At 72.2% G+C, this 56,911-nt stretch carries 53 protein-coding genes and 1 tRNA gene (2 of these 54 only partly in view); 28 read left to right on the top strand and 26 right to left on the bottom strand.

The features are described 5' to 3' along the window. Window positions 1–112, bottom strand: partial view of a protein kinase domain-containing protein gene (locus tag OO54_RS04310; RefSeq protein ID WP_033201502.1) — the 5' end (the start) only. 1,490 nt of this gene lie to the left of the window's left edge; only the first 112 of its 1,602 coding nucleotides appear in the window; its start codon is at window positions 110–112; its stop codon lies off the left edge, out of view. Window positions 113–387: 275 nt separating this feature from the next. On the opposite strand from OO54_RS04310, the gene OO54_RS04305 reads away from it, so the two are divergent. Then, window positions 388–2,022: a protein kinase domain-containing protein gene (locus tag OO54_RS04305; RefSeq protein WP_033201501.1), complete on the top strand. Its 1,635-nt coding sequence runs from the start codon at window positions 388–390 to the stop codon at window positions 2,020–2,022. A 123-nt stretch (window positions 2,023–2,145) separates the two neighbouring features. Here OO54_RS04305 and OO54_RS04300 read toward each other — a convergent pair whose 3' ends face one another. Beyond that, window positions 2,146–2,652 (bottom strand): hypothetical protein, encoded by a 507-nt coding sequence (locus OO54_RS04300; RefSeq protein ID WP_033201500.1) that lies wholly within the window; start codon window positions 2,650–2,652, stop codon window positions 2,146–2,148. Between the two features lie 61 nt (window positions 2,653–2,713). Here OO54_RS04300 and OO54_RS04295 point away from each other — a divergent pair, with 61 nt between their 5' ends. The 5 genes from OO54_RS04295 (at window position 2,714) to OO54_RS04275 (ending at window position 8,033) form a co-directional block, all read left to right on the top strand. After that, entirely contained in the window at window positions 2,714–2,923 is a 210-nt protein-coding gene (locus tag OO54_RS04295; RefSeq protein WP_033201499.1) for a hypothetical protein, read from the top strand. Window positions 2,924–3,008: 85 nt separating this feature from the next. After that, on the top strand, window positions 3,009–3,689 hold the full coding sequence (locus tag OO54_RS04290) for a PadR family transcriptional regulator (RefSeq protein WP_033201498.1): 681 nt from the start codon (window positions 3,009–3,011) through the stop codon (window positions 3,687–3,689). A gap of 100 nt (window positions 3,690–3,789) precedes the next feature. Then, window positions 3,790–4,524 carry an ABC transporter ATP-binding protein gene (locus tag OO54_RS04285; protein ID WP_033201497.1) on the top strand — a complete coding sequence of 245 codons (735 nt, stop codon included), beginning with the start codon at window positions 3,790–3,792 and terminating at the stop codon, window positions 4,522–4,524. Next, window positions 4,521–7,388 (top strand): ABC transporter permease, encoded by a 2,868-nt coding sequence (locus tag OO54_RS04280; RefSeq protein WP_033201496.1) that lies wholly within the window; start codon window positions 4,521–4,523, stop codon window positions 7,386–7,388. The genes OO54_RS04285 and OO54_RS04280 overlap by 4 nt, the downstream gene beginning before the upstream one ends. Before the next feature lie 96 nt (window positions 7,389–7,484). Further along, on the top strand, window positions 7,485–8,033 hold the full coding sequence (locus tag OO54_RS04275) for a bacterial proteasome activator family protein (protein WP_017240334.1): 549 nt from the start codon (window positions 7,485–7,487) through the stop codon (window positions 8,031–8,033). Window positions 8,034–8,246: 213 nt separating this feature from the next. On the opposite strand, the gene OO54_RS04270 is transcribed toward OO54_RS04275, so the two are convergent. From OO54_RS04270 to pdhA, 7 genes are all read right to left on the bottom strand, one after another. Continuing rightward, window positions 8,247–9,233: an NAD(P)H-quinone oxidoreductase gene (locus OO54_RS04270; protein ID WP_033201495.1), complete on the bottom strand. Its 987-nt coding sequence runs from the start codon at window positions 9,231–9,233 to the stop codon at window positions 8,247–8,249. A 166-nt stretch (window positions 9,234–9,399) separates the two neighbouring features. Continuing rightward, a complete protein-coding gene (locus tag OO54_RS04265; protein ID WP_051786694.1) occupies window positions 9,400–10,485 on the bottom strand; it encodes a potassium channel family protein in 1,086 nt (361 codons plus the stop codon). After that, on the bottom strand, window positions 10,482–12,002 hold the full coding sequence (locus OO54_RS04260; protein ID WP_033201493.1) for a molybdopterin molybdotransferase MoeA: 1,521 nt from the start codon (window positions 12,000–12,002) through the stop codon (window positions 10,482–10,484). Before OO54_RS04260 ends, OO54_RS04265 begins: the two co-directional genes overlap by 4 nt. Continuing rightward, on the bottom strand, window positions 11,999–12,853 hold the full coding sequence (locus OO54_RS04255) for an NTP transferase domain-containing protein (RefSeq protein ID WP_033201492.1): 855 nt from the start codon (window positions 12,851–12,853) through the stop codon (window positions 11,999–12,001). The genes OO54_RS04260 and OO54_RS04255 overlap by 4 nt, the downstream gene beginning before the upstream one ends. Window positions 12,854–12,926: 73 nt before the next feature. Beyond that, complete coding sequence (locus OO54_RS04250; protein ID WP_033201491.1) at window positions 12,927–14,312, bottom strand: dihydrolipoamide acetyltransferase family protein; 1,386 nt, start codon at window positions 14,310–14,312, stop codon at window positions 12,927–12,929. Beyond that, a complete protein-coding gene (locus OO54_RS04245) occupies window positions 14,312–15,358 on the bottom strand; it encodes an alpha-ketoacid dehydrogenase subunit beta (RefSeq protein ID WP_033201490.1) in 1,047 nt (348 codons plus the stop codon). The genes OO54_RS04250 and OO54_RS04245 overlap by 1 nt, the downstream gene beginning before the upstream one ends. After that, window positions 15,358–16,518: a pyruvate dehydrogenase (acetyl-transferring) E1 component subunit alpha gene (gene pdhA / locus OO54_RS04240; protein ID WP_033201489.1), complete on the bottom strand. Its 1,161-nt coding sequence runs from the start codon at window positions 16,516–16,518 to the stop codon at window positions 15,358–15,360. The genes OO54_RS04245 and pdhA overlap by 1 nt, the downstream gene beginning before the upstream one ends. A gap of 192 nt (window positions 16,519–16,710) precedes the next feature. Here pdhA and OO54_RS04235 point away from each other — a divergent pair, with 192 nt between their 5' ends. Next, on the top strand, window positions 16,711–17,235 hold the full coding sequence (locus OO54_RS04235; protein ID WP_033201488.1) for an Lrp/AsnC family transcriptional regulator: 525 nt from the start codon (window positions 16,711–16,713) through the stop codon (window positions 17,233–17,235). A 221-nt stretch (window positions 17,236–17,456) separates the two neighbouring features. Here OO54_RS04235 and OO54_RS04230 read toward each other — a convergent pair whose 3' ends face one another. Next, window positions 17,457–18,050, bottom strand: coding sequence for a TetR/AcrR family transcriptional regulator (locus OO54_RS04230; protein ID WP_017240342.1), 594 nt, complete (start codon window positions 18,048–18,050; stop codon window positions 17,457–17,459). Beyond that, window positions 18,047–19,648 carry a 3-hydroxyacyl-CoA dehydrogenase gene (locus OO54_RS04225; protein ID WP_267888950.1) on the bottom strand — a complete coding sequence of 534 codons (1,602 nt, stop codon included), beginning with the start codon at window positions 19,646–19,648 and terminating at the stop codon, window positions 18,047–18,049. The genes OO54_RS04230 and OO54_RS04225 overlap by 4 nt, the downstream gene beginning before the upstream one ends. A gap of 125 nt (window positions 19,649–19,773) precedes the next feature. On the opposite strand from OO54_RS04225, the gene paaN reads away from it, so the two are divergent. Further along, window positions 19,774–21,471 (top strand): phenylacetic acid degradation protein PaaN, encoded by a 1,698-nt coding sequence (paaN, locus tag OO54_RS04220; RefSeq protein ID WP_033201487.1) that lies wholly within the window; start codon window positions 19,774–19,776, stop codon window positions 21,469–21,471. 100 nt (window positions 21,472–21,571) lie between these two features. On the opposite strand, the gene OO54_RS04215 is transcribed toward paaN, so the two are convergent. From OO54_RS04215 to OO54_RS04205, 3 genes are all read right to left on the bottom strand, one after another. Further along, window positions 21,572–22,267, bottom strand: a complete 696-nt coding sequence (locus OO54_RS04215; RefSeq protein WP_033201486.1) for a TrmH family RNA methyltransferase — start codon at window positions 22,265–22,267, stop codon at window positions 21,572–21,574. Then, a complete protein-coding gene (locus OO54_RS04210; protein ID WP_051786693.1) occupies window positions 22,264–23,541 on the bottom strand; it encodes an HTTM domain-containing protein in 1,278 nt (425 codons plus the stop codon). The genes OO54_RS04215 and OO54_RS04210 overlap by 4 nt, the downstream gene beginning before the upstream one ends. A 77-nt stretch (window positions 23,542–23,618) precedes the next feature. After that, entirely contained in the window at window positions 23,619–24,380 is a 762-nt protein-coding gene (locus OO54_RS04205) for a DUF5819 family protein (protein ID WP_051786692.1), read from the bottom strand. 112 nt (window positions 24,381–24,492) lie between these two features. On the opposite strand from OO54_RS04205, the gene paaA reads away from it, so the two are divergent. The 6 genes from paaA to OO54_RS04175 all read left to right on the top strand — a co-directional run bounded on the left by paaA (window position 24,493) and on the right by OO54_RS04175 (window position 29,574). Beyond that, window positions 24,493–25,509 carry a 1,2-phenylacetyl-CoA epoxidase subunit PaaA gene (gene paaA / locus OO54_RS04200; protein WP_033201485.1) on the top strand — a complete coding sequence of 339 codons (1,017 nt, stop codon included), beginning with the start codon at window positions 24,493–24,495 and terminating at the stop codon, window positions 25,507–25,509. Then, a complete protein-coding gene (gene paaB, locus OO54_RS04195) occupies window positions 25,506–25,793 on the top strand; it encodes a 1,2-phenylacetyl-CoA epoxidase subunit PaaB (protein ID WP_017240349.1) in 288 nt (95 codons plus the stop codon). Before paaA ends, paaB begins: the two co-directional genes overlap by 4 nt. Then, a complete protein-coding gene (gene paaC, locus OO54_RS04190; protein WP_017240350.1) occupies window positions 25,790–26,527 on the top strand; it encodes a 1,2-phenylacetyl-CoA epoxidase subunit PaaC in 738 nt (245 codons plus the stop codon). The genes paaB and paaC overlap by 4 nt, the downstream gene beginning before the upstream one ends. Continuing rightward, on the top strand, window positions 26,521–27,018 hold the full coding sequence (paaD, locus tag OO54_RS04185; protein ID WP_017240351.1) for a 1,2-phenylacetyl-CoA epoxidase subunit PaaD: 498 nt from the start codon (window positions 26,521–26,523) through the stop codon (window positions 27,016–27,018). Before paaC ends, paaD begins: the two co-directional genes overlap by 7 nt. Beyond that, window positions 27,019–28,107: a 2Fe-2S iron-sulfur cluster-binding protein gene (locus tag OO54_RS04180; protein ID WP_033201484.1), complete on the top strand. Its 1,089-nt coding sequence runs from the start codon at window positions 27,019–27,021 to the stop codon at window positions 28,105–28,107. A 333-nt stretch (window positions 28,108–28,440) separates the two neighbouring features. After that, a complete protein-coding gene (locus OO54_RS04175) occupies window positions 28,441–29,574 on the top strand; it encodes an acyl-CoA dehydrogenase family protein (RefSeq protein ID WP_033201483.1) in 1,134 nt (377 codons plus the stop codon). Window positions 29,575–29,626: 52 nt separating this feature from the next. On the opposite strand, the gene OO54_RS04170 is transcribed toward OO54_RS04175, so the two are convergent. The 4 genes from OO54_RS04170 to OO54_RS04155 form a co-directional block, all read right to left on the bottom strand. After that, entirely contained in the window at window positions 29,627–29,971 is a 345-nt protein-coding gene (locus tag OO54_RS04170; protein WP_017240355.1) for a rhodanese-like domain-containing protein, read from the bottom strand. Window positions 29,972–30,027: 56 nt separating this feature from the next. Further along, the gene (locus OO54_RS04165; protein WP_017240356.1) at window positions 30,028–30,846 is read right to left on the bottom strand and encodes a hypothetical protein; all 819 of its coding nucleotides are present in this window, start codon (window positions 30,844–30,846) and stop codon (window positions 30,028–30,030) included. Window positions 30,847–30,892: 46 nt separating this feature from the next. After that, the gene (locus tag OO54_RS04160) at window positions 30,893–32,365 is read right to left on the bottom strand and encodes a DUF2252 domain-containing protein (RefSeq protein WP_106969976.1); all 1,473 of its coding nucleotides are present in this window, start codon (window positions 32,363–32,365) and stop codon (window positions 30,893–30,895) included. A gap of 119 nt (window positions 32,366–32,484) precedes the next feature. Beyond that, entirely contained in the window at window positions 32,485–33,531 is a 1,047-nt protein-coding gene (locus tag OO54_RS04155; protein WP_033201482.1) for an ABC-2 transporter permease, read from the bottom strand. Between the two features lie 170 nt (window positions 33,532–33,701). Here OO54_RS04155 and OO54_RS04150 point away from each other — a divergent pair, with 170 nt between their 5' ends. Next, window positions 33,702–34,166 (top strand): MarR family winged helix-turn-helix transcriptional regulator, encoded by a 465-nt coding sequence (locus OO54_RS04150; RefSeq protein WP_033201557.1) that lies wholly within the window; start codon window positions 33,702–33,704, stop codon window positions 34,164–34,166. A gap of 62 nt (window positions 34,167–34,228) precedes the next feature. Here the strand turns inward: OO54_RS04150 and OO54_RS04145 are convergent, their stop codons facing one another. Together OO54_RS04145 and OO54_RS04140 are read right to left on the bottom strand one after the other, a co-directional pair. Continuing rightward, window positions 34,229–34,888: a response regulator gene (locus tag OO54_RS04145; RefSeq protein ID WP_017240360.1), complete on the bottom strand. Its 660-nt coding sequence runs from the start codon at window positions 34,886–34,888 to the stop codon at window positions 34,229–34,231. Between the two features lie 38 nt (window positions 34,889–34,926). Beyond that, the gene (locus tag OO54_RS04140) at window positions 34,927–36,702 is read right to left on the bottom strand and encodes a sensor histidine kinase (protein WP_078905037.1); all 1,776 of its coding nucleotides are present in this window, start codon (window positions 36,700–36,702) and stop codon (window positions 34,927–34,929) included. A gap of 357 nt (window positions 36,703–37,059) precedes the next feature. Here OO54_RS04140 and OO54_RS04135 point away from each other — a divergent pair, with 357 nt between their 5' ends. From OO54_RS04135 to OO54_RS04105, 7 genes are all read left to right on the top strand, one after another. Further along, complete coding sequence (locus OO54_RS04135) at window positions 37,060–37,542, top strand: hypothetical protein (protein WP_063738246.1); 483 nt, start codon at window positions 37,060–37,062, stop codon at window positions 37,540–37,542. Continuing rightward, a complete protein-coding gene (locus OO54_RS04130) occupies window positions 37,521–38,606 on the top strand; it encodes a hypothetical protein (protein WP_167348119.1) in 1,086 nt (361 codons plus the stop codon). Before OO54_RS04135 ends, OO54_RS04130 begins: the two co-directional genes overlap by 22 nt. Before the next feature lie 535 nt (window positions 38,607–39,141). Further along, the gene (locus OO54_RS04125; protein WP_033201480.1) at window positions 39,142–40,155 is read left to right on the top strand and encodes a D-alanine--D-alanine ligase family protein; all 1,014 of its coding nucleotides are present in this window, start codon (window positions 39,142–39,144) and stop codon (window positions 40,153–40,155) included. Continuing rightward, the gene (locus OO54_RS04120; protein WP_051786688.1) at window positions 40,155–41,543 is read left to right on the top strand and encodes an MFS transporter; all 1,389 of its coding nucleotides are present in this window, start codon (window positions 40,155–40,157) and stop codon (window positions 41,541–41,543) included. The genes OO54_RS04125 and OO54_RS04120 overlap by 1 nt, the downstream gene beginning before the upstream one ends. Next, window positions 41,540–42,136 carry a cysteine peptidase family C39 domain-containing protein gene (locus tag OO54_RS04115; RefSeq protein WP_051786687.1) on the top strand — a complete coding sequence of 199 codons (597 nt, stop codon included), beginning with the start codon at window positions 41,540–41,542 and terminating at the stop codon, window positions 42,134–42,136. The genes OO54_RS04120 and OO54_RS04115 overlap by 4 nt, the downstream gene beginning before the upstream one ends. Then, a complete protein-coding gene (locus OO54_RS04110) occupies window positions 42,133–43,272 on the top strand; it encodes a GNAT family N-acetyltransferase (RefSeq protein ID WP_051786686.1) in 1,140 nt (379 codons plus the stop codon). The genes OO54_RS04115 and OO54_RS04110 overlap by 4 nt, the downstream gene beginning before the upstream one ends. Window positions 43,273–43,350: 78 nt before the next feature. After that, window positions 43,351–44,616 (top strand): ATP-grasp domain-containing protein, encoded by a 1,266-nt coding sequence (locus tag OO54_RS04105; RefSeq protein WP_033201479.1) that lies wholly within the window; start codon window positions 43,351–43,353, stop codon window positions 44,614–44,616. A gap of 189 nt (window positions 44,617–44,805) precedes the next feature. Here the strand turns inward: OO54_RS04105 and OO54_RS04100 are convergent. After that, a tRNA-Leu gene (locus OO54_RS04100) sits at window positions 44,806–44,892 on the bottom strand. A 434-nt stretch (window positions 44,893–45,326) separates the two neighbouring features. Here OO54_RS04100 and OO54_RS04095 point away from each other — a divergent pair. From OO54_RS04095 to pknB, 6 genes are all read left to right on the top strand, one after another. Further along, the gene (locus OO54_RS04095) at window positions 45,327–46,181 is read left to right on the top strand and encodes an FHA domain-containing protein (protein ID WP_033201478.1); all 855 of its coding nucleotides are present in this window, start codon (window positions 45,327–45,329) and stop codon (window positions 46,179–46,181) included. Between the two features lie 10 nt (window positions 46,182–46,191). Then, window positions 46,192–46,710, top strand: coding sequence for an FHA domain-containing protein FhaB/FipA (locus OO54_RS04090; RefSeq protein WP_033201477.1), 519 nt, complete (start codon window positions 46,192–46,194; stop codon window positions 46,708–46,710). Between the two features lie 170 nt (window positions 46,711–46,880). Continuing rightward, a complete protein-coding gene (locus OO54_RS04085) occupies window positions 46,881–48,368 on the top strand; it encodes a Stp1/IreP family PP2C-type Ser/Thr phosphatase (RefSeq protein WP_033201476.1) in 1,488 nt (495 codons plus the stop codon). A 26-nt stretch (window positions 48,369–48,394) separates the two neighbouring features. After that, complete coding sequence (locus tag OO54_RS04080) at window positions 48,395–49,819, top strand: FtsW/RodA/SpoVE family cell cycle protein (protein WP_033201475.1); 1,425 nt, start codon at window positions 48,395–48,397, stop codon at window positions 49,817–49,819. Next, window positions 49,816–51,282, top strand: coding sequence for a peptidoglycan D,D-transpeptidase FtsI family protein (locus OO54_RS04075; protein WP_033201474.1), 1,467 nt, complete (start codon window positions 49,816–49,818; stop codon window positions 51,280–51,282). Before OO54_RS04080 ends, OO54_RS04075 begins: the two co-directional genes overlap by 4 nt. 154 nt (window positions 51,283–51,436) lie before the next feature. Further along, a complete protein-coding gene (gene pknB / locus OO54_RS04070) occupies window positions 51,437–53,425 on the top strand; it encodes a Stk1 family PASTA domain-containing Ser/Thr kinase (RefSeq protein ID WP_033201473.1) in 1,989 nt (662 codons plus the stop codon). A 114-nt stretch (window positions 53,426–53,539) separates the two neighbouring features. Here pknB and OO54_RS04065 read toward each other — a convergent pair whose 3' ends face one another. From OO54_RS04065 to OO54_RS04045, 5 genes are all read right to left on the bottom strand, one after another. Next, complete coding sequence (locus tag OO54_RS04065) at window positions 53,540–54,217, bottom strand: class E sortase (protein WP_033201472.1); 678 nt, start codon at window positions 54,215–54,217, stop codon at window positions 53,540–53,542. A gap of 37 nt (window positions 54,218–54,254) precedes the next feature. After that, window positions 54,255–55,517, bottom strand: a complete 1,263-nt coding sequence (locus OO54_RS04060) for a class E sortase (protein ID WP_033201471.1) — start codon at window positions 55,515–55,517, stop codon at window positions 54,255–54,257. Continuing rightward, window positions 55,514–56,152, bottom strand: coding sequence for an aminodeoxychorismate/anthranilate synthase component II (locus OO54_RS04055; protein ID WP_033201470.1), 639 nt, complete (start codon window positions 56,150–56,152; stop codon window positions 55,514–55,516). Before OO54_RS04055 ends, OO54_RS04060 begins: the two co-directional genes overlap by 4 nt. After that, window positions 56,149–56,310, bottom strand: a complete 162-nt coding sequence (locus tag OO54_RS44890; RefSeq protein WP_017240377.1) for a hypothetical protein — start codon at window positions 56,308–56,310, stop codon at window positions 56,149–56,151. The genes OO54_RS04055 and OO54_RS44890 overlap by 4 nt, the downstream gene beginning before the upstream one ends. Window positions 56,311–56,374: 64 nt before the next feature. Next, window positions 56,375–56,911: the 3' portion of a class E sortase gene (locus tag OO54_RS04045; RefSeq protein WP_033201469.1), read on the bottom strand. It continues 141 nt past the right edge of the window; 537 of the gene's 678 nt are visible here — the last part of the coding sequence; its start codon lies off the right edge, out of view; its stop codon occupies window positions 56,375–56,377.

Raw genomic sequence — 56,911 nt, 5'->3', positions numbered from 1 at the left:
GGCCCAGACGGTGCGTCAGGCGGTAGCGTCCGTCACCGACGACCCCGCCGACGCCCCAGGACTCCGCTGCCGCGTCCGGCACACCGCCATCTGCTCCGGATTCGGGTGCCATCAGTCCTCGCCGTCGTCTGTCGTGCCGTGTCCAGTCGTCACGCTACAGGCTCCGTACGACATCACGGTCCGAGATGGACCGGCCATCCAACCCCGTCCCCGTACACCTGTGCAAATTCGGTGACGTCGTCCGGCCGCCGCCGAAACGCTTCGGAGAGGGTTCCTGTGCGGAGGGTCACGGAACGGGCACCCGGCTTGACGTGTCACTGCCCTCGGGCAGACTTGGCCGAGAAAATCCGGATCAACGCCGCCACGCGCGCGTAGGGGGAAGCACAGATGAGCCAGGACGGCGCACAGGGCCGCTATGCGGGCGGTTCGGTCGCGGGCGGCCGGTACCAGCTGCGCGATCTTCTCGGCGAGGGCGGCATGGCGTCCGTGTACCTGGCCTACGACAGCGCCCTCGACCGCCAGGTCGCGATCAAGACGCTGCACACCGAACTCGGCCGGGAGCAGTCCTTCCGCGAGCGCTTCCGCCGTGAGGCGCAGGCCGTCGCGAAGCTTTCGCACACGAACATCGTCTCGGTCTTCGACACCGGCGAGGACACCCTCGACGGCGCCGTCATGCCGTACATCGTCATGGAGTACGTGGAGGGCCAGCCGCTCGGCTCGGTCCTCGCCTCGGACATCCAGCAGTACGGCGCGATGCCCGCCGACAAGGCGCTCAAGGTGACGGGCGACGTGCTGGCCGCCCTCGAGGTCAGCCACGAGATGGGCCTGGTCCACCGCGACATCAAGCCCGGCAACGTGATGACGACCAAGCGCGGCGTCGTCAAGGTCATGGACTTCGGCATCGCGCGGGCCATGCAGTCCGGGGTCACCTCGATGACGCAGACCGGCATGGTCGTCGGCACCCCGCAGTACCTCTCCCCCGAGCAGGCCCTCGGGCGCGCGGTGGACGCCCGCTCCGACCTTTATTCGGTCGGCATCATGCTCTTCCAGCTGCTGACGGGCCGTCTGCCCTTCGACGCCGACTCCCCCCTCGCCATCGCGTACGCGCACGTGCAGGAGGAGCCGGTCGCCCCGTCGTCCGTCAACCGCGCGGTGACGCCGGCGATGGACGCGCTCGTCGCCCGCGCGCTGCGGAAGAACCCGAACGAGCGCTTCCCGAGCGCGGCGGCGATGCGCGACGAGTGCCTGCGAGTGCTCGCGGCCGGCCAGACCGGTGCCCCGATGATCGTCCAGGGCGGTCCGGTCAGCAGCGGCGCGGGCGTCGGCTCGGCGGTCTTCCCGCCGGTCGGTCAGACCCCGCCGCCCACCCCGCACGGCCTGCAGCAGCCGTACCAGCCGCCGACGCCGCAGCCCGGCCCCTACGGCCCCACCACTCCGGCGCCGGGCCCCGCGTACGGCTACCCGCAGCAGGCCCCGACGCCGGCGCCGTACGCCTCGGTGCCGACGCCCGCGCCGTACGCGCCCACCCCGGCGCCCGCGCAGTACGCCCCCACCCCGTCCGGCGGCGGCTCCCGACGGAACACCCCGGTGCTCGTGGGCGCGATCGCGGTCGCCCTCCTCGCGGTCGGCGGACTCCTCGTCGCGCTCAACCTCGACGAGGACAAGGACCCGGAGGCCGGCGGCACCGGCGGGACCGACACCCAGCAGAGCCAGACGGCGGCGCCCGGCCACAAGGGTCCGGACCTGACCAAGACGATCGACCCGAAGGAATGCTCGCAGCCGGACGAGTCGAGCGACGACCCCTCCAAGTTCGAGGTCCCGAACTTCACCTACAAGAACATCCAGTCGGTGAAGGCCTGCGTCCAGGCGGCCGGGTGGAAGATCATGACCCAGACGCCGGTGGACGAGTCCACGTACGGCGAAGGCACGGTCCTGGAGCAGTACCCGCCGGCCGGCCAGGACATCACCGACAAGGACGCCGAGTTCACCCTCAGCGTCTCGACGGGCAACCCGCCGCAGTAGACGACCGTCGTACGGCGACGGCGAAAGCCGTCGCCGTACGCCCGCTGCCTCCGCCCGGATGCCGGAACCTTCCTGCCATGTGACGCTGAGTCGACTACCTCGGCGGCTCTGCACGGGAGGGGGTCACCCGGTGACTCCAGCACTCCGCAGGACACGGGCGCGGGCCCTCCGACCCGCGTTCACCTGCGCGTTCGTCGGTGCGTGCGCCCTGTACGCCGCGCCCATCGCCAACCCGGCGGACCCACCGCACACGTCGGTGAGCACCACCGCCCCGACGCCGCCGCCGACCGGCACCACCCCGTCGGCGCCGTCCGTCTCCCCCTCTTCCTCCATGACTTCCGCGACCCCTCCCACGACGGGTCCCGGCACTGGCACCGGCACTGCCACGCCGGGGCGCACCGGAGGGTCCGGGAAGCCCGTTTCCCCGGCCCCCGCGCCGACCGGTACCCGTACCGGTGCCGGTTCGGCTTCGGGGTCCCCGGCCGGGCCGAGCGCCGGGCCGAGCGCCGGGCCGAGCGCCGGGCCCAGCGACGCCCCGGCGCCCAGCGGCTCCGCCTCGCTGGCGGGCCGGCCGGCCGGTGAGGGGCGGCAGCGCCCCGGCCGCTCCGAGAGCGCGTCGGCGAGCGCCACGGCTCCGTCGCCGGATCCTTCTCGTACCGAAACCGCTACAGAGCCGGACGGCGAGGAGGCCGTGGAGGAGGAGCCCGAGGAGGTACGGGAGGAGGACGCGGTGGTGCCCGAGGCCGTGCCGGCCACCCTGCCCGCCGCGGGCTCCCGGCTGGCGGCCGAGACCCCGCCCACCCTTGCCGACCAGCGGATTCCCGTCCTCACCCTGGGCGCGGGGCTGGCTCTGATGGGGCTCGGGATCGGCTTCCTCGGCCTGCGGATGCGCCGCCGCTGAGCGCCCGGGTCCCCCTTGAGGCGGACCCGCCGCTTCCCACTCAGGACGGTTGTCGGCGGCGGCATACCCGGTATACATACTGAGTATGTCGATCCGCCACGGGCTCCTCGCCCTCCTCGAACGCGGCCCTCGCTACGGCTCCCAGCTCCGTACGGAGTTCGAGTCCCGCACCGGCGCCACCTGGCCGCTCAACGTCGGCCAGGTCTACACGACGCTCAGCCGTCTGGAGCGCGACGGCATGGTCGCCCAGAGCGGCGAGGACGCGGCAGGGCACGCGCTCTACACGATCACCGAAGACGGTCGCACCGAGCTCAGGACCTGGTTCGAGAAGCCGGTGGACCGCACCAGCCCGGCCCGCGACGAGCTGGCCATCAAGCTCGCCATGGCCGTCGGCGCGCCGTCCGTCGACATCCGCGACGTCATCCAGTCCCAGCGCCGGCACACCGTCAAGGCGATGCAGGACTACACCCGGCTCAAGGCCCAGGCGCTCGCGGCCGTCGAGCGCGGCGGCGCCCGGGAACGCGACGACGTCGCCTGGCTGCTCGTCCTGGAGCAGCTGATCTTCCAGACCGAGGCCGAGGCCCGCTGGCTCGACCACTGCGAGTCCCGGCTGATCCGGCTGTCCGCGACGGCGCCGGGGGCCCCGGCCGGCCCGGCGGCACCGACCGTCCCCGGCGCCTCCGCCGCCGCCCCCGAGGCTCCGGCCGTCTCCGCCGCGCCGCGGGCGCATGACACCTCGACCACCGGTACGCCCGGGGCGCGTTGACCGCACGCGCGCGCTCCGCCCGTACCGCTGACGCACCACCTTCCACCGCACGCTCCGTACCCGGCAGTCCGCCGCGTACGTCCCAAGGGGGGACCCCTCGATGTCCACACAGCAGCCCGTGCTGCAACTCCAGAACCTGACCCGTGTCCACGGCTCGGGCGCCACCGAGGTGCACGCACTGCGCGGGATCGACCTCGCCGTGTACCCGGGCGAACTCGTCGCCGTCATGGGGCCGTCCGGCTCCGGGAAGTCCACCCTGCTCACCATCGCGGGCGGTCTCGACACCCCCAGCTCGGGCCGGGTGATCGTCGAGGACACCGACATCACCGCCGCGAGCGTCAAGGAGCTCGCCGCCCTGCGCCGCCGCAGCATCGGCTACGTCTTCCAGGACTACAACCTCATCCCGGCCCTGACCGCGGCCGAGAACGTGGCCCTGCCCCGCGAGCTGGACGGGACCTCCGCCCGCAAGGCCCGCGTCGAGGCCGTGGCCGCGCTGGAGGAGATGGGACTCGGCCACCTCGCCGACCGCTTCCCCGACGAGATGTCGGGCGGCCAGCAGCAGCGGGTGGCCATCGCCCGCGCCCTCGTCGGCGACCGTCGGCTCGTCCTCGCCGACGAGCCGACCGGCGCCCTCGACTCCGAGACCGGGGAGTCCGTGCTCGCCCTGCTCCGTTCGCGCTGTGACGCGGGCGCCGCCGGCGTCCTCGTCACCCACGAGCCGCGGTTCGCGGCCTGGGCCGACCGCGTCGTGTTCCTCCGGGACGGCGCCATCGTCGACCAGACCGTGCGCAGCGACGCCGACTCGCTCCTGTCGGGCCAGGTGGCCGAGGCGTGAAGACCTGGTTCCACTCCTGGCGGGCAGCCATCCGCATCGCCCGGCGCGACGCCTGGCGCTCCAAGGGCCGCAGCTCCCTCGTCCTCGCGATGATCGCCCTGCCCATCCTGGGCGTCAGCGCCTTCGACCTGACCTACCGCAGCTCCGAACTCTCCCCCGCCGAGCGGGTGGAGCGGACGATCGGCGCGGCCGACGCACGCCTCCGCGACGCCCAGATGGGCGGTGTCCCGATCCTCCAGGACCCGGCCGGCGAGATGCACACGCCGGCCAAGGAACCCCAGGACGGTAGCTGGCCGAGCGGCCCCACCGACGTCACCAAGGCCATCCCGGCGGGCTCCACCGTCCTCACGGACGGAACGGGCTCGGCCAAGCTGACCACGGCCCACGGCCTGCTGATGACGGAGGTGCGCGAGCTCAAGGCGTCCGACCCGGTCGCCCGCGGGATCATGGTGCTCCTCGACGGGCGTTTCCCGGAGAAGAACGACGAGGTCATGGTCACCTCGCACTTCCTGGAGACCAGCGCTCTGTCGGTCGGCTCGACCCTTTCCGCCCGCAACTTCGATCGCCCGTACCGGATCGTCGGCACCTACGAACTTCCCGACTCGCTCAAGGCCGATCAGGTCAACGCGCTGCCGGGGGCGTTCCTCGCGCCGTACGGAAAGGCCGTCGAGAAGGCGGGCCTGCCCGCGCCCGACACCTCCGTCTCGTACCTGGTGCGCAAGCCCGGTGGTTTCACGTGGAACACCGTGCAGCAGATCAACACCAAGGGCGTCGCCGTCGTCTCGCGCGCCGTGGCGCTCGACCCGCCCGCCGATGCCGAGGTGCCGCTCTTCCAGAAGGACGGCTGGGGAGGCAACTACGCGGCCAGCCCGGCGGCCCGGGCCGCCGAACTCGCGGCCGTCAGCACCGTCGTCGGCCTGGCCATGCTGGAGATCTGCCTGCTCGCCGGACCCGCGTTCGCGGTCGGCGCCCGCCGCTCGCGCCGCCAACTCGGCCTGGTCGGAGCCAACGGCGGTGCCCGCAGCCACATCCGGGCCATCGTGCTGAGCGGCGGTCTGGTCATCGGCATCGCAGCCGCCGTCACCGGCACCGTCCTCGCCGTGATCCTGACCCTGGTGCTCCAGCCGGTCCTGGAAGGCGTCATGGGCCAGCGGTTCGGGGCCTTCGACGTCCGGCCCCTCGAACTGCTCGGCATCGCGCTGCTCGCGGTCCTGACCGGCCTGCTCGCCGCGATCGTCCCGGCCGTCACCGCCTCCCGGCAGACCGTCCTCGCCTCGCTCACCGGCCGGCGCGGAGTCCGTCGCAGCAGCCGGGTCCTGCCCCTGATCGGCCTCGCGGCCCTCCTCATCGGCGCCGCGATCGCCCTCTTCGGGTCGATCGTCACCGAGCAGTTCGTCATCGTGGCGGGCGGCTCCGCCATCGCCGAGCTGGGCGTCGTCGCCATGACCCCGGCCCTGGTGGGCCTGTTCGGCCGGACCGGCCGCTGGCTGCCGCTCTCCCCGCGCCTCGCGCTGCGGGACGCCGTCCGCAACCGGGGCCGTACGGCCCCCGCCGTCGCCGCCGTCCTCGCCGCCGTCGCGGGCACGGTCGCCGTCTCCACGTACATGGCCAGCAGCGAGGCCCAGAAGAAGGCCGAGTACACACCGCTGCTGCCGTACGGCGTCGCCTCCGCCTTCGTCCCCGAGGAGGGCGGCCGGGACGTCCCCGCCGTCCGCGAGGCCGTCCAGCGCGCCTTCCCCGTCGACGTCCGCGCCGATGTCGAGCGCATCTCGGTCGGCAAGCCCGGCTGCTCGCAGTGGGAGCAGGGCACCGGCTGCGGCCGCTACGAGGTCATCGTCCCTCCGGCGAACGAATGCCCGATGTACGCGTCCCTCCCGGGAGGCGCCGACCCGTCGGAGAAGTACACGCCCGAGCAGCGGCGGAAGATGCTCACCGACGACTGGCGGTGCAAGACGTCCGGGAGCAGCGGGATGTACGTCTCCGACGGCGGCCTGCTCGTCGGTGACGCCGCACTGCTCAAGGTCCTCGGCGTCGACGACCCCGCGACCGTGAAGGCCCTCGCCGACGGCAAGGTCGTCAGCTTCAGCCGCGCCCTCGTCGACGAGAAGGGCACCATCGGCATCAAGCAGATCACCGACGCGGCCGCCGCCGACAAGGCCGCCGAGGAGCACCGCCCCTACCCCGGCGAGGTCGACTCCCTGCCGGCCTACCTGGTGCCCGGCGACAAGAAGACGTACGGCGTCCAGGCCCTCATGACCCCGGCCACCGCCAAGTCCGCCGGCCTCGCTACGGTGCCGCTGGGCGTGTACGTCAGCACCGACCGGCTTCCGGACAGCGAGCAGCGCCAGAAGCTCGACGGCGAGCTCGCCAAGCTCGGCAGCTCCATCGAGCTGCACCTGGAGGAAGGTTTCGTCGGCAACGACGGCATCATCCTGCTCTCGCTGGCCGTCTTCGCCGGCCTGGTCACCATCGGTGCCGCCGGCATCGCCACCGGCCTCGCGCAGGCCGACGCCGAGGCCGACCTGAAGACGCTCGCCGCCGTGGGCGCCCCGCCCCGGGTCCGCCGCACGCTCAGCGGGTTCCAGTGCGGAGTGGTCGCCGCGATGGGCGTGATCCTCGGTTCGGCCGCCGGCCTGCTGCCCGCGGTGGGCCTCCGGCTCACCGAGGAACGCAGCCAGATCCGCGTCCACGAGCAGAACCTCGCCCAGGGCTGGAGCGGCGATTCCCCCCTGCCCGACCTGCCGATCGTCATCCCCTGGGAGACGCTGGGCGGCCTGCTCGTCGCCGTCCCGCTGGGCGCCGCCCTGCTCGCGGCCCTGGTGACCCGCTCGCGCGGCGCGCTGGCCCGGCGCGCGGCGACCTGACGGACCTCGTCGCGACCTGTGCCCCTGTACGAGGGTGGATCACCCCCGTACAGGGGCACACCTTGGGATGACGCATGTGTACGAGAGAATGGCGGCATGGAGATGCCGAGGAATGACAGGTCGCAGGAGAGCCCCCAGGTCCTCATCGTGGGACAGGACGGGATGGCGCTCGGCGGCACTCAGGGCGACGACGAACCCCGCGAGGTCCCGGTGACGGAAATGGTCGAGCAGCCTGCGAAGGTCATGCGGATCGGCAGCATGATCAAGCAGCTCCTGGAGGAAGTACGCGCGGCACCTCTCGACGAGGCCAGCCGGGTCAGGCTCAAGGACATCCACGCCAGCTCCGTGAAGGAGCTGGAGGACGGGCTCGCGCCCGAACTGGTCGAGGAACTGGAGCGGCTCTCCCTGCCGTTCACCGACGAGGCGATCCCCTCCGAGGCGGAGCTGCGCATCGCGCAGGCCCAGCTGGTGGGCTGGCTCGAAGGCCTCTTCCACGGCATCCAGACGGCGCTGTTCGCCCAGCAGATGGCGGCCCGCGCCCAGCTGGAGCAGATGCGGCGCGCCCTCCCGCCGGGTGCGTCCCACGACGATGACGACGACGACCGCGGCCACGGTCACGCCGTGCGCTCGGGTCCGTACCTGTAGCTCCCGCCCATACGGCCGAGGGCCCGGCACACCTCGTGTGCCGGGCCCTCCGCCGTCTCGGGCGGGTGCGGGGTCAGCCCCCCCCCGGGGGGGTGCCCGGTGCGGGTGTCAGCCCTGGGGAGACGGCCTCGCCCGGTGCGGGGTCAGCCCTGGGGAGACGGCCTCGCCCGGTGCGGGGTCGGCCCTGGGGAGACGGCCTCGCCCGGTGCGGGGTCAGCCCTGGGGGGCGAGCAGCAGCACCTTGCCGACGTGGCCGCCGGACTCCAGGGCCCGGTGCCCGTCGGCGGCCTCCGGCATCGGCACCGTACGGTCGACGACCGGCCGGACCGTGCCCCCGCCGATCAGGGGCCAGACGTGCTCCCGGACGGCGGCGACGATCGCCGCCTTCTCCTCCGCGGGCCGGGAGCGCAGCGTGGTCGCCATGACGGCCGCGCGCTTCGCGAGCAGCGCCCCGAGGTTCAGCTCGCCCTTCACTCCACCCTGGAGACCGATGACCACCAGCCGTCCGTTGACGGCCAGCGCCTTCACGTTCCGCTCCAGGTACTTGGCGCCGACGATGTCCAGGATGACGTCGGCGCCCGCGCCGTCCGTCGCCTTGGCCAGCTCCTCGACGAAGTCCTGCTCGCGGTAGTCGATGAGGACGTCCGCGCCCAGCTCGGCGCAGCGCTTCAGCTTCTCCGGACCGCCGGCCGTGACCGCGACCCGCGCCCCGACCGCCTTCGCCAGCTGGATCGCCATCGTGCCGATGCCGCTCGCGCCGCCGTGCACGAGCAGCGTCTCGCCCGGCCGCAGGTGGGCGATCATGAAGATGTTGGACCAGACCGTGCACGCGACCTCGGGGAGCGCGGCGGCCGTGGCCAGGTCGACGCCCTCCGGCACGGGAAGCAGCTGACCGGCCGGGACCACGACCTTCTCCGCGTAGCCGCCGCCGGCGAGCAGGGCGCAGACCTCGTCGCCGACCGACCAGCCCGACACCCCGGGGCCGAGGGCCGCGATCCGGCCCGAGCACTCGAGGCCGGGGTAGGGCGAGGTGCCCGGCGGCGGGTCGTAGAAGCCCTGGCGCTGGAGCAGATCGGCGCGGTTGACCGCGCTCGCCACCACCTCGACGAGGACCTCGCCCTCGCCGGGTACGGGATCGGGAACCTCGGCCCAGACGAGGGCCTCGGGACCGCCGGGTTCCGGAATCGTGATCGCATGCATGGCGGCGAGGCTACTCCGCTCGACCGCCCCGCACCGGGCCCCGCGGAACCGTCGGCCGGTCGTCCTCCGGCGCTCCTCCATCCGGTCCTCCGGCCGGTCTTCCGGCCGGTCTTCCGGCCGGTCTTCCGGCCGGTCTTCCGGCCGGTCCTCCCGGACGGTCCTCCGGTCAGTCCTCCGGCGGTGTGGAGAGCGGGGTCACGGGTGCGGCGCGCACGATGGTGATCACCCGGTCGGTGAGCTGGAGCGGGCTGGCCGCGGGGTCGTCGTACCCGAGCAGCCGGTGGCCGCGGAGCACGCTCACCACCAGGTCATCGGTCTCCCGCACGCTCTTGCCGGCCTCGCTCTTGGTCACCGGGCGTTCGACGAGGTCGAGTCCGGAGCCCTGCTGGATCAGGTCCTCCATCACGGTGCCGGCGCTGGGGCTCAGCACGGAGAGGCCGAGCAGGCGTCCGGCGGCGCTGGCACTGGTGATGACCGCGTCGGCACCGGACTGACGGAGCAGCGGCGCGTTCTCCTCCTCGCGGACCGCGGCGACGATCTTCGCGCCCCGGTTCAGCTGCCTGGCCGTCAGGGTGACCAGGACGGCCGTGTCGTCGCGCTGGGTGGCGATGACGATCTGACGGGCTCGCTGCACCTCGGCGCGGAGCAGCACGTCGCTGCGGGTCGCGTCGCCGATCACCCCGACGAAACCGTCCGTGTTCGCCGTCTCGATCACCTTGGTGGAGGGGTCGACGATGACGATCTGGTCCTTGCGGAGCCCGGTGGCGCAGAGGGTCTGGATCGCGGACCGCCCCTTCGTCCCGAAGCCGACGATGACGGTGTGGTCGCGCAAGGTGGACCTCCAGCGGTTCAGCCGGAACTCTTCCCGGGTCCGTTCGGTGAGGACCTCGAGAGTGGTGCCGACCAGGATGATCAGGAAGAGCACGCGCAGGGGCGTGACGAGCAGGATGTTGACGAGGCGTGCCGAGTCGCTGTACGGGACGATGTCGCCGTATCCGGTGGTGGAGAGCGTCACGGTCGCGTAGTAGAAGCAGTCGAGGAGGTCGACCGTCTCGTTGGCGTTGTCGTGGTAGCCCTCGCGGTCGACGTAGACGATGACGACCGTCAGCAGCAGCACGCCGAGCGCCATCAGAAGCCGCTTGCCGACCTGACGGAGCGGGTTCTCCACGACCCGGCGGGGCAGCCTGACCCGCGGGCCCGAGATCCTCTCGTCGGCATGGCGGGCCATCGCGTCACGGCTGGGAAGTTTCACGTGAAACACGCTCCTTGGACCGGAACGGCCCCCGCCGCCGGCCACGGAAGGTCGAGGACGGTCAGCTCCTGGCCGGACCGCGCGCCGCCGGGCGGAACGACGGCCAGGCCGTCCGCGGCGGCGATGCCGCGGAGCATGGCCGGTCCGTTGTAGCGGAGCGGGACGGCCCGTCCGCCAGGGCGGACGACCGGGACGAGCCGGGTGTCATGGGGATGCCCGTGCACATCGCCCTCGACGGGGGAACGTCCCTCGGAGAGGGCGTTCCCGGTCAGGGCGGCGAGCAGGGGCTCGGCAAGGGTGAGCAGTCCGGAGACGGCGGCGAGCGGGTTGCCGGGGAGCCCGACGAGATGGCGTCGGCCGCCGAGGGCCGCCAGGAGCATCGGATGGCCGGGCCGGACCTTCACGCCGTCGACCAGGAGGGTCGCGCCCGCCTTGTCGAGCACCTGGTGAACGTGGTCCACCGGCCCGGACGCGGTGCCGCCGGTGGTGACGACCAGGTCGGCGGGGGAGCCGGTGACGGCCGCGTACAGCGCCTCGGCGTCGTCGCCGATCCGGCGGGTGCCGAGCACCTCGGCACCGAGCGCCTCCAGCCAGGGGCCGAGCATCGGGCCGAGCGCGTCCCGGATGAGGCCCTCGCGGGGGAGCCCCGTCGAGAGCAGCTCGTCGCCGAGGACCAGGATCTCCACCCGGGCGCGGGGCCGTACGCGCAGCTCGTCGTAACCGGCGGCCGCCGCGAGGCCCAGCACGGCGGGGGTCACGACGATGCCTTCGGGCAGCAGCTCGTCCCCCGCACCGCACTCCTGGCCCCGGGGCCGGATGTCCTGCCCCGGCACGACCTCCCGCAGCGCGTGCAGCAGAAGCGGGGCGGCGGGCACCGGTCCCGGGCGGTCGGCGGAAGCCGCGGCCCCGGCCGGCCTCGCGGGCTCGGTCGGTTCGGATGGCTCGGTCGGTTCCTTCAGCTCGGCCGATTCGGTCCGTTCGGCCCGTTCAGTCCCTTCAGTCCGGTCGGTCCGTTCGGCCCGTTCGGCCCGTTCGGTCCGGGAGTGTTCGCTACGGAGGACGGCGGTGGTCCCGGGCGGGACACGGGCGCCGGTGGCGATCCGTACGGCCTCGCCCTCGGCCGGTACGACGACGGGCGCGTGTCCGGCGAGGACGGCGCCCTCCTCGCGGACGGCCCAGGGGCCGGGACCCACGACGGCCCAGCCGTCCATGGCGGAGGTGTCGAAGGGGGGCAGATCGGTGAGGGCCGCGAGCGGCTCGGCGAGCACTCGCCCGAGGGCCTGCCCGAGCGGGACGCACGACGGCTCCCGGCCGGTCCGCGCGGTGGACCCGGCGCGGACCGCGGCGGCCCGCGCCTCGGGCCAGGCGGTGGCCCGATGCGCCCCGCCCGACTTCCCGCGGGCACCGGAGGCGGCGGCACCGGGCTCGGAGACCGCGCCGGACCCTGAGGCCGCCGGGTTCGCGGGCGCCGGGGCGGCGGGCTGCTCCGGCACGGGGAGGGGTTCCTTCGGACTCATCCGGCCTCGTCCTGCTCGGCGGCCCAACTCTGGGCCAGGGCCGCGGCCTTGCGGGCGGCCTCGGCGACCGCCCCGGGACCGCCCTCGGGGCCCGCGAGCGCCGCCGCGTACCCGACCAGGAACGTGGTCAGGGGTGCGGCGGGGCGGGCCACGCCGTGGGCGGCGTCCCGGGCCAGGTCGAGCAGCACGCCGGTGTCGACGTCCAGCTCGATGCCCAGTTCGTTCTTGACTGCGGTGATCCATTCGTCCAGCACGGTCCCATGCTCCCTGATGCGGGCGCGGGCGACGGCGATGTCCTCCCAGGTGTCGCAGTCGAAGGAGGCCTGGGACTCGGCGGCGACCCGGACGGAGCGGAGCACCCGCGTGAGCCCGCGCAGCGGCAGGTCCGCGAGGCCGCCGTGCTCGTGGCCGAGCCGGGCGAGTTCACGGCGCAGCGGGCCCGACCGGTACGCGGCGACCAGCGGCTGGTCCCGCCCCTCGGCGTCGGTGAGGAGCGCGACCTCGGCATCGGGGGCGTCGTCGAGCGCGGCCGACAGGCGCCGGACGGTGGCGTCGTCGAGGAAGGGGAGGTCGGCGGAGAGGACGAGGAGGACGTCGGCATCCGTCTCCCGCGCCCCGGCGTCGAGGGCGGCCAGCGGGCCGCCGCCGGGCGGCTCCTCCCTGGTCCATCGGACGGGGCGGACCGTCGGGCGCGGGTCGCCGACGACCACGGTCCGGCCCGCGTCGGGGCAGGCCGCCAGCACCCGGTCGAGGAGGGTCCGGCCCCCGACCCGTACCCCGGGCTTGTCGGAGCCGCCGAGGCGCCGGGCGGCGCCCCCGGCGAGCACGACGGCGTCGTATGCGGTGGTCACCCCAGCAGTATGGGCCGACGGGGGCCGTGAACGTCCGGCCCGTCCCACAGAGGGAGACGGGCCGGACGATCCGTCAGACCGTGCGGAGCAGGACCGCGGGCTGCTCGACGCAGTCCGCGACGTACCGCAGGAAGCCGCCGGCCGTGCCGCCGTCGCAGACGCGGTGGTCGAAGGTGAGCGAGAGCTGCACCACCTGACGGACGGCCAGTTCGCCCTGGTGCACCCAGGGCTTGGGGATGATCCGGCCGACCCCGAGCATGGCGGCCTCGGGGTGGTTGATGATCGGCGTGGAGCCGTCGACCCCGAACACCCCGTAGTTGTTCAGGGTGAACGTGCCGCCGGTCAGGTCGGCCGGGGTGAGCGTGGACTCCCGGGCGGCCTCCGTCAGCCGGGCGAACTCGGCCGTCAGCGACTCCGCCGTCCGCTGCCCCGCGTCCCTGACCACGGGGACGACCAGGCCGCGCGGGGTCTGGGCGGCGAAGCCCAGGTGCACGGACGGAAGCCGGACGATCTCCCGGGCGGCGGTGTCCACCGTGGAGTTGAGTTCGGGGAACCGGTCCAGAGCGTGGGCGCAGATCCGGGCGAGGAGCGCGAGCAGCGAGATCTTCGGCCCGCCCGCCGCGTTCATCGCCGTCCGGGCAGCCATCAGCTCGGTCGCGTCGGCGTCGACCCAGCAGGTCGCGTCCGGGATCTCCGTACGGCTCCGGGACAGCTTGTCCGCCACCGCACCCCTGATCCCGCGCAGCGGAATGCGCTCCCCGGCCGCGGCCGGGGCCACGGCGGGGCTCGGGGCGGGCGCCGGGGCGGCGACCGGCTGGTCGAGCGCCGCGAGGACCCGCTCCACGTCGGCCCGCAGGATCAGCCCCTCGGGGCCAGATCCGCGCACCTCACGCAGGTCGATCCCCCGGTCCCTGGCCAGCTTCCGCACGAGCGGCGAGATGACGGGCACCGGCCCCGCCTGTCCGGCGGGCACGGCCGCCGGCGCGGCGGCGACGACGGGCGCGGGCGCGGCCACCGGAGCGGCGGCGGGCGCCGGTGCGGCGGCCGGGTTCGTGTGCCGCACCCGGCGGCGCCGGGCGACGGGCCCGGCCGTGCCGTAGCCGACGAGCACGTTGCCCGAGTGCTCCGACGAGGCCGCGGTCTCGGCGGCGGGTCCACCCGCCCTCGGCGCGGCTTCCGGAGCCGCCTCCGCGAGCTCCTCCGGCGCACCGGTGCCGCCCACGGCGACGGTCAGGAGCGGCGCCCCGACGGGCAGTTCGGTGCCCTCCTCGCCGTACCGGGCGGTGACGACACCGCCGTACGGGCAGGGCACCTCGACCATGGCCTTGGCCGTCTCGACCTCGACGACCGGCTGGTCGATGGCGACGACGTCGCCGACGGCGACAAGCCAGCGCACGATCTCGGCCTCGGTGAGTCCCTCACCGAGGTCGGGCAGCTTGAACTCGAGCACCTGGGCCATCAGTTCCCCGCCTCCCACTGCAGCCGCGCCACCGCGTCCAGGACCCGGTCCACGCCCGGCAGATGGTGCCGCTCCAGCATCGGCGGCGGGTAGGGGATGTCGAAGCCCGCGACCCGCAGCACCGGTGCCTCCAGGTGGTGGAAGCAGCGCTCGGTGACCCGGGCGGCGATCTCCGCGCCCGGTCCGCCGAAGCCGGTCGACTCGTGGACGACGACCGCGCGGCCGGTGCGCCGCACCGAGGCGCAGACGGTCTCGTCGTCGAAGGGCACGAGGGAGCGGACGTCGACGACCTCCAGGTCCCAGCCCTCGGCCTGGGCGGCCTCGGCGGCCTCCAGGCAGACCGGCACCGAGGGGCCGTAGGTGATCAGGGTGGCGCCGGTGCCCCGGCGCCGTACGACGGCCTTGCCGATCGGCTCGACGGGCGCGGGCGCCTCGGGGGACCAGTCGGACTTGGACCAGTAGAGCCGCTTGGGCTCCAGGAAGACCACCGGGTCGTCGGAGGCGATGGCCGCGCGCAGCAGCCCGTAGGCGTCCTCGACGGTCGCCGGGGTGACGACGTGCAGCCCCGGGGTGGCCGTGTAGTAGGCCTCGGAGGAGTCGCTGTGGTGCTCGACGCCGCCGATGCCGCCGCCGTACGGGACGCGGATGACGATCGGCATCGGCACCGCGCCGCGGGTGCGGTTGCGCATCTTCGCCACGTGCGAGAGCAGCTGCTCGAACGCCGGGTAGGCGAAGGCGTCGAACTGCATCTCGACGACCGGCCGCAGGCCGTACATCGCCATGCCGACGGCCGCGCCGAGGATGCCCGCCTCGGCCAGCGGCGTGTCCGTACAGCGGTCCTCGCCGAACTCCTTGGCGAGCCCGTCGGTGACCCGGAAGACACCGCCGAGGGTGCCGACGTCCTCGCCCATCACGTGGACGGTCGGGTCCTCGGCCATCGCGTCGCGCATGGCGCGCTGGAGCGCCTGCGCCATGGTGGCCGGCTTCGGCTTCCCGGCGTTCCCGGCGGCCTTGGCCGCCGCGGGGCCGGTCGTCGCGGTCGTCATCACGCCTCACCCTCGGCTTCGAGCTCGGCGCGCAGCTGCGCCGCCTGTTCGCGCAGCTGCGTCGTCTGCTCGGCGTACACGTGGGAGAAGAGCTCCATCGGGTCGAGCACCGGGTCGGCGTTCATCCGTTCGCGCAGCTCCGCCGCCATCGTCTCGGCGGCCTCCGCCGCCGCGCGCCTGCCGTCCTCGTCGAGCAGGCCACGCTCCGTCAGTTCCCGTTCGAGGATCAGGATCGGGTCGTGCGCCTTCCAGGTCTCGACCTCGCCGGCCGCCCGGTAGCGGGTGGCGTCGTCGGCGTTGGTGTGGGCGTCGATCCGGTAGGTCACGGCCTCGACCAGAGTGGGGCCGCCGCCGCGCCGCGCGCGGGCCACGGCCTCGGTCAGCACCTGGTGGACGGCGACCGCGTCGTTGCCGTCGACGAGCCGGCCCGGCATCCCGTATCCCACGGCCTTGTGGGCGAGGGAGGGGGCGGCGGTCTGCTTGGCGAGCGGCACGGAGATCGCGAACCCGTTGTTCTGGACGAAGAAGACCACGGGGGCCTGCCAGACGGCCGCGAAGTTCAGCGCCTCGTGGAAGTCGCCCTCGCTGGTGCCGCCGTCGCCGACCATGGCGAGCGCGACCACGTCGTCGCCCTTGAGGCGGGCGGCGTGGGCGAGGCCCACGGCGTGCGGGAGCTGGGTGGCGAGGGGGGTGCAGAGCGGCGCGATGCGGTGCTCGTGCGGGTCGTACCCGGTGTGCCAGTCGCCTCGCAGCAGGGTCAGCGCCTGCACGGGGTCGAGGCCGCGGGCGACCGCCGCCAGGGTGTCGCGGTACGAGGGGAAGAGCCAGTCCCGCTCCTCGAGGGCGAGGGCGGCGGCGATCTCGCACGCCTCCTGGCCGGTGGTGGACGGGTACACGGCGAGCCGGCCCTGCTTGGTGAGCGCGGTGGCCTGCGTGTTGTACCGGCGGCCGCGGATCAGCTCCGCGTACAGCCGCAGCAGCAGCGCGGGGTCGGCGTCGGCCACGGCGTCCGTGCCGAGCACGCGCAGCGGCTCGGCCTCGGGCAGCAGCGGGGCGGGGTCGGTGCGCGGCTGCCACGCCGGCGGCGGGGTGGGCCGGTAGGCGTTGACGGCACCGGGCGGCTCTTGGACTGTCGAACTGCGCTGTTGCAACGAGTCCACCTCCTCGTGGGAGCGGGCATAAGACCCGAAGGCGGGTGGCGCGAGTGTGGCGCGCCTCACCTACCGATTGTTCGGTCGTGGAGGCATTTTGGCTACAGGCACCTGCAGCCTGTGGACAAACGGTTCTCCACAGCCTGGGATAGGAGCAGGTCGTCCACCGGAGAGAGGCGGGGGCACATGGCGGATGAACAAATGGCCGAGGACTGGGAGCGGGTCGTCGCACCGGCGCCCGCACCACTGATCCCAGGGGTCCCGGCACGCCCTCTCGATGCCATCGACCGCGACATCCTGCGCATCCTGCAGACGGACGGTCGCGCCTCGATCCGCTCCGTGGCCGAGCGGGTGCACGTCTCCCGGGCCAACGCGTACGCGCGGATCAACCGGCTCATCGACGACGGGGTGATCCGCGGCTTCAGCGCCCGCGTCAACCACGAGCGGGCGGGCCACGGCGCCTCCGCCTACATCACGCTCAAGATCGTCCAGAATTCCTGGCGGACCGTGCGCGAACAGCTCCAGGCACTGCCCGGCGCCGCGCACATCGCCCTGGTCAGCGGTGATTTCGACGTCCTGCTGCTCGTCCACACGCCCGACAACAGGACCCTGCGCGAGCTGGTGCTCACCAAGCTCCAGTCCATCCCCGAGGTCCTCTCCACTCGGACCCTCCTGGTCTTCGAGGAGACCGACCTCGACCCGGACCACCGCGACCCGACCCGCTGAGCCGTCCGGGGGACGAGGGGCCCCAGGACGGTCCCACGGGCAGGCGGCGGCCAGGCCGGGGCCGCGGGGCGTCCGCCCGGCGGCCCAGCGGGTCGCACAGCGGCCCAGCAGGTCGTACAGCGGCCCAGCCGGGGTCGTACGACGGTCAGCGCGGGCCGGCCGTACGGCGGGCGTACGACGGTCAGCGGCCCGTACGGCGGCTCAGCGGGTGGTACGACGGCTCAGCGGGTCGTCCGCAGGCCGTCGAAGGCCAGGTGCACGACGGTCTCGGCGAGCTGCTCGCGCTCCTCCACGGCGTCGGGATGCGGCCGGTACCACTCCACCAGCGAGTTGATCATGCCGAAGAGGAGCCGGGTCGCGAGCCGGATGTCCACGTCCGCCCGCAGGTCGCCCTCGGCCGCGGCCGCCTTCAGGAGCTCGGCCACCCGGTGGTCGAACTCGCGGCGCCGCTCCATCGCCCACCGCTCGGTCGCGGTGTTGCCCCGCACCCGCAGCAGCAGCGTCACGTACGGCAGCTCCGCCATCAGCACCTCGACGGTCCGGCGCGTGACGTGCTCGACCCGCTCCACGGCCCGGCCGCGCGCGGCGCCCGGCTCGTCGAGGATCGCGAAGAGGCCGTCCAGCGCCCGGCTGACCGCCCGCCGCAGCAACTCCTCCTTGCCGGACACGTGGTGGTAGATCGACGACTTGGAGATGCCCGCCGCCTTGGACAGGTGCTCCATGGAGGTGCCGTCGTAGCCGCGCTCGTTGAAGACCCGTACCGCGACCGAGAGCAGCGTCTCGGGGGTGTACGTGTCGCGCTTCGCAGTGGTCATCGGGAGTCCTCCGCGTCCTCGGCGTAGCTCCGGCGCATGAGGGCGACGCTCGGCGCGTACCGTCCCGTCGGGTACCGCTCGTGCAGCCCGCGCAGGAGGCCCGCCGTACGCCGGTATCCGACCTTGGCGGCCCACTCCAGCGGGCCCACCGGGTAGTTGACCCCGAGCCGCATCGCCGTGTCGACGTCCTCGGCGGTGGCCACCCCGCGGCCGACCGCGTCCGCCGCGACGTCGACCAGCATCGCGACCGTACGGGCGACGATCATGCCGGCCACGTCGCCGATCACGGACACCTGCTTGCCGAGGGCCTGGAAGAGCCCCACGGCTTCGGCGAGGGTCTCGGGTGCCGTCCCCTCCCTGGTGGAGAGCACGATCCGGCTCGCGCGCGCGTAGTCGAGCGCGAGGTCGAAGTAGACGATCTCCTCCTCGTGGTACTCGTAGGAGGACTCCCCGTCCGCGAGGTTGAGCTCACCGCCTCCCGGCAGCTTGATGAACCCGCCGTCCCCCTTCTTGCGCCGGACCTCGATCCCGGCCTCCTCGAAGAGCGCGACCAGCGGTTCGGCGGGCCCCAGGTCCCCCCTGACGATGATCTTCGCCGGCGCCGGGGCCGGCGGCGCCGTGTGCGGCTCGGGCCGCTCGGCGCCGTCCGCGTACGAGTACCAGCCGTGCCCCGACTTGCGGCCCAGCCGGCCGGACTCGACGAGCCGGCGCTGCGCGAGCGAGGGGGTGAACTTGGGGTCCTGGTGGAAGGACTCCCAGACGGAGCGGGTGACGGCCTCGTTCACGTCCTGGCCGATGAGATCGGTCAGCTCGAACGGGCCCATGCGGAAGCCGCCGCACTCGCGCAGGGCCGCGTCGATCGTGGCCGGGTCCGCCGCGCCCTCCTCGAAGACCCGCAGCGCCTCGGCGTAGAAGGGGCGGGCGACCCGGTTCACGATGAAGCCGGGGGTGTCCGCGCAGCGCACCGGCGTCTTTCCCCAGCCCTTCACCGTCTCGTACGCGCGCGTGGCGACGTCCGCGTCGGTGGCGAAGCCGCTGACGACCTCGACGAGCGGGAGCAGCGGCGCCGGGTTGAAGAAGTGGAGGCCGACGAACCGGCCGGGCAGCCGCAGCCCTCCCGCGATGGCGGTGACGGACAGCGAGGAGGTGTTCGTGGCGAGGACCGTGTCGTCGCCGACGACCTTCTCCAGGTCGGCGAAGAGCTGCTGCTTGACGTCCAGCCGCTCGACGACGGCCTCGACGACGAGCGCCGCGTCCGCGAGCTCGTCGAGCTCCGCCGCCGCGTGCAGCCGTCCGACGGCCGCCTCGCGCGCGCCCGCGTCCAGGCGCCCCTTCTCGACGAGCCGGTCGAGGCGGGCGGTGAGCGCGGCCACGGCCTCCCCGGCCCGGCCGGGGGCGCTGTCGTAGAGGCGCACGGGGTGGCCGGCGACCAGCGCGACCTGGGCGATCCCCTGTCCCATGGTGCCCGTGCCGACGACGGCGACGGTGCGGTCCCGCGCCACGGCCCCGACTGCTCCTCCGGCCCCTGCGGTCTCCACTGCGGCGGTCTCACTGGCGGTCACGTCGTCGCTCCCCCTGACGGTCACGTTGGCGCTCATAGGAGTGATCCTCCCCGATGGGTTTTCCACAGGATCGACGGACCCCCTTGTCCCGACCGATCGTTCGGTTACTCTAACTCCGTACGCGTCTCCCTGCCCAGCTCGACGAGGAGTTGGTCCATCCCATGGCCATCGCTCAGCTGACCACCGACCGTCTGGCCGAGAAGCACCGGTCCACGCTCGACCAGGCCCTCGACACCATTCGCAGCCGCGCCTACTGGTCGCCGTACCCCGAGCACCCGAAGGCGTACGGCGCGGACGGCTCGCTCGACGCCGCGGCGGGCCTCGCCGCCCACCAGGCCGTGCTGAACACCCGCTTCGAGCTCGACCAGCCCGGCACGGACGGCTGGACCGGCGGCGAGACCTCGCCGTACGGCCCGTCCCTCGGCATCGAGTACCCGCACGCCGACATCGACGTCCTGCTCCCCGCGATGCGCGCCGGCACGGCCGCCTGGCGGGACGCCGGGGCCGAGACCCGCGCCCTGGTCTGCCTGGAGATCCTCGCCCGGATCTCCGCCCGCACCCACGAGTTCGCCCACGCCGTCATGCACACCAGCGGCCAGGCGTTCATGATGGCGTTCCAGGCCGGCGGCCCGCACGCCCAGGACCGCGGCCTGGAGGCCGTGGCGTACGCGTACGCGGAGCAGACCCGCACCCCCGCCGGCCGGGCCGGCTGGTCCAAGCCCCAGGGCAAGCGCGACCCCCTGGAGCTGAGCAAGGAGTTCACCCCGGTCGGCCGCGGCGTCGCCCTGATGATCGGCTGCAACACCTTCCCCACGTGGAACGGCTACCCGGGCCTGTTCGCCTCGCTCGCCACCGGCAACCCGGTCCTGGTCAAGCCGCACCCGCGCGCGGTCCTGCCGCTCGCGCTCACCGTCCGTGTCGCCCGCGAGGTGCTCGCCGAGGCCGGCTTCGACCCGAACCTGGTCGCGCTCGCCGTCGAGCGCCCGGGCGAGGGCATCGCCAAGACCCTGGCCGTCCGCCCCGAGGTCCGGATCATCGACTACACCGGCTCGACCGAGTTCGGCGACTGGCTGGAGGCGAACGCCCGCCAGGCCCAGGTCTACACCGAGAAGGCCGGCGTCAACACGGTCGTGGTCGACTCCACCGACGACTACAAGGGGATGCTCTCCAACCTGGCCTTCTCCCTGTCCCTGTACAGCGGCCAGATGTGCACCACCCCGCAGAACCTGCTGATCCCCCGCGAGGGCATCACCACCGACCAGGGCCCCAAGTCGTACGACGAGGTCGTCGGCGACCTCGCGGCGGCGGTCGGCGGCCTGCTCGGCGACGACGCCCGGGCGAACGGTCTGCTGGGCGCCCTGGTCAACCCGGACGTGAAGGCGCGCCTGGAGGCCGCCGCCGGTCTCGGCGAGGTGGCGCTCGCCTCGCGCGAGGTGGTCAACCCGGAGTACCCGGACGCCGTGGTCCGCACCCCGGTCATCGTGAAGCTGGACGGCTCCAAGCCCGACGCGGAGGCCGCGTACTTCTCCGAGTGCTTCGGTCCGGTCTCCTTCGCCGTCTCGGTGGACTCCACCGCCGACGCCCTGGAGCTGCTCCGCCGCACGGTCCGCGAGAAGGGCGCCATGACCGTCGGCGCCTACACGACATCGGCGGACACCGAGCGCGCGGTGGAGGAGGTCTGCCTCGAGGAGTCGGCGCAGCTGTCGCTGAACCTGACGGGCGGGGTGTACGTGAACCAGACGGCCGCGTTCTCCGACTTCCACGGCTCCGGCGGCAACCCGGCGGCGAACGCGGCGCTGTGCGACGGCGCCTTCGTCTCCAACCGCTTCCGGGTGGTGGAGGTCCGCCGCCAGGCCTGACCTCCGGCGGCGCGGAGGCCCTCCCGGGGCCTCCGGCCGCAGGGAGGCCTCCACAGGGCCTCCGGCGGTGTGGGGGCCCCACGGGGCCTCCGCACGGCTGTCAGGGCGTCTCGATCTCCGCGTACCGCTGCACCCAGGAGTGCATGGCGATGGCGGCGGCCGCCCCTGCGTTGATCGACCTGGTCGAGCCGAACTGGGCGATCGAGCAGACCATCTCCACGTGCGCGCGGGCCTCCTCGGTGAGGCCCGGCCCCTCCTGTCCGAAGAGCAGCACGCAGCGGCGGGGCAGCACGGTCCGCTCCAGCGGGACGGCGCCCGGCAGGTTGTCGATCCCGATGACGGGCAGGCCCTCGGCCGCCGCCCACGAGGTCAGCGACTCGGTGTCCGGGTGGTGCCGGACGTGCTGGTAGCGGTCGGTGACCATGGCCCCGCGCCGGTTCCAGCGGCGCCGGCCCACGATGTGGACCTCCTTCGCCAGGAACGCGTTGGCGGTCCGCACCACCGACCCGATGTTGAAGTCGTGGCCCCAGTTCTCCACCGCCACGTGGAAGTCGTGGCGCCGGGTGTCGAGATCGGCGACCACCGCCTCCCGCGTCCAGTACCGGTAGCGGTCCACGACATTGCGCCGGTCGCCGTCGGCGAGCAGCTCGGGGTCGTACCGCTCGTCCTCGGGCCACGGGCGCGGGTGCGGACCGACGCCGATCTCGGGGCCGAACCCCTCGTCGTACTGGACCGGCTCGGCGGACCCGTCCCCCACGGCCTGCTCGGTTCGGGGCTTCTCTTCGGTGGTGCTCACCCGACGAGGGTACGGGGACCGTGCTCCTCACCCGTACGGCGTTGCTCGGGCAGCGGCTCGGGGGACGCCTTCACGGGCGTCCGCTTCAGCACCCGGTCGCCGACCCGTGCCACCCGGGCGCCGAGCGCCACCAGGAAGGCCGTGGGCAGGAAGACGGCGTCGGCGGAGATCATCGCGAGCGAGAAGACCGGCAGGCCGAGGAGCACCGCGATGCCGGCGTGCTCCAGCATCATCGCGACCAGCAGGACGTTCTTGACCTTGCGGTTGAAGAGCGTGAACGGGAACGCGACCTGGACGATCACCGTGCCGTAGGTCAGCAGCATCACCATGACCCCGCTGGCGCCGAGCAGCTCGGAGACGGCGGGCCAGGGCGAGAAGTAGTCGAGGTGGAGCGGGTAGAACAGCGCGGTGCCGTCCTGCCAGCGCGAGCCCTGGATCTTGTACCAGCCGGCCGTGGCGTAGATCAGGCAGACCTCCACCATGATCACGGCGAGGACGCCGTTGTGCGCGAGGTGGGCGAGGGAGTCGAGCAGGGTGCGCGGCTCGCCGGGGGCGTACCGGCACACCACCCACCAGAGCGCGTTCCCGAGCCACAGCACCCACAGCAGCACCAGCAGCCACCACTCGCCGGTGACGTCGCTGAACCAGGTGGCGGCGAGGAGGAAGCCGCCGAGCACCGTCCACAGCAGCGGGCCGACCAGGTCGCGGCGCACGGGCTCGCCCACCCGGGCCGCGCGGGCCTCGCGGGCCGCCCGGCGGGCGTCGAGCGACCAGACCCGGCCGCAGCGGGTCAGCACGAGGTAGATCGCCATGAGGTGCATGACGTTGTCGCCGCCGTCGCCGACGAAGACGGAGCGATTCTGCAGCGAGAGCACCCCGACCATGAAGACCACGGACACGGCCCGGGTGCGCCAGCCCACCAGGAGCAGCGCGGCGGAGAGCAGCGCGAGCCCGTAGACCAGCTCGAACCAGAGCCGGCTGTCCGACCACATGAGCGCGGTGAAGGCGTGGTTGTCGATCAGCAGCCGCCGGGCCATCTCCCAGGACCACGGGCCGTCGGGGCCGTACAGCTCGTGCCGGTGCGGCAGCTCGCGCAGCAGGTAGAGCAGCCAGGTCAGCGAGAAGCCGATCCGCACGATCGCGGTCTGGTACGGCCCGAGGGAACGGCCCGTGACGGCCTGGACGGCGCGGGCGAGCCGCCGGTCGATCGGTTCCCCCGTACGCGCGCGCGTGGCGGCGGGTCGCCCCGCCGGCGCGCTCGACGACCCGCTCATCGCCCCACTCGTCCGTTCGTTCCCCGCTGTGCTCGTCGCGCTTGTCGACTCGTTCCCCGCTGCGCTCGTCGGCTCGTTCATCGGCCCGCCTCCGTGCGGCTTCGGTCGGCTCCGGGCCGGTCGGCGTCGGTGACCTTCCACCACGGGAGGTCACGGTGGGACGGGGTGGTCTTGTGCTTCTCGGTGCTCCAGCCGGGAGCGGGCACCGGGCGGGTCACGGTGCGCAGCTGGATGCGCCGCACGTCCGAGCCGTGCAGCGACGGCATGGCGTCGAGGCGGAGCACCGCGATCCGGCGTATGTACTGCTCCGAGAGGCGGCCGCGCAGCCCGTTGGCGCGGTTGTCGTCGGCGTGCGAGTTCCGGTAGAAGTCCACGGCCCGGCGGAGCTCGTTCTGCTGCGAGTGGCTGGGGATCGGGTTGTAGCGGATCGCCGTGATGTCCTGGGCGGTCAGGTCGATCCAGTCGGTGGTGCGGATCTCCCCGCCCTCCCCGGCGATCTCGGCGCGCACCTCCACGGAGAGGTTCTGCTGGAGCGGGTTGGGGGCGAAGAGCTTCCAGTTCTGTTCGAACTCGGGGTAGATCCAGTCGTCGACGGCCTCGCCGTGCCGCTTGGTCAGCGTGTTGGACGGCGCCACGTGCAGGAACACCATCGACAGGTGGAGGCAGCCGAGCACCAGGGCGACGGCGAACGCCACGGCGACCACGACCTGGTACGGCAGCGACAACCCCGTGATCCCGGTGCCCGAGCCGGTGCCGGCGGCGTCCAAGGGTTCCGCTTCGCCGGGGCCGGGCCGGTCGTCGTTCACCCCGACCGGGTCCTTTTCCACGTACGCGTCCATCCCGCTCCGACCCCCAACGGCCCACCTCGGTCATTCACAGGGTTGACACCATACGGGCCGCCGACTCACCATTGAAGTCATTCAACCGAACGATCGGTCGGTAGGGGGTCCGATGACCGCAGTGACGGCAGGGACAGCAGAGAGCACGGGCGCGCCCGGTGGCTCGGACGCGGCCGTGGCGGCGGAGCAGGCCGCCTACGAGGCCGTGTTCGACGCCGCTGTCGCCGCCGACGAGCGGATCGAGCCGCGCGACTGGATGCCCGAGGCGTACCGCGCCTCGCTCGTCCGGCAGATCGCGCAGCACGCCCACTCCGAGATCATCGGCATGCAGCCGGAGGCCAACTGGATCACCCGCGCGCCCTCGCTGCGGCGCAAGGCGATCCTCATGGCCAAGGTCCAGGACGAGGCCGGACACGGCCTGTACCTGTACAGCGCGGCGGAGACCCTCGGCACCAGCCGCGACGAGCTGCTCGACAAGCTCCACTCCGGCCGCCAGAAGTACTCCTCGATCTTCAACTACCCCACGCTGACCTGGGCCGACGTCGGCGCCATCGGCTGGCTGGTGGACGGCGCCGCGATCACCAACCAGGTCCCCCTGTGCCGCTGCTCCTACGGGCCGTACGCCCGCGCGATGGTCCGCGTCTGCAAGGAGGAGTCCTTCCACCAGCGGCAGGGGTACGAGGCCCTGCTCGCCCTCTCCCGCGGCACCGAGGCGCAGCACGCCATGGCGCAGGACGCGGTGGACCGCTGGTGGTGGCCCTCGCTGATGATGTTCGGCCCCCCGGACGCCGAGTCGACCCACACCGCCCAGGCGATGGCGTGGAAGATCAAGCGCCACTCCAACGACGAGCTGCGCCAGCGCTTCGTCGACATCGCCGTGCCCCAGGCGGAGGCCCTCGGACTCACCCTCCCGGACCCCGACCTCCGGTGGAACGAGGAGCGCGGGCACTACGACTTCGGGCCGATCGACTGGACCGAGTTCTGGGACGTCCTCAAGGGGAACGGCCCGTGCAACGACCAGCGGCTCAGCAAGCGGCGCCAGGCCCACGAGGACGGCGCCTGGGTCAGGGAGGCGGCCGCGGCCTACGCGGAGAAGCACACCGGCACGCACGGAGAGGCACAGGCATGACGAGCGACGGTTGGCCGCTGTGGGAGGTGTTCGTGCGCTCCCGCCGCGGACTGTCCCACACCCACGCGGGCAGTCTCCACGCGCCCGACGCGGAGATGGCCCTGCGCAACGCCCGCGACCTGTACACCCGCAGGAGCGAGGGCGTGTCGATCTGGGTCGTCCCCTCCACGGCGATCACCGCCTCCTCGCCGGACGAGAAGGACCCCTTCTTCGAGCCGGCCGCGGACAAGCCCTACCGCCACCCGACCTTCTACGAGATCCCGGAGGGGGTGAAGCACCTGTGAGCACCCCGACCACGCACGAGGCCGCCGCGTTCGCCGGCGCCGCCCTCGCCCTCGGCGACGACGCCCTCGTCCTCTCCCAGCGCCTGGGGGAGTGGGCCGGCGCCGCCCCCGTCCTGGAGGAGGAGGTCGCCCTGGCGAACATCGCCCTCGACCTCCTCGGCCAGGCCCGCGTCCTGCTCTCGCTCGCCGGCGACGAGGACGAACTCGCCTTCCTCCGCGAGGAGCGCTCCTTCCGGAACGTCCAGCTGGTCGAACAGCCCAACGGCGACTTCGCCCACACCATCGCCCGGCAGCTGTACTTCTCCACCTACCAGCGGCTCCTCTACGGACAGCTGGCCGCCGGCGACGGCCCCTTCTCCGGCCTCGCCGCGAAGGCCGTCAAGGAGGTCGCCTACCACCAGGACCACGCCGAGCACTGGACCCTGCGCCTCGGCGACGGCACCGCCGAGAGCCACGACCGGATGCAGCGCGCCTGCGACGCCCTGTGGCGGTACACCGGCGAGCTGTTCCAGCCCGTCGACGGCCTCGACCTGGATCACGAGGCCCTGGAGAGCGCCTGGCTCGCCTCGGTCACCGACGTCCTCGGCCGGGCCACGATCACCCTGCCCTCCGGACCCCGCACCGGCGCCTGGGCCGCGGGCGCCGGCCGGCAGGGTCTGCACACCGAGTCCTTCGGGCGGATGCTCGCCGAGATGCAGCACCTGCACCGCAGCCACCCGGGCGCGACATGGTGACCATGACGGCCCTGGAGGAGGAACTGAGCCGGATCGCCGGCGCCGTTCCCGACCCCGAGCTGCCCGTCCTCACCCTGGAGGAGCTCGGCGTCATGCGGGGCGTCCAGGTCACCGGCCCCGGCCGCGTCCAGGTCTCCCTCACCCCGACGTACACGGGCTGCCCCGCGATCGAGGCCATGTCCTCCGACATCGAGCACGCGCTCCACGAGCACGGCGTGCCGGAGGTCTCCGTCGTCACGGTCCTCGCCCCCGCGTGGTCCACCGACGACATCAGCGAGGAAGGCCGGCGCAAGCTCGCCGAGTTCGGCATCGCCCCGCCCCGCCCCCAGGGCCCGGCGGACGGCCCCGTACCGCTGACCCTCGCGATCCGCTGCCCGAACTGCGGCTCCACCGAGACCGAGCTGCTCAGCCGCTTCTCGTCCACGGCCTGCAAGGCACTGCGCCGCTGCACCGCCTGCCGCGAACCGTTCGACCACTTCAAGGAGTTGTAGATGGCGTCCTCAGGCTCCGCGCGGGCCGGATTCCAGCCGCTCCGGGTGAGCGAGGTCGAGCGGCTCACGGACGACTCCGTGGCCGTCACCTTCGCCGTCCCGCCCGAGCTCCACGACACGTACCGTCACCTCCCCGGCCAGCACCTCGCCCTGCGGCGCACCGGCGAGCAGGGCGAGGAGATCCGGCGCACGTACTCGATCTGCGCCCCCGCCGCCCCGGCCGGCGAACCCCCCGTCCTGCGCGTCGGCATCCGGCTCGTCGACGGCGGCTCGTTCTCGACGTTCGCGCTCAAGGAGCTGGCCGTCGGCGACGTCGTCGAGGTCATGGAGCCCATGGGCCGCTTCACGCTCGCCCCGCGCCCCGGCCACTTCGCGGCCGTCGTCGGCGGCAGCGGCATCACCCCGGTCCTCTCGATGGCCGCCACCGTGCTCGCCCGGGAGCCGGAGGCCAGGTTCTGCCTGATCCGGAGCGACCGCACCGCATCGTCCACGATGTTCCTGGACGAGGTCGCCGACCTCAAGGACCGCTACCCCGACCGCTTCCAGCTGGTCACCGTCCTCTCCCGCGAGGAGCAGCAGGCGGGTCTGCCGTCCGGCCGCCTCGACCGCGAGCGGCTGACCGAACTGCTGCCGGCGCTGCTGTCAGTCGGCGAGATCGACGGCTGGTTCCTCTGCGGCCCGTTCGGGCTCGTCCAGGGTGCCGAACAGGCCCTGCGCGGCCTCGGCGTGGACCGCGGCCGGATCCACCAGGAGATCTTCCACGTCGACGACGGCTCCGCTCCCGCCCCGGCCCCGGCGGCCGACACCCCGGCGCACGCCACCCTCACCGCGACCCTCCACGGCCGCTCCGGCACCTGGCCGGTCGAGCGGGGTGAGACGCTGCTCGACACCGTGCTCCGCGCCCGAGCCGACGCCCCGTACGCCTGCAAGGGCGGGGTGTGCGGCACCTGCCGCGCCTTCGTCGTCGGCGGAGAGGTCCGGATGGACCGCAACTTCGCCCTGGAGCCGGAGGAGACCGAAGCGGGGTACGTGCTGGCCTGCCAGTCCCATCCCGCCACCTCCGACGTGGAGTTGGACTTCGACCGCTGACCCCGACCGCCGACAGCCGGCCCTGAAGCCGACCGCCGACCCCGCCGACCGCCCGAGCCGTCGGCGAGGTCGGCTTCCGCCGCGGGGTTCCACCGCCGGGTTGCGCCGCCGGGTTGCATCGTCGGGTCCCGCCGTCGGGTTCCCCGTCAGGTTCCGCCGCCGACTTCGATGGCCGACTTCGATGGCCGACTCCGGTGGCCGACTCCGGCGAGCGACTCCGGTGGCCGACGAAGTGCCGGCCTCGCCATTCCCTTCGCCTAGAACCTGTTCTATCTTGACGGTCCGTCAGGAGCGCTCGAACAGCAGCGGACGCGGCAACGGGAGGGCACGGCAGTGGACTTCACCTTCACCGACGAGCAGCAGGCGGCCGCCGAGGCGGCCAAGGCGGTCTTCTCAGGCGTCGCGCCCGACGCGGTGCCCAGCCCCGCCCTCACACCGGGCGCCGTGTCCGACGACTTCGACCGACCGCTCTGGTCCCGCCTCGCCGCCGCCGATCTGCTCGGCCTCGTGCTGGCCCCCGAGCACGGCGGCGCCGGCCTCGACGCCGTCGCGCTCTGCCTGGTGCTCCGCGAGGCCGCCCGCGTCCTCGCCCGCGTCCCGCTCCTGGAGACCAGCGCCGTCGCCATGACCGTCGAGCGGTACGCCGACTCGGAGACGGCCGCCGCCCTGCTCCCCCGCGTCGGCCGCGGCGAACTCGTGCTCACCGCCGCCTCCCACGGGCGCACCGGCCACGACGCGGCCGACCTGGCCGTCATCGCCCGCCGCGACGGCACAGACTGGGTCCTCGACGGTCTCCAGACCGCGGTCCCCTGGGCGCACGTGTCCGACCTCGTCGCCATCCCCGCCCGCACCCCCGACGGCCGCACGGTCCTCGCCCTGCCGTCCCGGTCCCACGAAGGCCTCGGCCTCACCGAGCAGTACTCCACGAACGGCGAACTCCTCGCCGAGCTGCGGCTCGACGGCGTCCGCCTCGGCAGCGCCGACGTCATCGACGCCGACGGCGCCTGGGAACACCTGCGCGCGCTCCTCACCACCGGCACCTGCGCGCTCGCCCTCGGCCTCGGCGAGGCCGTCCTCACCATGACCAGCCAGTACACCGGCAAGCGCGAGCAGTTCGGCCACCCCGTGGCCACCTTCCAGGCCGTCGCCGTCCAGACCGCCGACCGCTACATCGACCTGCGCGCCATGGAGGCCACCCTCTGGCAGGCCGCCTGGCGCGTCTCCACCGGGGCCGGCGGGGCGCTGCCCGCCGCCGGGGACGTCGCCGTAGCGAAGATCTGGGCGTCCGAAGGCGTACGACGCGTGGTGCAGACCGCCCAGCACCTGCACGGGGGCTTCGGCGCCGACACCGACTACCCCCTGCACCGCTACCACGCGTGGGCCAAGCACCTCGAACTCTCGCTCGGCCCCGCCGCCGCCCACGAGGAGGCACTGGGCGACCTCCTGGCCGCCCATCCCCTCGGCTAGGGGGTGTCCGGCCCTGAACCGGCGGACACTCCCTGGACTCCTGTCCGCCGGGTCAGCGGACGAATGCGGGACTGCCGTCCTCGGACACCATCGGGCGCCCGACACCGGCCCAGTCGATCATGCCGCCGTCGACGTTCACCGCGTCGATGCCCTGCTGCACCAGGTACTGGGTGACCTGCGCAGACCGGCCGCCGACGCGGCACATCACAAAGGCTCGACCGCGCTCGGCGACGGCCTCCGTCACCTCACCGAAGCGGGCGACGAAGTCGCTCATCGGGACGTGCAGCGCGCCCTCGACGTGGCCGGCCTCCCACTCGTCGTCCTCCCTGACGTCCAGCACCAGGGCATCGGCCGGTACGGAAGCCGCGTCCACCGAGGGCAGCGGGGAGAAATTCATGGGAACGGCCTTCTCTCGTCAGTATTGCCCGAACGAACTCGAGCGCACGGAAAAACCTACTCCACCAGCCCCGCCAGCTGGGCCTCCCGCTCGGAAACCTGCGCGAGCAGCTGCTCGGCGATCTCCTCGAGGAGCCGGTCCGGATCGTCCGGCGCCATCCGCAGCATCGCGCCGATCGCGCTGTCCTCCAGCTCCCGCGCCAGGGCCGACAGCATGTCCTTGCGCTCGGCCAGCCACTCCAGGCGCGCGTACAGCTCCTCGCTCTCGCTGAGCCGCTCCTCGGCCGGCACCGGTCCGGCCTCCCACTCGGCCGAGAGCTCGCGGAGCAGCGCCTCGTCACCACGGGCGTAAGCGGCGTTCACACGGGTGATGAACTCCTCGCGCCGCTTCCGCTCCTCCTCCTCGCGGGCCAGGTCGGGGTGGGCCTTGCGGGCCAGCTCGCGGTAGAGCCGGCGCGCCTCCTCACCGGGCCGGACCCGCTTCGGCGACTGCACCGGACGGTCGGTGAGCATCGCGGCGGCCTCGGGGGAGAGGCCGTCGGAGTCGATCCAGTCGTGGAAGAGCTCCTCCACCCCCGGCATCGGCATGACCGCGGCCCGTGCCTCCTGGGCCAGCCGCAGGTCCTCGGGATCCCCGCTGCGCGCCGCACGGGCCTCGGCGATCCGGGCGTCGAGCTCGTCGAGCCGCGCGTACATCGGACCGAGCCGCTGGTGGTGCAGGCGCGAGAAGTTCTCCACCTCGACCCGGAAGGTCTCCACCGCGATCTCGAACTCGATCAGCGCCTGCTCGGCCACCCGCACGGCCTGCTCGAGACGCGCCTCGGGCCGCTCGTCCCCGGGCCCCTCGTTCACACCCTGGTCCACGCTCACGTCCACGCCCGCCCAGTCCTCGTTCCGCCTCGACCCGTCCAGCCTACGGTCCTCACACGCCCGGTTCCGCCACGGTGCGGCCCGTGCGGATGGCGGTGAGGAGGTCGGCGTGGTCTGCCTCGGTGCGGTCCGCGTAGCCGACCGCGAAGGACGCGACGGCCTCGTCCAGCTCCTCGTTCTTCCCGCAGTAGCCGGATATCAGGCGCGGGTCGGCGCTGTGGGCGTGGGCGCGGGCGAGCAGGGCGCCGGTCATCCGGCCGTAGTCGTCGAGCTCGTCGGCGGTGAGGGCGGCGGGGTCGACGCTGCCCTTGCGGTTGCGGAACTGGCGCACCTGGAAGGGGCGCCCGTCGACCGTGGTCCAGCCGAGCAGATGGTCGCTCACGACCTGCATCCGCTTCTGTCCGAGGACCACCCGTCGCCCTTCGTGACCGGCGTCGGGCACGGTGAAGCCGGCGGCGGGCAGATGGGGGAGCAGCGCGGACGGCCTGGCCTCCTTGACCTGGAGCACCAGCGGCTCGCCCCGGTGGTCGAGGAGCAGGACGACGTAGGACCGGGTGCCGACGCTGCCGGTGCCGACGACCCGGAAGGCGACGTCGTGGACGGCGTACCGCGCGAGGAGCGGCAGTCGGTCCTCGGACACCGTCTCCAGGTACGCGCCGAGGGCGAGGGCGACCTCGGCCGCTTCGGCGTCGGGGACCCTGCGCAGCACCGGGGGAGCGTCGACGAACCGGCGGCCGCCGCCCTCGGCGTCCGCCACGGCCTCGGTCGAGCGGGCGGCGAAGCGGGCGCTGGTGTTGTTGCGGGCCTTGGCGGAGACCCGCTCCAGGGTGCCTATGAGGTCGCGGGCGTCGGTGTGGGAGACGAGTTCCTCGTCCGCGATCGCGTTCCAGGCGTCGTGGGCGGGGAGCCGGGCGAGCAGGCGCATGGTGCGCCGGTAGGCGCCGACGGTGTCGAAGGCGGCGGCCCGGCACGTGTCCTCGTCGGCGCCGACCTCGCGTCCGGCGAGGACGAGGGAGGTGGCGAGGCGCTTGAGGTCCCATTCCCAGGGGCCGACGACGGTCTCGTCGAAGTCGTTGAGGTCCATGACGAGCCGGCCGCGGGCGTCGCCGTAGAGGCCGAAGTTGGCGGCGTGCGCGTCGCCGCATATCTGGGCGGCGATGCCGGTGACGGGTGTCCCGACGAGGTCGTGGGCCATGAGTCCGGCGGAGCCGCGGAGGAAGGCGAAGGGGCTCGCCGCCATCCTGCCGACGCGCAGCGGCGCGAGCTCGGGGACGCGGCCCCGGTTGGACTCCTCGACGGCGCGGACGGCGTCGGGGCGGTCGGACGCGAGGGCGGGCCGGTCGTGCGACGAGCGCGGGACCGGCTCGCGCAGTCGCCTGCCCTGCTCCTTGGGGGAGGTCCCGGAGCCGGTGCCCGTGCCGGCGGAGGCGCGGCGCGCGAACCCCGGCACGTGCGGGACCCTGTCGCCCTCCGTCTCCGTGTCCGTACCGCGCTGTCCTGGCACGACGGCCCTGCTCTCGTCCATGGGACGCCCTCCCCCGATGCGATGTTCCAACATCATCCGGCCCCGACCGTACCGCCGCGTCCGATCGGCGTCTCCCCCTGTGGACGACGCCCTGTGGACAACCTCCCGCGGGGGGACGGTCAGACCGCGACCGCCTCCTCCACCTCCTCCTCCGCCTCGGCCGGGGTCGCCGCCCGGACGCACGGCCCGTCCACGGTCTTCCGGCGGGCCTCGGTGACGCCGGCGGCGGCGACGAGGGCGGCTCCGGCGAGCAGCCAGAGGGAGAGGGTGAGGACGTGCCCGCCGAGCGCGTGCCCGTCGAAGTAGACGTGGCCGCGGACGCCCTCCACGAAGCCGGCACCGTTCCAGAAGGCGTGCAGCGCGCCGAAGAAGCCGGGCTGGAGCTCGGGCCGGTAGATGCCGCCGGAGCTCGTGAAGTTGAGCATCACGAACAGCACCATGACGCCGAGGGTGGTCCAGCGGCGCAGGAAGGTGTGGAGGCCGACGCCGACGAGCAGGATGCCCGCCGCGTACAGCCAGGACAGCGCCCACACCCCGCCGAGTCCCTGGTCGACGAGGTGGAAGACGGGCCCGGCGAACAGGGTGCCGACGAGGCTGACGACGAGGGACGTGCCGGCGGCGAGGAGGACCCTGATCCGCATCGGCAGGACGGCGCCGGCTCCGCCGATGACGGCGACCGAGGCGTACGCGCCGATGCTGAGGGCGACGAGCAGGAAGAAGACGCCCTGTCCGGTGGGGTCGCCGGAGGCGACGGGGGCGACGTCGGTGACCTGGAGCGGGGCGCCCTGGCCGGCCGCGACCTTGGTGAACACCTTCTCCACGGCCATGGCGCTGGTGTCGGAGGAGGCCGAGGCGACGAGCAGTTCGGGCTTCCCGCCCGGGATGTACGCGCCGAAGCTGTGCTGCTCGCGCAGGGCGGTGACGGCCGTCTCCCGGTCGGCGACGGTACGGACGTCGAGGGCGCCCGCGCCCTTGTCCTGGAGGGTCTGGGCGAGGACCTGGGCGGTGGGGCCCGAGCCGACGACGTCGACGCGCAGGTCGTGCGGTGCGGGGGCGTGGAAGGCGCCGAGGTAGGCGAGTCCCATTCCGACGCACATCAGCAGGGGAGTGAGCAGATGTCCGAGGACATGCCGCAACGCACCGGTGGTGTTCGGTCCTGCGGACACGAGGCCTCCATCGTTGGCTTTTACAACTAAGTATCCGTTGTACTATACAACCGAAGGCGCGGGATGGGCGAACAGCGCCCTGACCACGGCAAAGGGAGCGCACCATGACCGGCACACAGCCCGCACGCGAGGCGCCCATGACCGGCACACAGCCCGCACGCGAGGCGCCCATGACCGGCACACAGCCCCCGCGCGAGGCGTCCGTGGACGTCATCCAGCGCGAACTGACGGCCTTCGCCCGCCGGGCCCGCGCCGCGGCGGCCCGGGTCCACCCCGAGCTCCCGCTCGTCTCCTACACGCTCCTCGCCCACATCGAGGAACAGCGCGGCTGCCGGGCCACCGACCTCGCGGCCCACTACCTGCTGGACAAGTCGACGGTCAGCCGCCAGGTCGCCGGCCTGGAGAAACTCGGCCTGGTCGAGCGCCGCCCCGCCCCCGACGACCACCGCGTCCACGTCCTGCACCCGACCGAGGCGGGCTCCAGGATCCTCGCCACGGCCCAGACCAACCGCCTCGCCGCCTACCAGGAGCGCCTCAAGGACTGGTCCGCCGAGGACCTCGCCCACTTCGCCGCGTACCTGCTCCGCTACAACGCCGCCGGCACCAGCGGCCTCCCCGAGGGCCCCCCGCGCTGACGGACCCCCTCCCACCCGTCACCGGGCCCACGCCCGGCAGGCCGGCACGGGCGGGCCCGCCGCTACAGCCCGGCGTCCCGCGCCAGCAGCGCCGCCTGCACGCGGTTCTCGCAGTCCAGCTTGGCCAGGATGCGGCTCACGTACGTCTTCACCGTGGCCTCGCTCATGTGCAGCCGCTTTCCCGCGTCCGCGTTGGACAGCCCCTCGCCGAGCAGCGCCAGCACATCGCGCTCCTTCTCGCTCAGCGCCGCCACCCGCACCCGCGCCTGCTCGGACCGGGCGGCCTCCCGGCCCGTGGCGAGCCGCTCCACGACGTGCCGGGTCGCCGCCGGAGACAGGTAGGCGTCCCCCGCCGCGGCCGCCCGCACCGCTCCGATCAGCTCGGCCGGCGCCGTGTCCTTGAGCAGGAATCCGGCTCCCCCGTGCTCCAGTGCCCGCAGCACGTTCTCCCGCTCCCCGAAGGTCGTCAGGACGATGACCCGGGCCGCCGGCGCCGCGCGGCGCAGCTCCGGCATCGCCGAGAGACCGTCGAGCACCGGCATCTGGATGTCGAGCAGCACCACGTCGGCGGCGTGCGCCCGCGCCGCCTCGATCGCCTCGCGGCCGTTGGCGGCCTCCCCGACGACCTCGATCTCCGGGTCCGAGATGAGGATCATCCGGATCCCGGCCCTGATCAGAGGCTCGTCGTCGGCGATCACGACCCTGATGGGCTGCCCTGCCACAGCTACTCCCCCACGGCTCCGGTACGGGCCGCCCAGCGCTACCGCTGCTTGACCTCGTACGACTTCTTCTCGATCAGCTTGCCGTCCTTGAAGCAGAACCGGAAAACGGGCTCCGTGCCGAAGGTCTCGCCCAGCTCCGAGGACATCAGCACCAGGCAGTCGGCACCCGCCGGCCTCGCGGGTCCCTCCTTGTTCAGGCCGACGGTGGCTATCGTCTCGCCCGAGGGCAACTGCTCCCGTACCTCCTTCTCGGGCATCCCGACCTCCACCGCGTCGTACTCCATGGGATCGATCATCCCGTCCTCGACGGAACCCACCAGGAAGTAGAGGCCGAAGCCCGCCGCGACCACGAGCAGGACGAGCGCGGCGAACGCTATCCCGCACCCCAGCGCGATCGCACCGCCCGTGCCGCTGCGCCTTCCCCCGCGTACCGCCATCGCCAACTCCCGCTCCGTGAAAGTCCAGTCGGCCGGTCCGACCGCGACCGGACGACCATCACCGACGAGCGGCCTGGTGGTCTGCTGCCGGAAGTCGTCGGCCTCGTCGACCAAAGGCGCTGCCTCCGCGACCGGCGCCGCCCCGTACGGCAGCATCCCCGCCACCCGGAACCCGCCGCCGTCGGCCGGACCCGCGTGGCACATGCCGCCCACCAGCCGGGCCCTCTCCGCGAGTCCGGCCAGCCCCTGGCCGCCGCTCACCACGTCCTCGGCGGGCCCGCCCGACGGCTGCGCGTTGAGGATCTCCACGACGAACGTGTCCGGCTCGTAGCGCAGTTCGACGCCGATCGACGCCCCCGGCGCGTACTTGTAGGCGTTGGTGAGGGCCTCCTGGACGATCCGGTACGCGGCATGGTCGGCGGCCGGCGCCAGTGACCGCTCCTCCCCGAGCCGTCGCAGCCCGACCGCGGTGCCGGCGGCCCGCGCCGACTCGACGAGCCCCTCGATCCCGGCGATGCCCCGCGCCGCCCGGCCCGTCTCGTCCCCGGCCAGAGCGGGAGCCGCCGCACCGTCCGAAGCCCCGACGCCGTCGCGGAGTATCCCGACGACCTCCCGCAGTTCGTGCATCGCGGTCACCGACGCGTTCCGCAGGACGCCGACCACCTCGCGCTGCCGATCGCCCAGCTCGCGGTCGACCTCGAGGGCGCCCGTGTGCACGGCGATCAGCGCCAGTTGGTGCCCGAGGCTGTCGTGCATGTCCTGCGCGATCCGCTGCCGCTCCCGCAGCCGGGCCTGCCAGGCCACCATGGTGCGCTCGCGCAGCAGTTGGGCGTTGCGCTCCTGGAGCGCGTGGAGCAGGGTCCGCCGCTGGGTCCAGTAGCGGTGGGCGAGTCCGGGGGCCAGCGTGGTGCCCAGGTAGTAGAGCGTCGCGATGAAGGCGACGACGAGCATCTGCTGCCGGTCCCAGGACTCCAGGAGCGTGGCTCCGACGTTCAGGACGAAGGCGGCGATGTACGCGGTCAACGCGTGCCCCGCACCCACGATGTACCGGCCGGACGACCAGCCGACGACCAGCAGCAGCGGCCCGAGACCGGGCACGAAGGGCGTGAGCCCGGCGGCCAGGACGAGCGTGCTCGACGGGAGTCTTCGGCGTACCAGCGAGAGCACTGCGGCACCGGCGGCGACCGCGGCCAGTCGCCATCCCTCACCGCCCAGGATGTCCTCGGTCCCGGCGGCGAGCAGCGCCACGACCACGGCGAGCGCCACCTCCCCGGTGGTCCTGCGCCCCGACCACTGCCCCGGCACCAGGAACCAGGCCCACCAGTCGGCGACCCGGGCCCCGATCACGCCCGCGCCCCGACTCCCCGACTTCGCCATCTCGTCCACGCTCGCACCCTAGGCAGCGCCCCCCGGCCCTGGCGCCTCTCTTTCGTCGCCCCCGCCGACGACCAAAGTCGCACCCCGGACCCGCGGCCCCAGGCACCCGGCCCCAGGCACCCGGCACCCGGTCAGCCCGACACCCGGTCAGCCAGCCCCCGGCCCGAGCCCACCCCCGGTCAGCCAGCCCCCGGCCCGAGCCCACCCCCGGTCAGCCAGCCAACCACGATCACACTCCGCCATCACATGATTTTTTCCGGTCATCTCCCACCCCCCGACTTGACTTGTTTCTTCCTGGCGATCGATGCATACGGAATCAAAGATTGACCCCCGAAGCGGGCCCCGGGAGAGGGGCAAATGACTATCGATGGGGGAATTTTGCTCAAGTTCAGAAAGCGGTCCGCCGCCGCTGTCATAGGACTCGCCTGTGCGTCGGCACTCCTGTCGAGCCCCGCCCAGGCCAATGACTACAACGTCTCTCCCAATCAGTGCTACGACGCCTATTACTTCAAGTTCCAGCTGTTCTACAACTCGGACTTCAAGGGCTCGTGGATAAAGTTCGGGTACAGCGAGGAGAACTTCGGAGCCTATGACGGCACTCCCGGCTACCTGATCTACAACTTCTGCCCGAATCGCGGCGCGGGCAGCGATACACAGGTGAAGAACAACGCCGCATCGGCACACAACCACAAGGACTACGGCCTTGCGTGCGTCGCCCGCGTCCACTTCAACAGCTTCCAGAAGGGAGTCTGGGACGACATCCCCGCGGACCACTACAAGAACCTGGTGAACACGTACAACGAGAACGCTTCGTTCGAATGGAGGGGTACGCAGTGCTGAGCGACAAGGAAACGGTCGAGAGGTCGCCGTCCGTGCGCAGGAACCGGGCCTTCAAGCCGACCGTCGCCGCGCTGGCCGTCGTGGCCCTCAGCGGCGCCGTCGTAGCCGGCGTCGACTCCTTCGACGAGCAGGAGATCGCACAGGCGAACGTGGCCTCGGTTCCGGCGGCGGAGCTGTGGCGGACGCCGTCGGTCGCCCCGCAGGCCGATGACCCGTCCACCTGGACGCTGCCGATCCGCGCGTACCAGGTGAACGGCAACGAGGTGAACCGCACGCTCCTGTCCGCCGCCCAGGCCAAGAAGGCGGCGGCCTGCCTGGACCGCTTCGGCGTCGCGGCACCGTTCACCGCCCCGCAGTCCTGGGCCGAGGCGGCGCCCACCGCGCACGCCGGGCCCAAGAACGGCATGGACGTCCGGTACGGGGACCACGACCTCGCGAAGGTGTCGGCCTACGGCTACGGCTGGCCCGACGAGGCGCAGGCGGGCGCCCGGAGCGCCCGGTCCGTCGTCGCCGACGCGGAGCTGAGCCCGGAGGTCGAGCTGGCCCTCTACGGCCCCGGCGGCCGCACCGGGAAGGTGGCGGCCCGCACGGCCGCGGCCCCCACCGTGAACGGCAAGGCGGTGCCCGCCGCCGGCTGCGCCGGAGAGACCGATCAGGCGCTCGTCGGGCGCACCCGTACGCCCGGTGTCCTGGACACCACCGAGGACGCGATCACCAAGCTGGAGCGCCGTTCCTGGGACAACATGCTCACGGACCCGCGGACCCTCGCGGTATTCGGGAAGTGGTCGTCCTGCATGAAGTCCAGGGGATTCGATTACAAGGACCCCTGGGCGGCCAACGACGACCCCCGCTGGATCGCCAGCGGCGGAAAGTCCGCCGAGGCGATCGCGACGGCCAAGGCCGACGTCACGTGCCGGAATTCCTTCGGGGTCTCGGAAACCATGCACAAGGTCGAAACCGATTGGCAGCAGCGCCTCCTGAAGGAGAACCCGAAGGTGGCCGCCGAGGCGAAGGGGTACACCCAGCGCGTCATGGCACAGGTCGACGCGACGCTGGGTCGCTGAGACCCGTCGTTCCCCGATCCCCGAATGTGCGATGCGGCCCACCGGCGGCATCGCACATTCGCGCATTCCGGGCATAGGCGACCCAGCGCCCCAGTCCCTGCGTGGGCAGCCAAAACAGACTAAGCATGCCGTTATATCCGAGGTGACATACTACAGTCCGTGACACTGGGTAGTCATCGAGCCAGGCATCCGAGAGATCACGCCACCACGCCTCGTCGGGGCGCCCCCCTCACCCCCACCGGGAGCGCCACCGATGACTCGACGACTCCCGTCGGCGATAGCACACCCCTTCAAACCGAACAGGCATACATAGATGCCGAGTTCAGGGCCCCGTCGATATTCGGATGCGAGAATTCCGCCGCCCGCCGAACGCCGTCGACTCCGCCAGGCCGAACACGAGGCAAACAGCTACCCTCCGTACGCGGAACATTAGCGAGGATGGTTCCGGGCACTCGTATCGATCTTGAAAACGAGACCGACCAGACTGTTTACTCGCGAGGAACCGATACATGCAACACGCATTGAATGGATCCTCATGCCTGCCCAGAACCTTGTCCGAGACCTGGAGATACTTCGCGGGAAACGGGTAGCGGTCATCGCCGGCCCGGTTTCCCAGGAGGACGCCCTCTACCTGCGCACGGTGCCGCGGGCCCAGTGGTCGCTGACGGCCATCCTCGAAGCGCTGACCGACTCGGGCGTGCGCTGCGAGCACCTGGACCCGACGGCCCCGGACTTCATCACCCGGATCACCGGCTTCGACGCGGCCTTCCTCAACGTCCACGGACCCTACGGAGAAGACGGCAGGATCCAGGGACTCCTGGACTTCCTCTCCGTGCCGTACACCTCGTCCGGCGTGCTGGCCAGCAGCGTCGGCATGGACAAGCTGGTCTCGAAGGCCGTCTTCGCGCACCTGGGCATCGCCACCCCGCGCAGCTCGCGGCTCCTGTCGCCGAAGACCGCCGCCGCCGTCGCGGCGGACTTCCCGCTGCCCGCCATGCTGAAGGCCGTGGACGGCGGCAGCAGCGTCGGCCTCCGTCTGATCGAGCGGACCGAGGAACTCGTCCCGGCCCTCACGGAAATGACGGAGCGCGGATTCACCCGGTGCTTCCTGGAGGAGTTCATCACCGGACGGGCGATGACGATCAGCGTCATCCCGTCCGACGAAGGCCTGCTCTGCATGCCGCCGCTGGAATTCGTCACCAGCGCCGCCTATTACGACGAGTCCACCAAGCTCGGTGGCGACGACGCGCCCTCCATCGAATACCGCGTCCCCGACGACCTCCCGGAACACACCGTCAAGGAGATGGCGCGCGGCGCCGAATCCCTCCACGAATTCCTGGACTGCCGAGGCGCCATCCGGGTCGATTACATGATCGACGCCGACGACGTGCCGTACGCGCTGGAGACGAACACCATTCCCGGCCTCCAGCGGCACAGCAACCTCCCGGTCTCCTGCGCCGAAGCGGGGATCTCCTACGACGAACTCGTGATCGGGCTGCTGGCGGAGGCAGTGAAGCGGGCCACTCCCGCCCCCTGGACCGTGTCCTGATGCGAGCCGCCCTGCGCAGCCTCGAACTGCTGCCGTCAGACCCCGGCCTCCGGCGCTTCGCGTCGGCCAATCTGGTGAACACCGTCGGCAGCGGCCTGTACCTCACGGGCAGCGCGCTCTTCTTCACCCGCGTCATCGGCCTGTCCTCCGGGCAGGTGGCACTCGGCCTCGGTACCGCCACGGCCGTCGGTCTCGCCCTGATGGTGGTGTGCGGGAGGCTCGCCGACCGCATCGGCGCCAAACCGGTCTACCTGGCCCTGCTGCTCCTCCAGGCCACCGCCATGACCGGCTACGTGTTCGTGGACGACTTCACGGGCTTCATGATCGTCGCGGTGATCAGCGGAGTGGCCGACCGGGGCATCGCGGGAACGGTCGGCGCCCTGGTCCACGTCGTGGCACCACCGGCCGAACGGCTCACCGCCCGCGCCCAGCTCCGTACCGCCACCAACGTCGGACTCGGCTGCGGCACCCTCCTCGCGGGCATCGCCCTGTCCGTAGGCACGCCGACCGCCTACCGGACCCTCATCCTGGCCAACGCGCTGCTCTTCCTCGTCGCCGCGGCACTGATCTCCCGGGTGCCCGCACGGGCACCGCGGAAGGCGGACGGATCAGGAGGCGGTGCGCCCGCGACGCCGACGCCCCGGCCCCTGCGCGACCGCGGCTACCTGGCCGTGACCGCCGCGAACGGGCTCCTCTCGCTGCACGTGAGCACCCTCTCCTTCGCCCTTCCGCTGTGGGTCGTCACCCGTACGTCGGCCCCCGCGTGGTCCGTCTCGCTGCTGGTGCTCGTCAACACGGTGCTCGTCGTGCTCCTGCAGGTCCGGGCCAGTCGGAGCGCGGCGACGCTGCCCGCGGCCGTCCGCCAGGCGCGCAGGGCGGGCATGCTGCTCGCCCTCTCCTGCGGGTTCATGTTCCTGACGGCCCACCTGCCGGTCATGGCGGTGGTACCGGTGCTCGTCCTGTGGGCGGTCGTCTTCACGCTCGGCGAACTGGCGCAGTCCTCCAGCGGGTTCTACTTCGGGTTCGAACTCGCCCCCGACACGGCGCAGGGCGCCTACCAGAGCGTCTTCGCGCTGGGTCCGGGCATCATGCGGAGCCTCGCGCCGGGACTGCTCTCGCTGGTGGTCCTCGACCACGGATCCGCCGGATGGCTCTGGCTGGGCGCGCTGTTCGCCGTCGCCGGCGTCCTCACCGCCGCCTGTGCCGGGAGAGCCGGACGCCGCCTCACGACGGAAACGACGGAAACGACGGATTCGACGACACCGACAGAGACGGCTGAACCGATGGACCCGAAGGACCCGACGGACCGGACGGACCGGACGGACCCGACGGACCCGACGGACGCCGTCGTGGCGAAGAAGACGGCCGCCGCGGGGAGTGCCAAGTGAGCCCTCACCGCCTTCGCGTTCCGGGCACGCCGCTCCTCGGGGAGCCGCTCGCCGTACGACGCTTCGGACAGCACTTCACCCCCGAGGAGATCGCGGATCCCTCCGCCGTGTGGCCGACGGACGGGCCTCACGAGTGGGGGGAGAGGTGCTGCGGTCTCGCGTGCCTCCGCATGCTCCTCGACTTCCACGGCCTGGCGGTGCCCGACCGGCTCCCGCTCCTGCACCACGGCCTCGCGCTCGGCGCCCACACCCCCAAGGGGTGGCTGCACGCGGGCCTGGTCCGGCTTGCCTCCGAGTACGGACTCCAGGGGCACGCCTCGGCGTTCCCCACCCCGGCCCCCCTCCAGGAACTCGCCCGGGCCGGCACTCCGTCGATCGTCTCGTGCTCGTTCCGTTTCCCCGAGGACGGCCGCCAGGGCGGCCATCTCGTCCTGTTCACCGGCGAGTTCGAACGGGACGGCGAGGTGTACGCCGGCTTCGCCGACCCCTCGCGCTGGGGAGCCGACCACGCGGCCGTGCCCGCGGCCCGCTTCTGGTCGAGCTGGACGGGGCGCGCCATTGTTCTCACACCAGTAAGGGCGAGCAACGCATGAACGTCACCCTGGCCCGCACCCTCGCGGACGTCCCGCGCGACCGGTGGGACGCCCTCGCCGGCGGGTCGTTCTACGCCGGACACGACTGGGCGGCCTACCAGGAGCTCGATCCGCACGCGCGCGCGTACTACTTCCTCGTCCACGACGAGGACGGAGCTCTGGTCGCCGCCGCGAGCGCCTATCTCGTGACCCGCGAGGGCAGCGGCCGCTACCGGCCCTCCACCCTCTTCCCGGACCTCGAACTCCCCCGGGACAAGCCGGTCCTGCTCGTCGGGAACCGGCGGGGCCACGCCAACCGGCTCCTGCTCGACCACGCCCATCCGCACGCGGACCTGGCGCTCGACCGACTCGTCGCGGCCGTCGACCGGTTCGCGGGCGACGAGGCCGACGGCAACGCGTGGTGGCTGTACCTCGGCGAGGAGGACGCACGGCGGCTGATGCCGTACTCGCGCCTCACCAGGCCCCGGCTGCTCGCCGCCGACTGCGCCATCGGTCTGCCCGGGGACGGGTTCGACGACTACCTGGCGGCCGCCACCGCCAATCAGCGCCGGCAGATCCGCCGGGACCGCCGCACCTTCCTCGAAGCGGGCTACACCTACCGTGCGGAGGCCTTCCGGGACGTCTGGCGCCCCATGGGACCGCTGATCGCCTCCCACCAGACCCACCACGGCCACCAGGCCGGGGACGAGGCGATGACGGAGCTGATGCGGCAGCAGGCCGAGACCTGCGGCCGCACCGCGACGGTGCACACCTGCGCTCGCGACTCCGTCATGGCCGGCTGCGCGCTGACCTTCACCACGACCACGCAGATCGCCGCCCGGGCGTACGGCTTCGACCACTCCCGGGACGCGTCGGCCGCCGAGTACTTCGAGCTGTTCTACTACCGGCCCATCGAGCAGGCGTACGCGGCGGGGGTCCGCGAGGTGCACCTGGGCATCGGCACCCTCCAGCCCAAGATCCGCCGCGGCGCGCACGTGCTGCTGCTGTGGGGCCTCGTCACGGGCACGGGCCTGCCCGCCGCGGACGACGGCGCGGCGGCCGCCCTCAACCGTGAGCAGTGGGAGCTGACGGCCGCGCAGCTCGGGGACCGGCCGGACGCCCTCTCCGACTCCCTGCTGCCCGTCGCCCTCGCATGACCTCCGCCGGCCGCAGGCGCCGGCACCGTTCACGGCGCGGGAGCTCCCCGCGCCCCTCCACTTCAGAAGGACCCTCTCGTGGGAAACTCATGGCTCGTCTCAGTCGAGCTGCACACCCTTCCCGGCGGCGCCCGGGAGCTCATGTCGGCCGGCGACCGGCTGACGGCGCCGAGTCAGCAGTTCCTCGCCGCCGCGCGTGCGCGGGGCCACCGCACCGCCGTGGTCGCGGCTGACCGCTCGTTCTACGGCTCGGCCTTCGACGACCTCGTGGACGCCTGGCTGATCACGGACACCAGCAACCCGGAGCACGTGGGCCACATGCTCGTCGCGCTGAGCGGCGAGATCGCCGCGGTCCACAGCTCGGTGGACAGCTTCGTCGGTGTGGCGGCGAGCGTGTCCCGCCAGTACGGCCTGCCCGGGCCGGCGCCGGACGGAGCCGCCATCCGTCGCGACAAGTCCGCCGCCCGGGCCGCCATGGCACGCGCGGGCGTGGAGGACGTGCGCTGGGCCACCCAGCCGGCCGACGCGGCGCACCCGTCCTCCCCGATCGGCTACCCGTGCGTCGTCAAGCCGGTGGACGGCGCGTCCAGCTGGGACGTCGCCCTGGTGGAGAGCGACGAGGAGGTGGCCGCGATCGCCCGCAGCCACATGGGCCGGGCGTACGGCCGCGGTGTCCGTCCCAAGCGGACCCTGCTGTTCGAGGAGGTGCTCGAAGGACCGGTGTTCAGCGCGGAGGGTTTCGTCGACGCCGACGAGCTGACCGTCTTCGGCTACTCGGACCGCGTCATGACCGAACCGCCGTACTTCGTGGAGCTGGCCCTGCGCTTCGCGGCCGAGCCGCCCTGCGCCGGCGCCGAGGACTTCGTACGGGACACCCTCCGGGCGCTGGACTACGACTTCGGCCCGTTCCACCTCGAGTTCGTGCTCACCGATGAGGGGCCCCGCCTGCTGGAGATGAACGCGCGCCTCGTCGGCGCCGGCATGCAGCAGGCCATCGGGTACGTGTCCGGCCTCCGCCCCGCCGAAGTCACGGTGGCGAAGCTGACGGGCGCCGCCGTACCCGCGCTGACCCCGGAGGGCGCGGTGACCGAGCTGCGCATCACCTCGCCGGTCACGGGCCGCCTCCGCGGCGTCGCGGGCCTCGACGCCGCCGCCGCGGCGCCCGGCTGCCGTTCCGTCGGCATGTACGTGGAACCGGGCGAGGCCGTCAGCGCCGACGTGCACAGCAACAGCCAGCGGGTCGGCTACGTCCAGGCCGTGGGCGAGACCCGGGAGGACTCGTACCGCAACGCCCTCGCGGCGGCGGCGCTCATCGAGCTGGACGTGGACACCGAGGCCGTCTGACGACCTCCGCACCTCCGGACGACCCCCGAGGGCCCCGAGTTCGCCCTCCGGCCCTCGGGGCCCTCGGGGCCCTCGGAAGCGTCGTACGTCACACTCCACGCCCCGGGGGGCGTCGAAGAGGAGCGTCCGGGAGAACGTCGGGAAAAGCGAGAAGGTCGGCATCGTGTGAACGATGCCGACCTTCTCGACTGGTGCGCGAGGGGGGAGTTGAACCCCCACGCCCTTTCGGGCACTGGAACCTGAATCCAGCGCGTCTGCCTATTCCGCCACCCGCGCATTGGGTGTGCTCCGGACCCTCTCACCTTTTTGGTGGGAGCGCCTGGCGACATCTGAAGATTAGCACGTCGCAGACCGTGGATTCACATCCGTTGTTTCGACCTCGCCAGGGCAGAACAAGGTGAGGGGCGTGGACGGAGGGGAAGCAGGGGAGGAGGGAGCGGGAGAAGCCGGAGGGACCAGGGGGAGAAGCGTGGAGGAGGAGGGACGAAGGGGATGGACCGCACCGCCGTCCCGCACGGACCCGCGGACCGAACCCCGGTTCCACAGCCGGGTGCGGGACACTGTCCACAGGCCGCCTCTACGATCCGTGGGGGAAGCCTGTGAGAGGTGACACTCGTCCACAGGGCAGAGAAGGGGAACCAGCCGATTTCCCGACGCGTGGATACGATCAGTAAGCAGTACCAGGACGACAACGACGGAGGAGGTGCCCCATGGGAGTCCTGAAGCGATTCGAGCAGCGTCTCGAAGGCCTGGTCAACGGCACCTTCGCCAAGGTCTTCAAGTCCGAGGTCCAGCCCGTCGAGATCGCCGGCGCGCTCCAGCGCGAGTGCGACAACAACGCGCAGATCTGGAACCGCGAGCGGACCGTCGTCCCCAACGACTTCATCGTGGAGCTGAGCACGCCGGACTACGAGCGTCTCAGCCCCTACTCGGGCCAGCTCGGCGACGAGCTCGCCGGCCTGGTCAGGGACTACGCCAAGCAGCAGCGGTACACCTTCATGGGACCGATCAAGGTCCACCTGGAGAAGGCCGAGGACCTCGACACCGGCCTGTACCGCGTCCGAAGCCGCACGCTGGCGTCGAGTACGTCACAGCCGCAGCCGCCCGCCCCGGGACAGCAGCAGGGTCAGGCGCAGGGCCGCGGCGGTTACGGATACCCCCCGGCCGGCGTCCCGCCCATGCCCGCGTCCCCGCCTCCCGGCGCTCCCGGCCACCGGCCGACGGCACCCGGCGGCGCCCGGCCCGGCGGCCCCGTCGCCGTGCCCGGAACCGGTGCGGGCAGCGGGACGCGCCGCTGGATCGAGATCAACGGCAACCGCCACCAGATCTCCCGCCCGACCCTGGTCCTCGGCCGCAGCACCGACGCGGACGTGAGGATCGACGATCCCGGCGTCTCCCGCCGGCACTGCGAGATCCGGACCGGAACGCCCTCGACGATCCAGGATCTCGGATCCACCAACGGCATCGTGGTGGACGGGCAGCACACCACCCGCGCTACGCTCCGCGACGGCTCGCGGATCGTCGTGGGCAGCACCACCATCGTTTACCGGCAAGCCGAAGGGTGAAGCGGGGGCAATGTCAGAGCTGACCCTGACGGTCATGCGGTTGGGTTTCCTGGCCGTTCTGTGGCTGTTCGTCATCGTGGCCGTCCAGGTCATCCGCAGCGACCTGTTCGGTACGCGGGTAACCCAGCGCGGTTCGCGGCGCCAGGAGGCGCGGCCGCAGCAGGCCGCGCGCCAGGCCGCCGCGCCTCCGCAGCAGCGTGGCCAGCAGAGCGCCGGGGGCCGCCAACGCCGCGGCGCCCCGACCAAGCTGGTCGTCTCCGAGGGCACCCTCACCGGCACGACCGTCGCCCTCCAGGGCCAGACGATCACGCTGGGCCGGGCGCACGACTCGACGATCGTCCTCGACGACGACTACGCCTCCAGCCGCCACGCCAGGATCTACCCGGACCGGGACGGCCAGTGGATCGTCGAGGACCTCGGTTCCACGAACGGCACCTACCTCGACCGGACCCGCCTCACCACCGCCACACCGATTCCGCTGGGCGCGCCGATCCGCATCGGCAAGACCGTCATCGAGCTTCGGAAGTAGTGCTACATCATGGATAGGCGCGAGCGGAGCGAGCGAGCCCGGACGGTCCCCGCCACAGGCCGTGCCGCGCTCCTGACCGGAGCGACTGAAGCGACCGGAGCGACCGGAGGGTGGGCAGTGTGGGTCGAGACCGGCTGTACCCCGATGCAGCGTCGACAGGGCAGGTGCGCATGAGTCTGTCCCTGCGATTCGCCGCGGGCTCGCACAAGGGCATGATCCGCGAGGGCAACGAGGACTCGGGCTACGCCGGGCCCCGACTGCTCGCCATCGCCGACGGCATGGGCGGTCAGGCGGCCGGCGAGGTCGCCTCCTCCGAGGTGATCTCCACCCTGGTCACCCTCGACGACGACGTCCCCGGCTCCGACATCCTCACCTCGCTCGGTACGGCGGTGCAGCGCGCCAACGACCAGCTCCGGATGATGGTCGAGGAGGACCCGCAGCTGGAGGGCATGGGCACCACGCTCACCGCCCTGCTGTGGACGGGCCAGCGGCTCGGCCTCGTGCACGTCGGCGACTCGCGCGCCTACCTGCTCCGTGACGGCGTCCTGACCCAGATCACCCAGGACCACACCTGGGTCCAGCGCCTCGTCGACGAGGGCCGGATCACCGAGGAAGAGGCCACCACCCACCCGCAGCGCTCGCTCCTCATGCGCGCGCTCGGCAGCGGCGACCACGTCGAACCCGACCTCTCCATCCGCGAGGTCCGGGCCGGCGACCGCTACCTGATCTGCTCCGACGGCCTGTCCGGCGTGGTCTCGCACCAGACCCTCGAGGACACCCTCGCCAGCTACCAGGGCCCGCAGGAGACCGTGCAGGAGCTGATCCAGCTCGCGCTGCGCGGCGGCGGCCCCGACAACATCACGGTGATCGTCGCCGACGTCCTCGACGTCGACGGCGGCGACACCCTCGCCGGTCACCTCAGCGACACCCCGGTCATCGTGGGCGCGGTCGCCGAGAACCAGGCCGCCCAGCTGAACGACGGCGGCGCCATGCAGACCCCGGCCGGCCGCGCGTCCGGCCTCGGCCGCCCCGCACCGCACCAGCAGCCGCCCGCCGGCGGCTTCGGCCCGCCCGGCAGCGGTGACGACCACGGGTACGGCGGCATGCCGCCGCAGGGCTCCTTCGAGTCGTACGCGGACGCCGACTTCGAGAAGCCGCGCACCGGCCGCAAGTGGCTCAAGCGCTCCTTCTTCCTCGTCCTGATCCTCGCCGTCGCAGGCGGCGGGCTCTACGGCGCCTGGCGCTGGACGCAGACGCAGTACTACGTGGGCGCCAAGGACCAGCACGTCGCGCTGTACCAGGGCATCAGCCAGGACCTGGCGTGGATCTCGCTCTCGAAGGTCGAGAAGGACCACCCCGAGATCGAACTCAAGTACCTCCCCGCCTACCAGCGGAAGCAGGTCGAGGACACGATCGCGGGCGGCAGCCTCGGCAAGGCCGAGACGAAGGTCTCCGAGCTGGCCCTGCAGGCCACGGCGTGCAAGAAGACCGAGCAGCAGCGCGAGGCCGCCGAGAAGGCCGCCGCGACCAAGCCGCCGGCCACGAAGCCCGGCGACACCGCCACCCCCGACTCCAAGCCCACCACAGCCGCTCCCTCCCCGGGTCCCACCCTCACCGCGGAGGAGCAGAAGCTGGCCTCGAACTGCGGCAAGCAGTAAGCACCCGTAGGGGGCCTTTCACCACCATGAGCGTTGTCACCAACACGACCACCATCGGCGCGATCGAGGCGCCGAGCCGCCGCAACACCGAGCTGGCACTGCTGGGTTTCGCCGTCGTCATCCCGGTGTTCGCGTACCTCAACGTGGGCCTGGCCATCGACGGCAAGGTCCCGTCCGGCATGCTCGGCTACGGCCTCGGCCTCGCGCTCCTGGCGGGCGTCGCCCACCTCGTGGTGCGCAAGTGGGCCCCGTACGCGGACCCGCTGCTGCTCCCCCTCGCCACCCTGCTCAACGGCATGGGCCTGGTGCTGATCTGGCGCCTCGACCAGTCGCCGCGGCTGATCGCGACCTCGATGCGGCTGTACGACAGCTTCAGCCCGGACGCGCCGAAGCAGATGATGTACTCGGCCATCGGCATCGCCATGTTCGTCGGCATGCTGCTGCTCCTGAAGGACCACCGGGTCCTCCAGCGCTACACGTACATCTCGATGGTGGCGGCGCTCGTGCTCCTGTTGCTGCCGCTCGTGCCGGGCCTCGGCTCGGCCGTCTACGGCGCCAAGATCTGGATCAACGTCGCCGGTTTCTCCATCCAGCCCGGTGAGTTCGCGAAGATCGTGCTCGCGATCTTCTTCTCCGGCTACCTGATGGTGAAGCGGGACGCCCTCGCCCTGGCCAGCCGCCGCTTCATGGGGCTCTACCTGCCGCGTGGCCGCGACCTCGGCCCGATCCTGACGATCTGGGCGGTCAGCCTCCTCATCCTGATCTTCGAGAACGACCTCGGCACCTCGCTGCTGTTCTTCGGCATGTTCGTGATCATGCTGTACGTGGCGACCGAGCGGACCAGCTGGATCGTCATGGGTCTCCTCATGTCGGTCGCGGGCGCGGTCGGCGTGGCCTCCTTCGCCGGTCACGTGCAGGACCGCGTGGACGCCTGGGCGGACCCGTTCGGCTGCGCCAAGGAAGGCATCGCGGCCTGCCAGCAGATGAGCCAGGTCATGATGTCCTTCGGCTCCGGCGGCATCCTCGGCACCGGCCTCGGCCAGGGCAACTCGGACCTGATCGGCTTCGCGGCCAACTCCGACTTCATCTTCGCCACCGTCGGCGAGGAGCTCGGCCTCGCCGGTGTCATGGTCTTCCTGCTCATCTACGGGCTGATCATCGAGCGCGGTGTCCGCACCGCCCTCGCCGCCCGCGACCCCTTCGGCAAGCTGCTCGCGATGGGCCTCTCCGGCGCCTTCGCACTCCAGATCTTCGTCGTCGCCGGCGGCGTGATGGGCCTCATCCCGCTGACCGGTATGACCATGCCGTTCCTCGCGTACGGCGGATCCTCGGTGATCGCCAACTGGGCCCTGATCGGCATCCTGATCCGGATCAGCGACACCGCCCGGCGCCCCGCGCCCGCGCCCGCCCCGTCCCCCGACGCCGAGATGACCCAGGTGGTCCGTCCGTGAACAAGCCGCTGCGCCGGGTCGCGATCTTCTGCGGCCTGCTCGTCCTCGCCCTGCTCCTGCGGGACAACTGGCTCCAGTTCGTCCGCGCCGACGAGCTGAACACCCACCCGACGAACAAGCGCGTCCAGATCGAGCGGTACGCCAACGTCCGCGGCAACATCATCGTGGACGGCAAGCCGATCACCGGCTCCGTGGACTCCAAGGACCCGTACTACAAGTTCAAGCGCACCTACATCGACGGCCCCATGTGGGCCCCGGTCACGGGCTACGCGTCGCAGGCCTACGACGCCAACCAGATCGAGAAGATCGAGGACGGCATCCTCACCGGCAACGACGACCGGCTGTTCTTCGACCGCACCCTCGCCATGTTCACCGGCGAGAAGAAGAAGGGCGGCGACGTCGTCACCACCCTCAACGGCGCCGCGCAGAAGGCCGCCTTCGAGGGACTCGGCAGCAAGACGGGTGCCGTCGTGGCGATCGAGCCGAAGACCGGCAAGATCCTGGCGATGGCCTCCACGCCCTCGTACGACCCCTCCTCCTTCGCGGGCTACTCCGGCAAGGACGAGAAGGCCTGGGTCGCGCTGGAGAAGGACAAGAACAAGCCGAAGCTGAACCGCGCGATCCGGGAGATCTACCCGCCCGGCTCCGTCTTCAAGGTCGTGACCGCCGCCGCGGCGCTGGAGAACGGCGCGGTCACCGACATCAACGCGGCGACCGACACCCCCGACGGCTGGAAGATCCCCCTCTCCACCAAGGAGATGGTCAACCACGCCAGCGGCTGCGCGAAGGCCAGCCTCAACCGGGCGCTCGAGATCTCCTGCAACTCGGTGTTCGCGAAGCTCGGCGACGACATCGGCCGCGACAAGATGGTCGAGATGGCCGAGAAGTTCGGCTTCAACGCCGAGCAGTTCACCCCGGTCCGCTCCTCCGCCTCGGTCTACGACAAGCAGGCCGACCGGGGCGGCAACGCGCTCTCGTCCATCGGCCAGTTCAACACCGCGACCACCCCGCTCCAGATGGCGATGGTCACGGCGGCGATCGCCAACGACGGCAAGCTGATGAAGCCGTACATGATCGACGAGCTGCGCGCCCCGAACGTCGACCTGATCAAGAAGAACGAGCCGGAGGAGATGAGCCGGCCGGTCTCGCAGAAGAACGCGCAGCTGCTCCAGGAGATGATGGAGAACGTCGTCTCCAACGGCACCGGCGGCAAGGCCGACCTGAACATGGACGGCGTGAAGGTCGGCGGCAAGACGGGCACGGCCCAGCACGGCGAGAAGAACGCCAAGCGTCCGTACGCGTGGTTCATCTCGTACGCGAAGACCTCCGAGGGCTCCCCCGTCGCGGTCGCCGTGATCGTCGAGGACTCCGCGGGCACCGACCGCGAGGACATCAGCGGTGGTGGTCTGGCGGCCCCGATCGCGAAGGCCGTCATGAAGGCGGTCCTGAAGAGCAGGGGCTGATCGCCGACACGGTACGAGCCAGGTACCGGTCGGGTATCAGCTGGCGGCCCCGGGCGGAACGCATTCCCGGGGCCGGTACCGTATCCGCGAACAGCACACACCGCCGGACCACCCATGGGTGCGGTCGGGACAGACGGAGAGGGCTGGATTAGCTATGGAAGAGCCGCGTCGCCTCGGCGGCCGGTACGAGCTGGGCTCGGTGCTCGGCCGTGGTGGCATGGCCGAGGTGTACCTCGCCCAGGACACCCGGCTCGGCCGCACCGTCGCCGTGAAGACGCTGCGGGCCGACCTGGCCCGCGATCCGTCCTTCCAGGCCCGGTTCCGCCGTGAGGCACAGTCCGCCGCCTCTCTGAACCACCCGGCGATCGTCGCCGTGTACGACACCGGCGAGGACTACGTCGACGGGGTCTCCATCCCGTACATCGTGATGGAGTACGTCGACGGGTCGACCCTGCGTGAGCTGCTGCACTCCGGACGCAAGCTGCTGCCCGAGCGCACCCTCGAGATGACGGTCGGCATCCTGCAGGCGCTGGAGTACTCGCACCGCGCCGGCATCGTGCACCGTGACATCAAGCCGGCGAACGTCATGCTGACGCGCACCGGCCAGGTCAAGGTCATGGACTTCGGCATCGCGCGCGCCATGGGCGACGCGGGCATGACCATGACGCAGACCGCCGCGGTGATCGGCACGGCCCAGTACCTGTCCCCCGAGCAGGCCAAGGGCGAGCAGGTCGACGCCCGCTCCGACCTGTACTCGACGGGCTGCCTGCTGTACGAGCTCCTCACGGTCCGGCCCCCCTTCATCGGTGACTCCCCGGTCGCGGTCGCGTACCAGCACGTCCGCGAGGAACCGCAGCCGCCGAGCAACTTCGACCCCGAGATCACGCCCGAGATGGACGCCATCGTCCTGAAGGCGCTGGTCAAGGACCCTGACTACCGCTACCAGTCCGCAGACGAGATGCGTGCGGACATCGAGGCCTGCCTCGACGGCCAGCCGGTCGCCGCCGCGGCCGCGATGGGCATGGGGATGGGCATGGCGGGCGCGCCCGCGTACGGCGGGGGCTACGGCGGCTATCCGCCGGAGGACCAGCCGACCACCGCCCTGCGCCAGGCCGACCCCGGCGGCCAGACGTCGATGATGCCGCCGATCGGCCAGGACGACGGCTACGGCTACGACGACCGCCCGGACCGCCGGCGCGGTGGCCAGAAGAAGTCGAACACCTCGACGATCCTGCTGGTCCTCGCGGGCATCCTGGTGCTCGTCGGCGCGATCTTCATCGGCGTCTCGCTCTTCGAGAAGCAGGAGGGCACGCAGCAGGTCACCGTGCCCCAGCTGGTCGGCCAGGACATGAAGTCGGCGACGGGCCTGGCGGGCAACGCCCAGGTGAAGGTCACCCAGGCCGGCACCGAGCGCTGCGACCAGCCCAAGGGCCTGATCTGTCGGCAGACCCCCGCCTCGGACAACGTGGCGAAGATGGACGTCGGCGGCACGATCCAGGCGTACGTCTCCGAGGGCGCCCCGCTCGTGGAGGTCCCGGACGTCGTCGAGCAGTCCGAGGAGCGCGCCAAGGAGAGCCTGGAGAGCAAGGGCTTCAAGGTCAAGGTCGAGCAGCAGGAGTCGGACGAGGACCCCGGTACGGTCCTCAGCCAGAACCCGCAGAGCAACACCAAGGCGGAGAAGAACTCCGAGGTGACGATCACCGTCGCCAAGAAGAACCAGGTCACTGTCCCGCCGGTCGTCGGCAACCAGGTGTCCCAGGCCGAGCAGCAGCTCAAGGACCTGAAGTTCGTCGTGGTCACCGAGTACGTCGACTCCGACCAGCCCAAGGACCAGGTGCTCTCCCAGACCCCGGACGGCAACAGCAAGGCGCCCGAGGGCTCCGAGGTCAAGCTCCGCGTCTCCAAGGGCCCGCAGCAGACCCAGGTCCAGATCCCCACGGGCCTGACCGGCAAGAAGTTCAAGGACGTCCGGGACCAGCTCCAGGCCCTGGGCCTGACGGTCATCCAGCAGAACTCCGACAAGGAGGACGCGATGGTCCTCGGCACCAACCCGCCGGAGGGGTCGATGGTCAACACCACCGACCCGGTCACCGTCATCACGATGGGCGGCGGGGACAACCGCGGCGGCGGGTTCTTCGGCTGAACCGAAGGCCCGACGGCCGACGGCCCGAAGGCCTGAAGGTCGTCCCGCGCAAGGCGAAGGGGAGAGCCCCGGCATCCAGGACGGATGCCGGGGCTCTCCCCTTCGGTCATGCGCTCAGCGCAGCTCGGCCGGCGGTGTCCGGTCGCGGTCGACCTTCTCCGCACGCTCCAGTTCGCCCCAGACGATGTAGCGGTAGTCCGAGGTGTACACGGGGGTGCAGGTGGTCAGGGTGATGTAGCGGCCGGGCTTGGTCCTGCCGGATTCCCGGGGGACGGGCTGGAGGACGTCGACGTTGTACTTCGTGGTCTCGGGCAGGGTCTTGTAGACCTTGTAGACGTACCAGGTGTCCTTGGTCTCGAAGACGATCGAGTCCCCGGTCTTCAGCTTGTGGATGTTGTGGAACTTGGCGCCGTGGCCGTCCCGGTGCGCGGCCAGCGTGAAGTTGCCCTGCTGGTCCTGCGGGAGCGCGGACTTGATCGGGTCGGTGTAGTAACCGGCGACGCCGTGGTTGAGGACGTCGGTGCCGGTGCCGCGCTTCACCAGGACCTCGCCGTTCTGCATGGCGGGGACGTGGAGGAAGCCGATGCCGTCCTTGGTGTCGAGCGCGCCGGGACCCTGGTCGGCCCACTGGTCGCGGACCTGCGCGCCGTCCTTGTCGGCGGCGCGGTCGGCGAGGACGTTGGTCCACCACAGCGAGTAGACGACGAAGAGTCCGAGCACCAGGCCCGCTGTGATGAGGAGTTCGCCGAAGACGCTGATCATCCCGGCCATCCGGTTGCGCGCGCGTGCCACTAGGTCGTCCCGTCGTCCCGTCCGGAGGTGTGGGGTCTCAGCCTACGAGCGCTTGCGGCTTTCCCTCACTGCGCGGGCGTTCCTCGACCAGCTTGCCCCACACGATCATGCGGTACGTGCTGGTGAACTCGGGCGTGCAGGTGGTCAGCGTGATGAACCGGCCGGGCTTGGTGAAGCCCGAGCCCTTCGGGACGGGTTCGATGACCGAGACGTTCGAGGGCGAGGTCTGCGGCAGGATGCTGGCCATCTCGTACGTGTAGTACGCGTTCCGCGTCTCGACGACGATCGGGTCGCCGGGCTTCAACTGGTTGATGTAGCGGAACGGTTCGCCGTGGGTGTTGCGGTGGCCGGCGACGGCGAAGTTGCCCTGCTTGTCGGCGGGCATGGCCGTCTTGAGCTTGCCCTCGCCGTAGTGGCCGACCATTCCCTTGTCGAGGACCTTGGCCTTGCTGATGCCCTCGGCGATCGGGACGACGACGTCCAGCTTGGGGATGTACATGATGGCGAAGCCCTCGCCGGGCTCGAAGGCCCCCGGCTTGCCGTCGTCGCCCTTCTCGGGGTCGTCGCCCTTGGCCCAGGTGTCCTCGATCCGTTCCTTGGCCCGGTCGGTCTCCTGACCGGCGAGGACGTTCGTCCACCACAGCTGGTAGGTGACGAAGAGGAGCATGACGACGCCGAAGGTGATGAAGAGTTCTCCGACGGCCCGGCTGGCGACGACGCCGACGCTCTCCTTGGCGGCTTTGGCGGCGCGGCGGGCCTCGACGCGGGAGAGGGGCCGGGCCTCGCCGGAGGCCTCCGTGCGGGCCGCGGGTGCGGCGGCGCCCCTGGTCCTGCCCCGGCCGCCTTTGGCGGCACGGCGCCGCTCGGCCCGCCCGGGCCCGGGAAGGGGCTCCACGGCCCGTAGGGGCATCGTCTCGTCGTGCCGGGCCCGCGGGGGCTCCGCGGGCTCCTCGGCGGCGTACGGCTCGCCCACGGCCTCGCGCGGGGCGTCATGGCCCGCCTCCGACCCCGCCGGGGCCTCGTAGGCGGGCTCGTACACGGGCGCGGGCTCGGGCGCGTAGGACGCGGGCGCGTAGGGGGCCTGCTCGGGCTGGTACGGGGAGGGCTCCGGCGCAGGCTCGTAGGGCGCCGGTTCCGGCGTGTACGAGGAAGGCTCGGGCGCGTAGGGCCCCTGTTCCGGGGCGTACGGCGCCGGCTCCGGCTCATAGGGCGTCGACTGCCCGTAGCCGTACGGGTCCGCGGGTATCGACTCGGGTTCCGGCGTGTTCGCCGCACGGAACCACGGCGAGCCCGTCGTCACGCGACGGCCTTGCCCACCACCGGCGCGAGCCCCGCCGACCGGCCGACCGCCCCCTTGTCGCCGCACTGCTCCAGCCAGTTGGCGAGCATCAGGTGGCCGTGCTCGGTGAGGACCGACTCGGGGTGGAACTGAACGCCCTCGACGGGCAGATCGCGGTGGCGGAGGCCCATGATGATGCCGTCCTCGGTCCGCGCCGTGACCTCGAGCTCGGCCGGCAGCGCCGCGGGCTCGGCGGCCAGCGAGTGGTACCGGGTCGCGGTGAACGGCGACGGCAGACCGGCGAAGACGCCCTGGCCCTCGTGCGTGACGAGCGAGGTCTTGCCGTGCAGCAGCTCGGGCGCGCGGTCGACGACACCGCCGTACGCCACGGCCATCGACTGCATGCCGAGGCAGACGCCGAAGACGGGCACACCGGTGGCGGCGCAGTGCCGGACCATGTCGATGCAGACCCCCGCCTGCTCCGGGGCGCCCGGGCCGGGCGAGAGCAGGACGCCGTCGAAACCGTCCTGGGCGTGGCTCAGCTCGACCTCGTCGTTGCGGAGGACTTCGCACTCGGCGCCGAGCTGGTAGAGGTACTGAACGAGGTTGAAGACGAAGCTGTCGTAGTTGTCGACGACGAGAATTCGCGCGCTCACTGGCCGTCCACCGTCACATCGTTGAACGGAAGCAGCGGCTCCGCCCAGGGGAACACGTACTGGAAGAGGACGTAGACGACCGCGAGGACCAGCACGATCGAGAGCAGCGCCCGTACCCACGCGTTGCCCGGCAGATGCCGCCAGATCCAGCCGTACATGACGTCGACCGCCCCTTCCGTTCGTTACGGGGACCAGAGTACGGGTCGGCGGGGCCGTCCAGGGTCAGCTGTCCAAAGCCTGTGGACGGCCGTCGGTCACCGGCTGGGTGGCGTCGAGGTGCGCCCAGACGACGAGCCGGTGGCTGCTGCCCCACTCGGGGTCGCAGGTGGTCAGGGTGAGGTAGCGGCCCGGCCCGTCGAAGCGGGACTTCCCGGGGACGGGATCGACGACCGCGACGTCCCCGGGCACGGTCCGGTGGGGACCGCGGTCGATCCGGTAGGTGAACCAGGTCGTCCCGTCGGTGAGGACGACCGCGTCGCCGGGGCGCAGCCGGGGGAAGTCCTTGAAGGGGTCGCCGTACGTGCGGCGGTGGCCGGCGACGGCGAAGTTCCCGGTCTCGCCGAGCCGCCCCGTCGCCGCGTAGTGCCCGAGGCCCTTCTTCAGGACGCCGGTCCCGGTGCCTTCGAGGACGGGCCACTTCCATTCCCGGCCGAGCCGGGGGACGTACATGACCGCGATGCCCCTGCCGGGGACGTACGGCGGCCGCACGCGCGCGGGGGAGGGTCCCGGCGCGGCCGGGACGGGAGTGGCCGCCCACTC

Origin of the sequence: Streptomyces wedmorensis, assembly GCF_000716445.1 — a bacterium.
Classification (GTDB): domain Bacteria; phylum Actinomycetota; class Actinomycetes; order Streptomycetales; family Streptomycetaceae; genus Streptomyces; species Streptomyces wedmorensis.
Note: the sequence above shows the minus strand (reverse complement) of the source record. Positions and strands in the feature narration are given on the sequence as shown.

Excerpts from the sequence above, each read along its gene's own strand:
- OO54_RS04305 (WP_033201501.1), top strand. The coding sequence starts at position 388 with ATGAGCCAGGACGGCGCACAGGGCCGCTATGCGGGCGGTTCGGTCGCG.
- OO54_RS04290 (WP_033201498.1), top strand. The coding sequence starts at position 3,009 with ATGTCGATCCGCCACGGGCTCCTCGCCCTCCTCGAACGCGGCCCTCGC.
- OO54_RS04285 (WP_033201497.1), top strand. The coding sequence starts at position 3,790 with ATGTCCACACAGCAGCCCGTGCTGCAACTCCAGAACCTGACCCGTGTC.
- OO54_RS04275 (WP_017240334.1), top strand. The coding sequence starts at position 7,485 with ATGGAGATGCCGAGGAATGACAGGTCGCAGGAGAGCCCCCAGGTCCTC.
- OO54_RS04270 (WP_033201495.1), bottom strand. The coding sequence starts at position 9,233 with ATGCATGCGATCACGATTCCGGAACCCGGCGGTCCCGAGGCCCTCGTC.
- OO54_RS04260 (WP_033201493.1), bottom strand. The coding sequence starts at position 12,002 with ATGAGTCCGAAGGAACCCCTCCCCGTGCCGGAGCAGCCCGCCGCCCCG.
- OO54_RS04250 (WP_033201491.1), bottom strand. The coding sequence starts at position 14,312 with ATGGCCCAGGTGCTCGAGTTCAAGCTGCCCGACCTCGGTGAGGGACTC.
- OO54_RS04245 (WP_033201490.1), bottom strand. The coding sequence starts at position 15,358 with ATGACGACCGCGACGACCGGCCCCGCGGCGGCCAAGGCCGCCGGGAAC.
- OO54_RS04235 (WP_033201488.1), top strand. The coding sequence starts at position 16,711 with ATGGCCGAGGACTGGGAGCGGGTCGTCGCACCGGCGCCCGCACCACTG.
- OO54_RS04230 (WP_017240342.1), bottom strand. The coding sequence starts at position 18,050 with ATGACCACTGCGAAGCGCGACACGTACACCCCCGAGACGCTGCTCTCG.
- OO54_RS04225 (WP_267888950.1), bottom strand. The coding sequence starts at position 19,648 with ATGAGCGCCAACGTGACCGTCAGGGGGAGCGACGACGTGACCGCCAGT.
- paaN (WP_033201487.1), top strand. The coding sequence starts at position 19,774 with ATGGCCATCGCTCAGCTGACCACCGACCGTCTGGCCGAGAAGCACCGG.
- OO54_RS04210 (WP_051786693.1), bottom strand. The coding sequence starts at position 23,541 with ATGAGCGGGTCGTCGAGCGCGCCGGCGGGGCGACCCGCCGCCACGCGC.
- OO54_RS04205 (WP_051786692.1), bottom strand. The coding sequence starts at position 24,380 with ATGGACGCGTACGTGGAAAAGGACCCGGTCGGGGTGAACGACGACCGG.
- paaA (WP_033201485.1), top strand. The coding sequence starts at position 24,493 with ATGACCGCAGTGACGGCAGGGACAGCAGAGAGCACGGGCGCGCCCGGT.
- paaB (WP_017240349.1), top strand. The coding sequence starts at position 25,506 with ATGACGAGCGACGGTTGGCCGCTGTGGGAGGTGTTCGTGCGCTCCCGC.
- paaD (WP_017240351.1), top strand. The coding sequence starts at position 26,521 with ATGGTGACCATGACGGCCCTGGAGGAGGAACTGAGCCGGATCGCCGGC.
- OO54_RS04180 (WP_033201484.1), top strand. The coding sequence starts at position 27,019 with ATGGCGTCCTCAGGCTCCGCGCGGGCCGGATTCCAGCCGCTCCGGGTG.
- OO54_RS04170 (WP_017240355.1), bottom strand. The coding sequence starts at position 29,971 with ATGAATTTCTCCCCGCTGCCCTCGGTGGACGCGGCTTCCGTACCGGCC.
- OO54_RS04160 (WP_106969976.1), bottom strand. The coding sequence starts at position 32,365 with ATGGACGAGAGCAGGGCCGTCGTGCCAGGACAGCGCGGTACGGACACG.
- OO54_RS04150 (WP_033201557.1), top strand. The coding sequence starts at position 33,702 with ATGACCGGCACACAGCCCCCGCGCGAGGCGTCCGTGGACGTCATCCAG.
- OO54_RS04140 (WP_078905037.1), bottom strand. The coding sequence starts at position 36,702 with ATGGCGAAGTCGGGGAGTCGGGGCGCGGGCGTGATCGGGGCCCGGGTC.
- OO54_RS04135 (WP_063738246.1), top strand. The coding sequence starts at position 37,060 with ATGACTATCGATGGGGGAATTTTGCTCAAGTTCAGAAAGCGGTCCGCC.
- OO54_RS04130 (WP_167348119.1), top strand. The coding sequence starts at position 37,521 with ATGGAGGGGTACGCAGTGCTGAGCGACAAGGAAACGGTCGAGAGGTCG.
- OO54_RS04125 (WP_033201480.1), top strand. The coding sequence starts at position 39,142 with ATGCCTGCCCAGAACCTTGTCCGAGACCTGGAGATACTTCGCGGGAAA.
- OO54_RS04120 (WP_051786688.1), top strand. The coding sequence starts at position 40,155 with ATGCGAGCCGCCCTGCGCAGCCTCGAACTGCTGCCGTCAGACCCCGGC.
- OO54_RS04110 (WP_051786686.1), top strand. The coding sequence starts at position 42,133 with ATGAACGTCACCCTGGCCCGCACCCTCGCGGACGTCCCGCGCGACCGG.
- OO54_RS04095 (WP_033201478.1), top strand. The coding sequence starts at position 45,327 with ATGGGAGTCCTGAAGCGATTCGAGCAGCGTCTCGAAGGCCTGGTCAAC.
- OO54_RS04090 (WP_033201477.1), top strand. The coding sequence starts at position 46,192 with ATGTCAGAGCTGACCCTGACGGTCATGCGGTTGGGTTTCCTGGCCGTT.
- OO54_RS04085 (WP_033201476.1), top strand. The coding sequence starts at position 46,881 with ATGAGTCTGTCCCTGCGATTCGCCGCGGGCTCGCACAAGGGCATGATC.
- OO54_RS04080 (WP_033201475.1), top strand. The coding sequence starts at position 48,395 with ATGAGCGTTGTCACCAACACGACCACCATCGGCGCGATCGAGGCGCCG.
- pknB (WP_033201473.1), top strand. The coding sequence starts at position 51,437 with ATGGAAGAGCCGCGTCGCCTCGGCGGCCGGTACGAGCTGGGCTCGGTG.
- OO54_RS44890 (WP_017240377.1), bottom strand. The coding sequence starts at position 56,310 with ATGTACGGCTGGATCTGGCGGCATCTGCCGGGCAACGCGTGGGTACGG.